Source organism: Alteribacter natronophilus, from assembly GCF_006007885.1.
GTDB lineage: Bacteria > Bacillota > Bacilli > Bacillales > Salisediminibacteriaceae > Alteribacter > Alteribacter natronophilus.
Window position 1 is genome coordinate 223699 of record NZ_VCRO01000004.1, and the last position, 57671, is coordinate 281369.

55 protein-coding genes and 3 riboswitches (2 of these 58 only partly in view) are annotated in these 57671 nt (G+C 54.4%); of the genes, 43 read left to right on the forward strand and 12 right to left on the reverse strand.

Features of this window, described 5'->3' with window-relative positions:
• The 3 genes in view from FGB90_RS14020 to FGB90_RS14030 are tightly spaced (each overlapping or abutting the next) and all read right to left on the reverse strand, a layout consistent with a single transcriptional unit that may run on beyond the window.
• Nucleotides 1-91, reverse strand: partial view of a nucleoside deaminase gene (locus FGB90_RS14020; RefSeq protein WP_138811471.1) — the beginning only. Its footprint begins 416 nt before the window's first position; the window shows 91 of its 507 coding nt (coding positions 1-91); it begins with the start codon at nt 89-91; its stop codon lies beyond the left edge, outside the window.
• Nucleotides 84-845, reverse strand: coding sequence for a fumarylacetoacetate hydrolase family protein (locus tag FGB90_RS14025; protein WP_138811472.1), 762 nt, complete (start codon nt 843-845; stop codon nt 84-86). The genes FGB90_RS14020 and FGB90_RS14025 overlap by 8 nt, the downstream gene beginning before the upstream one ends.
• Complete coding sequence (locus tag FGB90_RS14030; RefSeq protein ID WP_138811473.1) at nt 845-1642, reverse strand: fumarylacetoacetate hydrolase family protein; 798 nt, start codon at nt 1640-1642, stop codon at nt 845-847. The genes FGB90_RS14025 and FGB90_RS14030 overlap by 1 nt, the downstream gene beginning before the upstream one ends.
• A gap of 177 nt (nt 1643-1819) precedes the next feature.
• Between FGB90_RS14030 and FGB90_RS14035 the strand changes: the two genes are divergently transcribed.
• Together FGB90_RS14035 and FGB90_RS14040 are read left to right on the forward strand one after the other, a co-directional pair.
• Nucleotides 1820-2461 (forward strand): nitroreductase family protein, encoded by a 642-nt coding sequence (locus tag FGB90_RS14035; protein WP_138811474.1) that lies wholly within the window; start codon nt 1820-1822, stop codon nt 2459-2461.
• 368 nt (nt 2462-2829) lie between these two features.
• Nucleotides 2830-3126 carry a hypothetical protein gene (locus tag FGB90_RS14040; RefSeq protein WP_138811475.1) on the forward strand — a complete coding sequence of 99 codons (297 nt, stop codon included), beginning with the start codon at nt 2830-2832 and terminating at the stop codon, nt 3124-3126.
• A 53-nt stretch (nt 3127-3179) separates the two neighbouring features.
• On the opposite strand, the gene FGB90_RS14045 is transcribed toward FGB90_RS14040, so the two are convergent.
• Nucleotides 3180-3722, reverse strand: a complete 543-nt coding sequence (locus tag FGB90_RS14045; protein WP_138811476.1) for a hypothetical protein — start codon at nt 3720-3722, stop codon at nt 3180-3182.
• Between the two features lie 57 nt (nt 3723-3779).
• On the reverse strand, nt 3780-4331 hold the full coding sequence (locus tag FGB90_RS14050; RefSeq protein ID WP_138811477.1) for a hypothetical protein: 552 nt from the start codon (nt 4329-4331) through the stop codon (nt 3780-3782).
• A gap of 161 nt (nt 4332-4492) precedes the next feature.
• On the opposite strand from FGB90_RS14050, the gene FGB90_RS14055 reads away from it, so the two are divergent.
• From FGB90_RS14055 to FGB90_RS14080, 6 genes are all read left to right on the forward strand, one after another.
• On the forward strand, nt 4493-5230 hold the full coding sequence (locus FGB90_RS14055; RefSeq protein WP_138811478.1) for a sulfite exporter TauE/SafE family protein: 738 nt from the start codon (nt 4493-4495) through the stop codon (nt 5228-5230).
• A 293-nt stretch (nt 5231-5523) separates the two neighbouring features.
• Nucleotides 5524-6498 (forward strand): AAA family ATPase, encoded by a 975-nt coding sequence (locus FGB90_RS14060; RefSeq protein WP_138811479.1) that lies wholly within the window; start codon nt 5524-5526, stop codon nt 6496-6498.
• Nucleotides 6498-7757, forward strand: a complete 1260-nt coding sequence (locus FGB90_RS14065; protein ID WP_138811480.1) for a DUF58 domain-containing protein — start codon at nt 6498-6500, stop codon at nt 7755-7757. Before FGB90_RS14060 ends, FGB90_RS14065 begins: the two co-directional genes overlap by 1 nt.
• Nucleotides 7741-10023 carry a DUF4129 domain-containing transglutaminase family protein gene (locus FGB90_RS14070; RefSeq protein WP_138811481.1) on the forward strand — a complete coding sequence of 761 codons (2283 nt, stop codon included), beginning with the start codon at nt 7741-7743 and terminating at the stop codon, nt 10021-10023. Before FGB90_RS14065 ends, FGB90_RS14070 begins: the two co-directional genes overlap by 17 nt.
• 86 nt (nt 10024-10109) lie before the next feature.
• Nucleotides 10110-10211: riboswitch (purine riboswitch) on the forward strand.
• Between the two features lie 672 nt (nt 10212-10883).
• Nucleotides 10884-12422, forward strand: a complete 1539-nt coding sequence (guaA, locus tag FGB90_RS14075; protein WP_138811676.1) for a glutamine-hydrolyzing GMP synthase — start codon at nt 10884-10886, stop codon at nt 12420-12422.
• A 154-nt stretch (nt 12423-12576) separates the two neighbouring features.
• A riboswitch (purine riboswitch) is annotated at nt 12577-12678 on the forward strand.
• Nucleotides 12679-12886: 208 nt separating this feature from the next.
• Nucleotides 12887-14200 (forward strand): NCS2 family permease, encoded by a 1314-nt coding sequence (locus FGB90_RS14080; protein WP_138811482.1) that lies wholly within the window; start codon nt 12887-12889, stop codon nt 14198-14200.
• A gap of 104 nt (nt 14201-14304) precedes the next feature.
• On the opposite strand, the gene FGB90_RS14085 is transcribed toward FGB90_RS14080, so the two are convergent.
• Entirely contained in the window at nt 14305-14595 is a 291-nt protein-coding gene (locus FGB90_RS14085; protein WP_138811483.1) for a hypothetical protein, read from the reverse strand.
• 220 nt (nt 14596-14815) lie between these two features.
• Here FGB90_RS14085 and FGB90_RS14090 point away from each other — a divergent pair, with 220 nt between their 5' ends.
• The 18 genes from FGB90_RS14090 (at nt 14816) to purD (ending at nt 33328) form a co-directional block, all read left to right on the forward strand.
• The gene (locus FGB90_RS14090) at nt 14816-15766 is read left to right on the forward strand and encodes an ABC transporter ATP-binding protein (protein WP_138811484.1); all 951 of its coding nucleotides are present in this window, start codon (nt 14816-14818) and stop codon (nt 15764-15766) included.
• A 3-nt stretch (nt 15767-15769) separates the two neighbouring features.
• The gene (locus FGB90_RS14095; RefSeq protein ID WP_138811485.1) at nt 15770-16732 is read left to right on the forward strand and encodes an ABC transporter permease; all 963 of its coding nucleotides are present in this window, start codon (nt 15770-15772) and stop codon (nt 16730-16732) included.
• Nucleotides 16733-17039: 307 nt separating this feature from the next.
• Nucleotides 17040-18143: a type III polyketide synthase gene (locus FGB90_RS14100; RefSeq protein WP_138811486.1), complete on the forward strand. Its 1104-nt coding sequence runs from the start codon at nt 17040-17042 to the stop codon at nt 18141-18143.
• Nucleotides 18140-18670, forward strand: a complete 531-nt coding sequence (locus FGB90_RS14105) for an isoprenylcysteine carboxyl methyltransferase family protein (protein ID WP_171051837.1) — start codon at nt 18140-18142, stop codon at nt 18668-18670. Before FGB90_RS14100 ends, FGB90_RS14105 begins: the two co-directional genes overlap by 4 nt.
• A 224-nt stretch (nt 18671-18894) precedes the next feature.
• On the forward strand, nt 18895-19401 hold the full coding sequence (locus FGB90_RS14110; protein ID WP_246056204.1) for a DUF2179 domain-containing protein: 507 nt from the start codon (nt 18895-18897) through the stop codon (nt 19399-19401).
• Nucleotides 19402-19410: 9 nt separating this feature from the next.
• On the forward strand, nt 19411-19671 hold the full coding sequence (locus FGB90_RS20000) for an NETI motif-containing protein (RefSeq protein ID WP_138811487.1): 261 nt from the start codon (nt 19411-19413) through the stop codon (nt 19669-19671).
• Nucleotides 19672-19846: 175 nt separating this feature from the next.
• Nucleotides 19847-19948: riboswitch (purine riboswitch) on the forward strand.
• 312 nt (nt 19949-20260) lie between these two features.
• Nucleotides 20261-20746 carry a 5-(carboxyamino)imidazole ribonucleotide mutase gene (gene purE, locus FGB90_RS14120; RefSeq protein ID WP_138811488.1) on the forward strand — a complete coding sequence of 162 codons (486 nt, stop codon included), beginning with the start codon at nt 20261-20263 and terminating at the stop codon, nt 20744-20746.
• Nucleotides 20743-21891, forward strand: a complete 1149-nt coding sequence (gene purK / locus FGB90_RS14125; protein WP_138811489.1) for a 5-(carboxyamino)imidazole ribonucleotide synthase — start codon at nt 20743-20745, stop codon at nt 21889-21891. The genes purE and purK overlap by 4 nt, the downstream gene beginning before the upstream one ends.
• On the forward strand, nt 21888-23186 hold the full coding sequence (gene purB, locus FGB90_RS14130; RefSeq protein ID WP_138811490.1) for an adenylosuccinate lyase: 1299 nt from the start codon (nt 21888-21890) through the stop codon (nt 23184-23186). The genes purK and purB overlap by 4 nt, the downstream gene beginning before the upstream one ends.
• Nucleotides 23187-23301: 115 nt before the next feature.
• A complete protein-coding gene (gene purC, locus FGB90_RS14135; protein ID WP_138811491.1) occupies nt 23302-24018 on the forward strand; it encodes a phosphoribosylaminoimidazolesuccinocarboxamide synthase in 717 nt (238 codons plus the stop codon).
• Nucleotides 24015-24272: a phosphoribosylformylglycinamidine synthase subunit PurS gene (gene purS, locus FGB90_RS14140; protein WP_138811492.1), complete on the forward strand. Its 258-nt coding sequence runs from the start codon at nt 24015-24017 to the stop codon at nt 24270-24272. The genes purC and purS overlap by 4 nt, the downstream gene beginning before the upstream one ends.
• Complete coding sequence (purQ, locus tag FGB90_RS14145; protein ID WP_138811493.1) at nt 24269-24952, forward strand: phosphoribosylformylglycinamidine synthase subunit PurQ; 684 nt, start codon at nt 24269-24271, stop codon at nt 24950-24952. The genes purS and purQ overlap by 4 nt, the downstream gene beginning before the upstream one ends.
• Nucleotides 24936-27164, forward strand: coding sequence for a phosphoribosylformylglycinamidine synthase subunit PurL (gene purL / locus FGB90_RS14150; RefSeq protein WP_138811494.1), 2229 nt, complete (start codon nt 24936-24938; stop codon nt 27162-27164). The genes purQ and purL overlap by 17 nt, the downstream gene beginning before the upstream one ends.
• Nucleotides 27140-28552, forward strand: a complete 1413-nt coding sequence (gene purF / locus FGB90_RS14155) for an amidophosphoribosyltransferase (RefSeq protein WP_138811495.1) — start codon at nt 27140-27142, stop codon at nt 28550-28552. Before purL ends, purF begins: the two co-directional genes overlap by 25 nt.
• A gap of 12 nt (nt 28553-28564) precedes the next feature.
• Nucleotides 28565-29611, forward strand: coding sequence for a phosphoribosylformylglycinamidine cyclo-ligase (gene purM, locus FGB90_RS14160; protein ID WP_138811496.1), 1047 nt, complete (start codon nt 28565-28567; stop codon nt 29609-29611).
• Entirely contained in the window at nt 29608-30204 is a 597-nt protein-coding gene (gene purN / locus FGB90_RS14165; protein WP_138811497.1) for a phosphoribosylglycinamide formyltransferase, read from the forward strand. Before purM ends, purN begins: the two co-directional genes overlap by 4 nt.
• Complete coding sequence (gene purH, locus FGB90_RS14170; protein WP_138811498.1) at nt 30197-31735, forward strand: bifunctional phosphoribosylaminoimidazolecarboxamide formyltransferase/IMP cyclohydrolase; 1539 nt, start codon at nt 30197-30199, stop codon at nt 31733-31735. The genes purN and purH overlap by 8 nt, the downstream gene beginning before the upstream one ends.
• A gap of 309 nt (nt 31736-32044) precedes the next feature.
• Nucleotides 32045-33328, forward strand: coding sequence for a phosphoribosylamine--glycine ligase (gene purD / locus FGB90_RS14175; protein WP_138811499.1), 1284 nt, complete (start codon nt 32045-32047; stop codon nt 33326-33328).
• On the opposite strand, the gene FGB90_RS20180 is transcribed toward purD, so the two are convergent.
• A complete protein-coding gene (locus FGB90_RS20180; protein WP_368731828.1) occupies nt 33297-33401 on the reverse strand; it encodes an EYxxD motif small membrane protein in 105 nt (34 codons plus the stop codon). The two genes, purD and FGB90_RS20180, sit on opposite strands and share 32 nt — an antisense overlap.
• A gap of 87 nt (nt 33402-33488) precedes the next feature.
• The gene (locus FGB90_RS14180) at nt 33489-33758 is read right to left on the reverse strand and encodes a YgaP family membrane protein (RefSeq protein ID WP_246056187.1); all 270 of its coding nucleotides are present in this window, start codon (nt 33756-33758) and stop codon (nt 33489-33491) included.
• A 123-nt stretch (nt 33759-33881) separates the two neighbouring features.
• On the opposite strand from FGB90_RS14180, the gene FGB90_RS14185 reads away from it, so the two are divergent.
• The 12 genes from FGB90_RS14185 to FGB90_RS14240 all read left to right on the forward strand — a co-directional run bounded on the left by FGB90_RS14185 (nt 33882) and on the right by FGB90_RS14240 (nt 50716).
• A complete protein-coding gene (locus tag FGB90_RS14185) occupies nt 33882-35624 on the forward strand; it encodes an adenine deaminase C-terminal domain-containing protein (RefSeq protein WP_138811500.1) in 1743 nt (580 codons plus the stop codon).
• 98 nt (nt 35625-35722) lie between these two features.
• Nucleotides 35723-36781, forward strand: a complete 1059-nt coding sequence (locus FGB90_RS14190; protein WP_138811501.1) for a DUF3048 domain-containing protein — start codon at nt 35723-35725, stop codon at nt 36779-36781.
• Between the two features lie 78 nt (nt 36782-36859).
• The gene (locus FGB90_RS14195; protein ID WP_138811502.1) at nt 36860-37165 is read left to right on the forward strand and encodes a YerC/YecD family TrpR-related protein; all 306 of its coding nucleotides are present in this window, start codon (nt 36860-36862) and stop codon (nt 37163-37165) included.
• A gap of 316 nt (nt 37166-37481) precedes the next feature.
• On the forward strand, nt 37482-38171 hold the full coding sequence (gene pcrB / locus FGB90_RS14200) for a heptaprenylglyceryl phosphate synthase (protein ID WP_138811503.1): 690 nt from the start codon (nt 37482-37484) through the stop codon (nt 38169-38171).
• A 247-nt stretch (nt 38172-38418) separates the two neighbouring features.
• Nucleotides 38419-40743 carry a DNA helicase PcrA gene (pcrA, locus tag FGB90_RS14205; RefSeq protein ID WP_246056188.1) on the forward strand — a complete coding sequence of 775 codons (2325 nt, stop codon included), beginning with the start codon at nt 38419-38421 and terminating at the stop codon, nt 40741-40743.
• A 12-nt stretch (nt 40744-40755) separates the two neighbouring features.
• On the forward strand, nt 40756-42762 hold the full coding sequence (gene ligA / locus FGB90_RS14210; protein WP_138811505.1) for an NAD-dependent DNA ligase LigA: 2007 nt from the start codon (nt 40756-40758) through the stop codon (nt 42760-42762).
• A 70-nt stretch (nt 42763-42832) separates the two neighbouring features.
• Entirely contained in the window at nt 42833-44110 is a 1278-nt protein-coding gene (locus FGB90_RS14215; RefSeq protein ID WP_138811506.1) for a CamS family sex pheromone protein, read from the forward strand.
• Between the two features lie 713 nt (nt 44111-44823).
• Nucleotides 44824-46293: a sodium/proline symporter PutP gene (gene putP / locus FGB90_RS14220; protein WP_138811507.1), complete on the forward strand. Its 1470-nt coding sequence runs from the start codon at nt 44824-44826 to the stop codon at nt 46291-46293.
• Between the two features lie 473 nt (nt 46294-46766).
• Nucleotides 46767-47057, forward strand: coding sequence for an Asp-tRNA(Asn)/Glu-tRNA(Gln) amidotransferase subunit GatC (gene gatC, locus FGB90_RS14225; RefSeq protein WP_138811508.1), 291 nt, complete (start codon nt 46767-46769; stop codon nt 47055-47057).
• Nucleotides 47058-47068: 11 nt separating this feature from the next.
• On the forward strand, nt 47069-48523 hold the full coding sequence (gene gatA / locus FGB90_RS14230) for an Asp-tRNA(Asn)/Glu-tRNA(Gln) amidotransferase subunit GatA (RefSeq protein ID WP_138811509.1): 1455 nt from the start codon (nt 47069-47071) through the stop codon (nt 48521-48523).
• Nucleotides 48524-48535: 12 nt separating this feature from the next.
• On the forward strand, nt 48536-49969 hold the full coding sequence (gatB, locus tag FGB90_RS14235) for an Asp-tRNA(Asn)/Glu-tRNA(Gln) amidotransferase subunit GatB (protein ID WP_138811510.1): 1434 nt from the start codon (nt 48536-48538) through the stop codon (nt 49967-49969).
• Nucleotides 49970-50263: 294 nt separating this feature from the next.
• Nucleotides 50264-50716 carry a hypothetical protein gene (locus FGB90_RS14240; protein WP_138811511.1) on the forward strand — a complete coding sequence of 151 codons (453 nt, stop codon included), beginning with the start codon at nt 50264-50266 and terminating at the stop codon, nt 50714-50716.
• A 43-nt stretch (nt 50717-50759) separates the two neighbouring features.
• Here the strand turns inward: FGB90_RS14240 and FGB90_RS14245 are convergent, their stop codons facing one another.
• Nucleotides 50760-51278, reverse strand: coding sequence for a GNAT family N-acetyltransferase (locus tag FGB90_RS14245; RefSeq protein WP_138811512.1), 519 nt, complete (start codon nt 51276-51278; stop codon nt 50760-50762).
• A gap of 268 nt (nt 51279-51546) precedes the next feature.
• Here FGB90_RS14245 and FGB90_RS14250 point away from each other — a divergent pair, with 268 nt between their 5' ends.
• The 3 genes from FGB90_RS14250 to FGB90_RS14260 all read left to right on the forward strand — a co-directional run bounded on the left by FGB90_RS14250 (nt 51547) and on the right by FGB90_RS14260 (nt 53564).
• Nucleotides 51547-52173, forward strand: a complete 627-nt coding sequence (locus tag FGB90_RS14250) for a pyridoxamine 5'-phosphate oxidase family protein (RefSeq protein ID WP_138811513.1) — start codon at nt 51547-51549, stop codon at nt 52171-52173.
• 140 nt (nt 52174-52313) lie between these two features.
• Entirely contained in the window at nt 52314-52793 is a 480-nt protein-coding gene (locus FGB90_RS14255) for a GNAT family N-acetyltransferase (RefSeq protein ID WP_171051839.1), read from the forward strand.
• A gap of 18 nt (nt 52794-52811) precedes the next feature.
• Nucleotides 52812-53564 carry a class I SAM-dependent methyltransferase gene (locus tag FGB90_RS14260; protein ID WP_138811515.1) on the forward strand — a complete coding sequence of 251 codons (753 nt, stop codon included), beginning with the start codon at nt 52812-52814 and terminating at the stop codon, nt 53562-53564.
• A gap of 85 nt (nt 53565-53649) precedes the next feature.
• On the opposite strand, the gene FGB90_RS14265 is transcribed toward FGB90_RS14260, so the two are convergent.
• Together FGB90_RS14265 and FGB90_RS14270 are read right to left on the reverse strand one after the other, a co-directional pair.
• Nucleotides 53650-54282: a 2OG-Fe(II) oxygenase gene (locus tag FGB90_RS14265; RefSeq protein WP_306419240.1), complete on the reverse strand. Its 633-nt coding sequence runs from the start codon at nt 54280-54282 to the stop codon at nt 53650-53652.
• A gap of 220 nt (nt 54283-54502) precedes the next feature.
• Complete coding sequence (locus FGB90_RS14270; RefSeq protein WP_171051840.1) at nt 54503-55651, reverse strand: amidohydrolase; 1149 nt, start codon at nt 55649-55651, stop codon at nt 54503-54505.
• A gap of 165 nt (nt 55652-55816) precedes the next feature.
• Between FGB90_RS14270 and FGB90_RS14275 the strand changes: the two genes are divergently transcribed.
• Complete coding sequence (locus tag FGB90_RS14275) at nt 55817-56125, forward strand: DUF5658 family protein (RefSeq protein WP_138811517.1); 309 nt, start codon at nt 55817-55819, stop codon at nt 56123-56125.
• A 260-nt stretch (nt 56126-56385) separates the two neighbouring features.
• A complete protein-coding gene (locus FGB90_RS14280; RefSeq protein ID WP_138811518.1) occupies nt 56386-57303 on the forward strand; it encodes a diacylglycerol kinase in 918 nt (305 codons plus the stop codon).
• A 287-nt stretch (nt 57304-57590) separates the two neighbouring features.
• On the opposite strand, the gene FGB90_RS14285 is transcribed toward FGB90_RS14280, so the two are convergent.
• Nucleotides 57591-57671 carry the final stretch of a hypothetical protein gene (locus FGB90_RS14285; RefSeq protein WP_138811519.1) on the reverse strand. It continues 840 nt past the right edge of the window, so the window shows 81 of its 921 coding nt (coding positions 841-921); the start codon falls outside the window, past its right edge; its stop codon occupies nt 57591-57593.

The following is a 57671-nucleotide window of genomic DNA, read 5'->3' on the forward strand; positions in this document are numbered from 1 at the left end:
GCAGGTCCCCGCGTTTACCCGCAGCTTCCGCTTCTTTCAGGGCTTCCTTCATAAAACGATGATGGTCGAGTCCGGCAATATGGTCACTCACCAGCGGTCACCTTTTTCCCGGTTACGGTGCTTGTGAGACGGCCGAGGCCTTCAATTTCGGTCACAACTTCATCCCCCGGTTCCACATTGACTGTTCCTTTCGGGGTTCCGGTAAGGATGACATCCCCTTCACCGAGTGTCATAAAGCTGCTCAGGTACTCGATCAGGCCAGGGATGTCAAAAATCATGTTGGCGGTGGTGCCTTCCTGGGTGAGCTCACCGTTAACGTATGTGCGGAGCTGCAGGTTCATCGGGTCATCCACGTCTTCTGCATCCGTAAACCACGGACCGAGCGGGGTGCAGTAATCTCTGTTTTTTACCCGGAGATTCGGCCGGTAGTAGTTTTCGAGAAGGTCCCGGAACGCGTAATCGTTGGCAATCGTGTAGCCTGCCACTACGTCGTAGGCATCCTCTTTTTTCACGTTGCGGGCGGTGCGGCCGATCACGACGGCGAGCTCACACTCGTAGTGCATGAACGTTACACCGTCCGGACGTTCGGATTCGCCGCGGTGGCCGACGAACGTGTTCGGTCCTTTTAAAAAGACGAGCGGTTCCTCAGGTGCGTTAAACGCCAGTTCACTGGCGTGATCCGCGTAGTTGAGGCCGAGGGCAAAAACAGTCCGGGGCTCAAACGGCGTGAGCCACTGAACATCGTTTTCATTCACGATTCGTCCGTCCTGAAGTTTCAAAAGCCCATCGGAAGCTTCGAATGCTTCGTGTACAGCACCTGCATAGACAACTCTCGCTTTTTTCATCAGCTTCGTCCTCCTTTTACAGCAGACAGTTCGGCTTCCGGTACGACAGCGTTTTCAAGAATGCCGACACCTTCCACGTGGATGCGGACCCGGTCGCCTGCCTTGATGAGCGGCGGATCTTCGGCAACTCCCACAAGCAGGGTGTCCCCTTCGTTCAGCGTCATAAATTCCGTCACGTCGGCAATCAGCTGCCGCACGTTGCGAACGAGGCTTCGGGTTGTGTTTTCCTGAACGAGCCTGCCGTTTACCCAGCAGCGGATGGTGAGGTCGTCCGGCGAGCCGAGGCAGTCTTTTTCCACGATCCAAGGGCCGATCGGGCAGAAACCGTCTCGGGCGCGGTGTTTCACAGCAGGGCGGAACACGCTCTCGTGTGGAACGGTGACATCGTTTACGACGGTGTAGCCGAGGACGTAATCAAGGGCGTGTTCCTTCTGAACCTTTGAAGCTGTCCTGCCGATCACCACACCGAGCGTGGGGCCCGCCTGAAGGGTATCGCTCCCCTCGGGAAGAGGCACGGGCCGGTTATGACTGGTCAGTGTGTTGCGCGGTTTTATGTAGAGTACCGGTGCTTCCGGCGGCTTTTTGTACGGGTCCTGGTAGACTTCCTCTCCCATCTTCGCCAGCGCTCCCTTAAAATTCAGCAGCGTACCGTACACGGTGCCGGATACGACCGTGTCGTACTGGAGTTCTTCAATGTTCTGCTGTACCCCTTCGTACATAAGACTTGAGCCGGTCGGATCAACGGACGCCTCGAGGGCGTGTTCGCGGCCCGCCAGGCGGACTCTTACTTTCTGCATCACAGACACTCCTTTTTTTATCTGAATGTTCACGCTTTTATTGTAACATGATTTGCCAGTGCACAGCTTTTGAGAGGGCAGTCGAAAGTTGTTATACTTTGAAAATGTAAAGGAAACGTGATGATCGTGCGGGTGATTGTTCCCGTACAGCAGAATACAGCAGAGGAGTTGGGGCATATGGCAATGACAGCACACCCGAAAGACCTTGGTCTTTTTCAGACGATCAATGAACGGCATTCTGTAAGAAAGTACGATCCGGAGGCGGAACTTCCCCAGGAGGATCTTACGGCAATTCTTGAGGCGGCAGCGAAAGCACCGTCCTCCTGGAACCTGCAGCACTGGAAGTTTCTCGTGATAGACGACCCGGCAAAAAAGGAAGAACTCCTTCCGATCGCCTACAATCAGCAGCAGATCGTGGACAGCTCGGCTGTCATCGCGGTGCTCGGTGACCTGAACGCAAATGAAAGCGCGGAAGAGGTGTATCAGGGAGCAGTGGATAACGGCTTTATGACTGAAGAGATCCGTGACACCCTCGTCGGGCAGATCAACAAAGCATACGAAGGTGACACGCCGTTCCCGCGGGATGAAGCGGTCCTGAACGCGTCACTCGCATCCATGAACCTGATGCTCGCAGCAAAAGCACTCGGCTACGACACGTGTCCGATGGGCGGCTTCCAGCGGGGCAGATTCATGGAGCAGTTCAACGTGCCGGAACGCTACGTACCGGTTATGCTTCTGACGGTCGGAAAAGCAGCTAAGCCGGCGCACCAGTCCGCGCGCTTCGATCTGGATCGGGTAGTTGTGAAGAACAGTTTTTAAGCAGTTGAATAGATTTGGGAGAAGCCGGTTCCGGGTATGGGGCCGGTTTTTCTTTTTTGGGAGGCATGTGAGGTGAAAGGGGCGGCTGTGCGGTTGTGCGGGTGTGTGTCGTATTTTGTCGCTTCGCCGATATCCGACCCTTGACCGTCGATTTCCCGGGTTTGACTGACGATTTCCCGGGATTTTCTGTCGATATCATTCTGAGATGACGATCCATATCCGTGCTGCGAAGGTCGATATCCGCCGGTTCTCTGCCGGCCCTCCGCCCACCCTCTGTGCTGCCGCGTCCCCGCGGACCCTGCCAATGTTTGAAACCCGGTCAACGGGGTATCGTTACCCTACAGTGACCTTACATGGAGGTGTAAGAAATGGCCAGACCCGTAGTTGCCGTTATGGACTCGATGGATCAGAAAGAGGAAGTATTCGCGGAACTTCTCCGCGATAAAGGCTATAAAGAGGACGACATCCGGATCATCTCCCAGGATGATGAGGAAGCAAAACACTATACACGCTTTTTTGAGCAGGGAGATTATGTTGTTACCGTTGACGTGGAAAAGGACATCGGTAAAAAGCATAAAACCGATCCTGAGGCAAACTTCCGTAACCCGGATCCGCTTGCCCGTCAGGAACACCCGCCCCACCACCATATGAAGCGGGGACTTTAATACAGGAAAAAGCTGCCGGCACTACGTGTGCGGGCAGCTTTTTTTTCAGCATCCTACTCATATTCCCATTCAAGCGACTCATCCTCAGCCAGCCGATCGAGCGTACGCAGATGATCCCGTCCCGGGTCGCGGATTTCAGCTGTGTTGAGGCACGCCTCCCCTGCGAAAAACGAAGTGTGATTTAGCCGGGTGCGGATATACACATTGTACTCACGCTCCTCGTGACAGTTCCCGCTCCTGAGGCGGAGCCCTTTAAAGTCGTCCAGCACCTGATGAATCATGTCCTCATCTTCTATCCGGAGCCTTGCACGCTGGAGTCCGTCAGCACCTTCATCCCCGCCCTGATATCTTTCCACCGTCATCCATCTTAAATCTTCCTGATCATCCAGCTGATCAAGAAAGACCTCATCAAACGTCGTGTTCTGTGTGAAGCTGTAAATCATCCCTGTCCCGATCACTGCTATCCCAATCGCAGTAACGAGGGCACTGCGGTCTTTCATAAACCGCCTTAAAATAAGCGTAATTCCAAAGACAACTGCCGCAAACGCCGTAACCCAGAACAGCACCCAGAGAATCGCAGACAATACATGCACCATGTTTTCACGTCTCCCAAATCTATGAATTCATCCACGAGTACCAAATAACCACTGGTATTAGTCCATGTACTCCCACTCAAGCGACTCATCCTCAGCCAGCCGATCGAGCGTACGCAGATGATCCCGTCCCGGGTCGCGTATGGTATAGGAATAGCTGAAGCACGATTCGCCGGCCGAAAATGAAGGGAGTGACTGACCGACTAGGCGGTTATTGATATACACGTAGTACTCGTGATCCTCGTAACAGCGGCTTTCCCTCAGCCGCAGACCCTTAAAGTCTTCTATTACCTGCCGAATGACCTCCTTATCCTCTATCCGCACCTGGGCGCGAAGGGAGCCATCGTCTTCCGGGTCGAGGTACCTATCCACCCTCATCGATCTGATATTGTCCGAGTCATCCCAACCATCCGACAGGTGAAGGTCATCAAACGTTGTATTATGCGTCCACAGGTAAAGACCTCCAAACCCCGCAACGATCACGGAGACGGCCGTCGCCAGTGCGACCCTGTTATCTATGAACCGCCACAGAATAAACGTAATTCCCAAAACAACCGCCGCAAACGCCACCACCCAGAACAGCACCGACAGCATCGCCATTACATAGTCCATCCATACCACTTCCCCGAATATTCATACATTTTTCCAAGCGTACCAGACTGGCATGAAAAGGTAAACAATTCCAACCGGGCCTCCAAACCCTCCTCCCGGACAAACCAGGCACTGTTATAGTAGACTCGTAAACAGATCAAACAGCCTGAAAGGACACTCACATGATTATCGAACTCATCTTTCTTTTTGCCATTATCCTTGTCGGCGGTTTCGTCCAGGGCGTGAGCGGATTCGGGCTCGGCCTCGTCGTTATGGGCTTTCTGCCGCTTCTGTTTACCGTTAAGGAAAGCGCGCTCCTCGTGATGGTGCTTTTGCTTACCGCTTCTCTCACCGTGCTCGTGAAAACGTGGCGCCACTTGGAAATCAAAGCGCTCATCGCCATCGGGGCTGCGGCCCTCATCGGACGAGTCGCCGCCTTTTTTGTGCTCACAAATTACGGGGATCTCGACGTTATGCGACTCTGGCTCGGCATCTTTCTCATCACCATGGTTGCCTGGATGTTTTTAAACGGGAGGCGCCGCACGAAGCCCGATGCAGTCCCGGGACCATTCACCACCGCGGCACTCGGCACGACCGGCGGCTTTATCGGCGGCGTGTTTGCCGTTGGAGGCCCGTTTTTCGTGTTCTACTTTCTCATGCGCTATAAGGATAAATTCAAGTACAACGCCGGCATGCAGGCCATCGTCGTCGTCACGTGTCTCTTTTCCCTCACTCTCCACGGGGCGGGGGGCGACTTTGACGCCGCCTTTACCTATTATGTGGCGGCCGGTATCATCGCCACTCTCATCGGTACCAGACTCGGATTCCGCCTGTTTGAAAAACTGAGAAACGACCGGATCCGCACGATCGCCATGGTGCTCGTCTTTTTCGCCGGTATCAACCTCGTCGTTTTCGGATAAAATAAGATCCCTCCGCCACCTTAAAAACGCACAGCCGGTCAGCCCTTTTACGGGCCTGCCCGGCAGGTGCCATCCCGCACTCCCGCCATTCAATTCCCAGCCCTGTCCTCAATTGCAAAATTACTGGAAAACCCGGAGTTTCCGGACGAATTTTTATAAAAGTCATGATATGATAGTCATAGATTTGTATGTTTGCACGATGAATTTCGTGAATATTGAAACAGATCGCTCCGGTCCTTTGAAACCGGTGCGTCTAACTGATATGAAACTATGAAAGCAGGAGGCAGACACCGATGGAAAAACGTACAGAAGAATCGGCAGTGACACAGCCGTTTGTGGATAAGATCATCAATAACGTGGAAAAAGTGGTAGTCGGAAAGAGGGAGGAAATTGAACTGAGTCTGATTGCCATGCTGAGCGGCGGGCACGTTCTCCTCGAAGACGTTCCGGGCGTCGGGAAGACGATGATGGTCAGAGCCATCGCCAAATCCCTGGGCGCTGATTTCAAGCGGATCCAGTTCACACCCGATCTCCTTCCGTCTGACGTGACAGGGGTAAGTGTGTACAACCAGCAGACGATGGACTTTGTGTTCAGGAAAGGACCGATCATGTCCAACGTGGTGCTGGCAGACGAAATTAACCGGACGTCGCCGAAAACCCAGGCGGCTCTTCTTGAGGCCCTTGAGGAAGGGAGTGTCACGACAGACGGGGAAACACGTGAGCTGAACAAGCCGTTTTTCGTTATGGCCACCCAGAACCCGATCGAGTACGGCGGTACCTACCCGCTTCCTGAGGCACAGCTCGACCGCTTCCTTTTTAAATTCAAAATCGGTTATCCGACGAGACACGAGGAGCTGGAAGTACTGAACCGGGTCGAAAAGCGCCACCCGATTGAGGATCTCGAGGAAGTGCTCACCCTCGAAGAGCTGCTCGGGATGCAGAAGGACGTCCTCGATGTATACGTGGATGAAACGGTAAAAACTTACATCATCAGCCTCGTGAATAACACGAGAAAGCACCACGCGGTTTACCTGGGGGCCAGTCCCCGTGCATCGATTGCCCTCATGAAGGCCGGACAGGCCTACGCGTACATGCAGGGACGGGATTACGTGGTGCCGGATGACATTAAGTACCTTGCCCCGTACGCTCTAAGTCACCGTGTGCTGCTCAGCAGCGATGCGAAGCTGTCCAACCTCACAAACGACCGGGTGGTAAAAGACATCGTTGCCCAGGTGACGGTTCCTGTAAAAAAGGAAGCATTTAAGTAATGCCTGCAATGCGGAAATCGTTTCAGGCAGTGGGGAAGGTGCTGAAAGTCCTTGCCATGATTGCGGTCATCGCAGGCACTTTCAGCTACGCCATGTTTCAGGGCGGTTTTGTTCCCTGGTTTCTCTTTTACACCGTTTCAGCAATTATCGTCATGATGATTCTGTACCTGGCGGTGCCTCTCGGGGCATTTGAGGTGACCCGTGAAACAGGACAGCAGGCTGCGGTGGCCGGATCGAAGCTCACGGTGACCGTTACGATCCGCCGGAAATGGCCGTTTCCGTTTCTGTACCTTAACGTCCGCGACGACATGGAGGACAGTCTCCGGAAACAGCTCGATATGTCCCCTGAAATTATTTTTTACCCGACCATGAAGAGTGAGCTGAGCTTTCAGTACGCAATTCCATCGGCAAAACGGGGGGAGTATCAGTTTCATGGTATTCATCTGGAGACGGCGGACATGTTCGGCCTCTATAAGAAAACGAAAACGGTGGACGCAGCCGATAAACTGCTCGTTTATCCTTCCTATCATCCGATTGAACGGTGGTCGGCCTATGAGCGCCACGATACGGAAACTCGTCTCAGTGCCTCCGATTTTGTTCAGGACGTGACGTCTGTGGCAGGTTCCCGGGAATACGTGCCGGGGGACAAGCTGACGAGCATCGACTGGAAAGTATCGGCCCGTGCAAACAAGCTGATGACCAAGGAGTTTGAGGAATACATCGGCCAGAATTTTCTCATTGCCTTAAACGGCGTTGTCCAGGACAAGAAGCGGGAAACGGTGGAAGCATTCGAGAAGAGTATTGAACTCGTAACTTCCATCATTATGTACGCCCATGGACGCCAGCTGCAGTACGGCCTGTGGACGCTGAGCAGGGACTCTTCACAGTTTCCTCTGGACGGTGGGACGGATCAGCAGCGCCGGCTCGTGTACCACCTGGCAAAACTGAAAGCGGAGACGAAAGGGAGCTTTGAGGCACGTCTTAAGGAAAGCGAAGACCGGATTCCTGCCGGGGTATCGCTTATTCTTGTTACAACCCGGCTTACAGACGCCTTTCTCGACCGGGTGAACATTCTTCTCAGCCGCAGAGTCCGTGTCTACGTGTGCCTGCTTGCCGTCGGCGGCGGACAGGATCAGTGGGAAAAACAGCGGTTCCACGAACTGAAGCGCCAGGGTGCTGTCGCCTATGTTATAAGTGACGGCAGCCTTGATCACGCTGAGACTACGTATAAGGGTGAACGCTATGAAACGATCAGCTGAAAAAACGAAGCATACATTCGTTCACTTTCTCGTGTACGCACTCGGCTTTCTGCTCGTTTGGGAGTGGCTCAGGCCGATTCCGGTTGTCACGAACACAGGTGACATTGAGGTATTTGTCCTGTTTGCCCTGTTCAGCTTTCTGATGATTTTTATGAAAATTCCCCTGTATGTCATGATTCCGCTCCTGTTTGCAGGGAGTATATACGCCATCCACCTCGTGTTCGGGGAGGGCAGCTTTCTGACCAGGGAAGGGGGCGGTGCGTCAATCCGACTGTTTTTTGAGGATGTGGCGTATAACTTTTCCCTGATTGCCTCGTGGAACCTTGAGGTGCTCACCGATCCGTTCCGGACGTTGCTTGTGCTTCTGCTGCTTTCACTTGTGGCCTACCTGATCTACTTCTGGATCTTTCACATTAAGCGGATCTTTTTCTTCCTTTTTGCCACCGTTGTATACGTGGCAGTGCTCGATACATTTACGGCGGTGGATGCGAGCATGGCCATCGTCCGGATCGTTGTAATCGGCTTTTTCCTCGTGAGCCTGCTGCACATGCTCTCGGTTCAGGCAAAAGAAAGGAAGATCGGACGCAGGTCCGCCTCGTTTATGTCAACGGCGTGGCTGTACTCCCTCGTTTTTATGATTCTGGCGGCAACCACCGTCGGCTATGCAGCGCCGAAAATGGAGCCCCAGTGGTCGGATCCGGTGCCGGCATTTGAGCGTTGGGTAACCGGCGAAGGGACAGGCTCCGGCGGCGGAATCCGCCGTGTCGGATACGGGGATAATGACGAGCGTCTTGGCGGCGGTTTCGTTCAGGACGAAAATCCAGTGTTTTACGCAGAAACAGACCAGCCGGGCTACTGGCGCGGAGAATCAAAGCACGAATATACCGGCCACGGCTGGGTGTCCGAGCCCGACTATCGTGAATCCGAAACGGTGTACGGCGAGGCGGTAAACTACCGGATGTATACCGGGGACGTGGAAACGACCGCTCATACGGCCAGCCTGGAAATGGTGGAAGGAGCAGGCTTTCCGAATTTATTTTATCCGGGACAGATTACGGCTCTGAACACCGATGGGATGACGCTCACGGTAAACGGGGATGCATCGGACGTAACGCCGCAGTTTTATACTGATGTTGTGGGCGGGGAAGTGACATCCCGGACAGCTGCGGAAGACGACGATATCCGTCTGACCAGCTACAGCGTGGACTACGGGTACCCGTCGTTCGACATATCTTCACTTGAGCTTGAGGAGCCGCAGGACCCGGACTTTATTACCGGCCGGTTCCTGCAGCTGCCCGATGAGCTGCCGGAGCGTGTGGTGGAGCTTGCAGAGGAAATTACCGAAGACGCAGACAACCGCTACGAGATGGCTGTTGCCGTCGAGCAGTATTTCAGGCAGAACGACTTCGAGTACGCCACTTCCGGCATTCCTGTTCCGGAAGAGGGACAGGACTATGTGGATCAGTTCCTGTTTGAGAGCCGGATCGGATACTGTGACAACTATTCCACCTCCATGGCTGTCCTTCTTCGGGCAGTGGACGTGCCGACCCGCTGGGTAAAGGGATTTACCGACGGGGAGCCGGTTGAAACGCTCGATGACGACAGGCAGCGCTATGAGGTGACCAACGGAAACGCCCACTCGTGGGTGGAAGTGTACTTCCCGGAAACAGGCTGGGTACCGTTCGAGCCGACCCAGGGCTTTAACAATAACGTTGATTTCACCCAGGAAACAGAAGACGTTGACGTGAATTCGGAAGATGATCAGGACCAGGCGGACATTGACCGTCCGGACATGCCGCTGGAAGAAGATATGATGGCACCGGATGACAGTGACATCGACGAAGGCGGTGCCGGAGCCGGCGGAGGAGGGACCGGGACGGGACTGAGTGCCGGAGACTGGCTCTCCCCGAAACCGATTCTGATTTCGATCGTCGCTCTCGTGCTCGTGATGATTATGTATGAAAAGAAACACCGGATCCTGAACCGTTACTTCCTGTTTCATTACAAGCTGTTCGGAAACGACGCCCGCTTCACGAATGCCTATCACCGGGCACTGTGGCTGCTTGATAATGAAGGTATTCCACGTGCTGAAGGGGAGACGCTCCGGGAATACGCCCGCCGGGTGGACCATATTACGGGCACGATGGCCATGGGGCGCCTGACCGAGCGCTATGAGCGTATGACTTACGGCGGCAGGGAAGAGGAGCGCAACTGGCGTGAGGACAAAGCTTCATGGGAAGAACTGGTAAATTCCCTGAAGTTCTGACCTCTTGACCGGGTGAATGTTCACTGTTAAAATGAATCCGTTCAAGCGTACGGACAGGTGCCGGCTCTGTGCCGGGCACCAGGCATGAAAAATCAGCGCGAATCCTTCGTATATCCTCAGGAATAGGGCCTGAGAGTCTCTACCGGGTTGCCGATAACGACCTGACTATGAAGGCAGAATTTCCAGTACCGGAATTCTGCCTTTCTGTCTTTCCAGGAGTCTCTGGATGGGAAGGGGGAGTTCCGGTTTTTTGTACCCTTTTCGGGTTCAAAATTCGTTTTCTGTGCGCAGAGATTGAATGCTCCGTTAAACGTCATCCGCTCGCTTTCCGCGGCGGTGGCGATGAGCCTCCTCGGCTTTGCCTGCGGGGTCTCATCAGGCCCCCCACTGCCGCAGGAGTCTCGCTGCTGACGTTTAACTTCGCAAAAGCTGCCCAGGTACCGTTTACTTTTAAATGGATAAAATCCCAGTATAAGAACGGAGCGGAAGGCGGCGACTCCTGCGGGAAAAGCAACTGGCGAAGACCCTGGAGGGACAAGCGTTTACGTCCTGAGTTCGCGTCGAGCTGCTTCGACGCAGACACTTCGAAGCGATTCCGGCAGAGGAAGAAGCACGGCTACTACTCTGCTGGCTGAGGCGTTGCCCGCGGAAAGCGTCCGCCTGGAGCGGAGAGATATTTATTTTAAAAAGACAGACCGTGGTCTGCTGCGCGGTGAAGGTGTGTGCGGGGCCGGGGTTATCTTTATAGATCAGGTGATTTGGACCTGGAGCTTGTTTTCTTTTGCAAGAAAGCGGGTTTGACCGACCATACTAAGCGGTGAGCGTATGTCGGGAAATTTCATGGTAAAGGTGGATGAATGATGCAGGAAATTAATGAGAAGGTTATCGTTCTTGATTTCGGGGGGCAGTACAATCAGCTGATTACGCGGCGGATCCGTGATCTTGGTGTGTTCAGTGAGCTTCGTTCCCATAAAATTACGGCGGATGAGGTCCGTGAGATCAATCCGGCGGGTATTATTTTTTCCGGTGGTCCGGGGAGCGCGTACGTGGAAGGTGCACCGAGCTGTGATCCGGAGCTGTTCGAGCTTGGGATTCCGATCCTCGGGATCTGCTACGGTATGCAGCTGATGACGCATCACTTTGAAGGCAAGGTGGAAGCGGCGAATCATCGTGAGTACGGCAAGGCGATGATTACGGTGGAGAATGAGAACAAGCTGTATGAAGGTCTGCCTGCCGAGCAGAGTGTGTGGATGAGCCACGGGGACAAGGTTATTGCACCGCCGGCCGGCTTTACTGTGGATGCGACGAACGTATCGTGCCCGGTTGCGGGAATGAGTGATGTGAGCCGTAAGTTCTACGGTGTGCAGTTCCACCCTGAGGTGCGCAACACGGAGTACGGGAGCGAGCTTCTCAAGAATTTCGTGTACAACATCTGCGAGTGTGAAGGCAGCTGGACGATGGAAAACTTCATCGACATGGAAGTGGAAAAAGTGCAGAAGGCGGTCGGCGACCGTCAGGTACTGTGTGCACTGAGCGGCGGCGTGGATTCGTCTGTTGTGGCTGCACTCATCCACAAGGCGATCGGTGATCAGCTTACGTGTATGTTCATCGACCACGGTCTTCTCCGTAAAGGGGAAGCGGAAAGCGTGATGAAGACGTTCACGGAAGGCTTCGATATGAACGTGATGAAAATCGATGCCCAGGACCGTTTCCTCGGTAAGCTTGCGGGTGTGAGCGATCCTGAAGAGAAGCGTAAGGTTATCGGTAACGAGTTCATCTACGTGTTTGAAGAGGAAGCGGGCAAGCTGAAGGACATGGACTTCCTTGCGCAGGGCACGCTTTACACGGATATTATCGAGAGTGGTACGGACACGGCTCAGACGATCAAGTCGCACCACAACGTAGGCGGTCTGCCTGAGGACATGAAGTTTGACCTGATTGAACCGCTGAACACGCTGTTTAAAGATGAAGTTCGTGAAGTGGGCTCGGAGCTCGGTCTGCCGGACGAAGTCGTATGGCGCCAGCCGTTCCCTGGACCGGGTCTCGGGATCCGTGTGCTCGGGGAAATTACGGATGAGAAGCTTGAAATCGTTCGTGAATCAGATGCGATTCTTCGTGAAGAGATTAAGAATGCCGGGCTTGAGCGTGAGATCTGGCAGTACTTCACGGCGCTTCCGGATATGCGCAGTGTCGGTGTCATGGGAGATGAGCGTACGTACGACTACACGGTCGGTGTCCGTGCGGTAACGTCGATTGATGGTATGACGTCCGACTGGGCGCGGATTCCTTACGATGTGCTGGAGAGGATCTCTACGCGGATCGTCAACGAAGTGGCGAACGTAAACCGCGTCGTGTATGACATTACGAGCAAGCCGCCTTCCACAATTGAGTGGGAGTAAGGTTTATATAGGTATAAGGTTATTGGGCCGTCCCCTGGTGGGGCGGTCTTTTTTTCATTTGGAGCAAAACCCGAACATTATTAAATATTCCCATATATTTATTCGTATTTTCTATTGCGCCACGTTCGACAATTTGCTACACTGTCAACGTACACCAAAGAGCATACATCAAGTTCGTATAATCACGGGGATAAGGCCCGTAAGTCTCTACCAGGTCACCGTAAATGGCCTGACTACGAACGACCGGACCACAGGAGTGTGTCTGCTGATCGGAGGATCGGCCGGACACGGGTGTGAGGCAGTTCTGCCGGATATCGGCACTACGCACCGTCCGTTCCCTGTTAAGCCGTCGTACGTAACCATAGAGAACCTGCCAGGGCCTTCCGCAGCGCAAAGCATTTACAGCGCAAAGCGGAACGGCCCTTTTTGCGTGTACAGAAAGTACGAAGGGGAGAGGTTACAGCATGAAAGGTTATTTTCAGTTTGATGAATTAGGGACGAATTACCGCCGTGAGACGCTTGGTGGACTCACTACGTTTCTGGCGATGGCGTATATTCTGTTTGTAAACCCGAACGTTCTCGAGCCGACGGGAATGGACACGGAGGCGGTGTACGTGGCGACAGCCCTTGCTGCGGCCATCGGGACACTCATTATGGGACTTGTGGCAAAATATCCGATCGCACTTGCACCGGGAATGGGACTGAACGCGTTCTTCACGTTCTCGGTTGTGCTTGGACTCGGAATCGCCTGGGAGACGGCACTTCTCGGGGTATTTGTATCCGGTATTCTGCTGTTTCTCATATCCATCACGGGCATCCGTGAGACAATTATCAACGCCATTCCGGCAGAGCTTAAGTATGCAGCTGCAGCCGGGATCGGACTCTTTATCGCTTTTATCGGTCTGAAAAACGCTGAAATCGTCGTCATGTCAGAAGCGACACTCGTTCAGATCGGCGACCTCACCAACCCGGGAACACTCCTTGCCGTGTTCGGAGTTGTCATTACAGTCATCCTCATGGCCATCGGGCTTAAAGGCGGAATCTTCTACGGGATGATCATCACCGCCGTAGTGGGAATCATCTTCGGCGTGATCCAGACGCCGGGAGCGGTAGTGAGCTCCGTACCGAGCCTGGCGCCGACATTCGGGGCAGCTTTCGCTCCGTTCGGGGAAATGGCCCTCGGGGAAATCTTTACGATCCAGCTTATGATCGTCATTCTTACATTTTTATTTGTGGACTTTTTCGATACAGCCGGAACGCTTTACGCTGTAGCAAACCAGGCAGGCTACGTGAAAAATAACCGTCTGCCGCGTGCGGGGCGCGCCCTTCTTGCAGATTCGTCGGCAACATCCATCGGGGCGGTGCTCGGTACGTCTACAACAACTGCCTACATCGAGTCGAGTTCGGGGATTGCAGCCGGTGCACGGACCGGATTTGCGTCACTTGTTACAGCAGGACTGTTCATGCTGGCTCTGTTCTTCTCGCCGCTCCTTGTCGTGGTGACGAACGAAGTGACGGCCCCGGCACTGATCATCGTCGGGATCCTCATGGCAGGGGCTCTGGCCAACATCGACTGGAAACGGTTTGAGATTGCCGTACCGGCATTCCTCACTGTCATCGCCATGCCGCTCACGTTCAGCATTGCAACGGGGATCGCCCTCGGGTTTATCATGTACCCGATTACGATGGTGGCCAAAGGCCGCTGGCGCGAGGTGCATCCGATTATGTACGTCATGTTCTTTGTGTTTATCATCTACTTTGTCTATCTGGGAGAATAATAGAAAGCGAGACCGCTGCGGCACAAGGCCGTGGCGGTTTTTTGTGTACTGGCGGAATACTCGTCCAGTCACTTCCAGTCTTTTTACATACTCTAGTTACTAGATTAATGGATTGGAGGTGAAAGCAAATGTCTCATGAGTTTAAATGGGAGGACCGCGACAAAGATCGTGACAATGATCACGGCAAAGACCGTTGCAAGGACTGTATGGATAAGTGTGAAAAGAAGTGTAAGAAGAAGTGTAAGAAAAAAGAAGATAAGAAAAAGGACGACAAGAAAAAAGATAAGAAACGCGACAAGAAGCACAAGTGCAAATGTAAAAAATGCGACCACCACAAGGATAAACACGAATGCTGCTGCATCATTGATGGAATCCTGCGGGATGTGAAGAAGCACCACTGTATCCGCAAAAATAAATACCTTTCCTACTACGGAAAAAAGCTGTCAAAAATCCTCGACCTGCCCCACAAATGATGACCGGTGCTGCAAAGTTTCAGGCTCGGGAAGCCAGAGCCTGAAACTTTGTGTAAATCTCTGTGAAACTTCATACATCTTTAGTCGTATATGATAATGTGGATAAATGCACATGGTTTTACATAAAAAGGGAGGATGGACGATGAGCGGGAACATACTCGAAGTGAGCGGGCTCACAAAGACCGTTGGCGGTGGTAAAAAGATCGTCGACGGTCTGTCATTTGATATGAAAAAAGGGGAGATTCTCGGACTTCTCGGACCAAACGGGGCAGGGAAAACGACCACGATCAGAATGATTGTCGGGCTCATGTCGAAAACCGACGGAAGCGTGACGATTAACGGCAGGGACCTGGACGAACAGGGGAAAGCCTGCCGGGCTAATATCGGTGCGATCGTTGAAAATCCCACTTTCTATGAATATATGAGCGGCTATAAAAACCTGAAGCTGTGGGGCAGGATGGCTGGCGGAAGCGTTACGGAAGAGCGGATCAGCGAAGTCGTAAGCCTTGTGAAGCTGGAGGATGCGATTAAGGATAAAGTGAAGAAATACAGTCTCGGCATGAAGCAGCGTCTCGGGGTGGCACAGGCGATTCTTCACCGGCCGTCGCTTCTGATTCTTGACGAGCCGACAAACGGTCTTGACCCGAAAGGCATCCGCGAGCTGCGCGACTACCTTCGTGAACTGGCCGATGAAGGAATTTCCACACTAGTATCCTCACACCTTCTTTCCGAAATGCAGCTCATGTGCGACCGCGTCGTGATCATGGAAAAAGGAAAAGTAATCGATATCTCCGATCTGTCCTCACTGAATGCCTACGGCGATAAGGATCAGGTCGCAGTAAGCATATCGGTGAAAAAAGGCCAGGGAGAAGCGGCAAAAACCGCCGTTTCCGTGCTGGAGGAAGTGACTGTCGCCTCCCATGAAACAGAAAACGAGCTATTGCTGGATATGGGGCGTGACCGGATACCGGAGCTTAACAGGGTGCTTGTGAAAGCAGGGATCGATGTATTCGGTATCGAATCGAAGCGGACATCGCTGGAAGAAAAGTTCCTTCAGCTCACGTCAGGCAAAGCCGACAAGGAGGCGAATTAGGATATGTTTGCTCTTTTACATAACGAGTGGTCCAAACTGTGGAATAAAAAGCAGCCGTGGATTTTTATCGGCATTCTGATCGTGATCAGTATCGGGACTGCCTTTTTGTACACCGCTTTTGATACGCTGGAAGGGGCGGGTACAGAAGGGGACGGGGAGAACTGGGAAGTCACCCTGGAACTGGAGAACGAGCAGTACGCTCAGACGATTGCGGAGTCCGATGACGAATGGGAGCGGGAATTTGCCCAGGACCGGATCGAGGAAAACGAAGCGCTGCTCGCAGCAGGCGTGGATCCGAACGAAACGAACAACGCTGTTTTTTTAAACGAGATGATCTATGTGGGGACAGCGTTTATCACGCTGTTTGCTGTGATTCTGGCAAGTACGATCGTCTCCTCGGAGCAGGATAAGGGCACGCTCAAGCATCTGTTCGTCCGGCCGTACGAACGCTGGCAGTTCCTCGTAGCAAAGTTTATCACGGTTATCCTTTTCGCGGCTGTGATGCTCGTTACAGTTACTGCTGTCCAGTATCTGATGGGTACGATCATGTTCGGTACCGGCAGTTTCTCCACACCGGTCGTGGAGTATGGGATGGGTGGTGTCATCACGACCACTGTGGCAGAAGTATTCCCGCAGAAAATCGGTCTTTATTTCCTGAACATGCTCATGTTTGTCGTAATTTCCTTTTCCATCTCCATTCTGTTTAAAAGCCAGACGCTGGCAGTGGGAATCGGGATCTTTATCCTGTTCGGCACCAATATTCTGCAGGGGTTTGCACCGCTGCTTCAGGATTATTTCTGGTATCCGTACGTATTTCTGCCGCACATGACGCTGCAGTCCTACGTGGTCACGGATGAATTTATCCCGGGCGTCGGCCTTGGATTTTCCCTTGCGGTGCTTGCTGTGTACGCGGTACTGTTTCTCGGCGCAGCGACAGCGTTTTTCCAGAAAAGGGATCTTGTATAGAGGAAATGTGATGGACCCGTCCGGTGGGAGCGCCGGGCGGGTTCTTTTTTTATGGGCAATGATTGCGGCGTTAGGGGGTTAAAAGCTGTATAAATTGATTAATCGCTAAATAGCTGCCGCTAACAGCTGAATAAAAAAATTAACCACCAAATCCTGCCTGCTAAAAGCTGAATCACCGATATTATCCACCAAATAACCGGTACACCCAAAACGTTCAACTGAAAAACCGGATGATTTTCCCTCTCCCGGTACAAACTACTGGAAAATCACAGCAGCACTGCCAGGTGAAAATCCAGGAGGTCATCCTATGCCGGTAATCCGCTCCGTCAGTACCGAAGTCCCCCCGTATACAATCGAACAGTCCGAAACTGAAGCGATCGTGCGGGAGCTTTTTAAAGAATCCTTTCCGAACATCGACCGGATGATGTCGATCTTTGAAAACGGCCAGATCAGCCGCCGCAATTTTATCGTCCCGAAAGAGTGGTTTGCAACAGAGCATACCTTAGAGGAAAAAAACGACCTGTACATAGCCGAATCGATCCGACTCGGGGTAAACGCAGTCAGTAAATGCCTTGAGCCGAACGAATTTCATACCGCCCCTGTGCCGTACAGCGAAATCGATGCGATCATTCTCGTATCCAGTTCCGGTTTTGCCACGCCGACGCTGGATGCACGCATCATGAACGAACTGCCGTTTTCCCCGCACACGAAGCGCATCCCGATCTGGGGGCTCGGCTGTGCAGGCGGAGCTGCCGGAATGAGCCGCGCGTACGAGTACTGCCTCGCGTATCCTGAAGCGAAGGTGCTCGTGCTCTGTATTGAGCTGTGCAGTATAACGTTTCAGCGCAACGATACGCGTAAAAGCAATCTCGTCGGAACGAGTCTGTTTGCAGACGGCGTGGCATGCGCACTTGTGACAGGGGATGAGGCTGAGCTCAGCGCCGGTGAGTCGAAGCTTGAGGCGCTCCCCTCCATTCTCGGCACCCAGTCGACCCTGATGCCCCAGAGCGAGGACGTCATGGGCTGGGACGTGAAGGATACAGGGCTTCACGTTATTTTCTCACGGGATATTCCCACCGTCATTCGGGAGTGGCTGCGGCCGAACGTGGAAACGTTTCTTGAGAAGCGGGGACTCAGGCAGGAGGATATCGATCACTTTGTCGCCCATCCCGGTGGACGAAAGGTGCTGGAGGCGTATGAAGCGTCGCTCGGATACTCTGAACAGATGACGGAAATTCCGAGGCGGGTGCTGAACGAAAACGGCAACATGAGCTCGCCGACGGTGCTGTATGTATTAAAGGAAACGATGCTCCAGCAGCCGGCCGCAGGAAGCCAGGGCATCATGACCGCACTCGGACCGGGATTCAGCTCGGAAATGCTCCACGTAAAATGGGAGGGGAACGTGAAATGATTCTTTTCTGGACTCTTGTTGGCGTCATTATCGCCCAGCGCGGTGTGGAGCTGGCGGTGGCCCGGCAGAACGAACGATGGATGAAAGACCGCGGTGCCCGTGAGTTCGGCGGTGACCACTACAGGTGGATTGTCCTTCTGCACGCGGGATTCTTTGCTTTTCTCATGATGGAAGTAATCGTCTTCGGCCGTGAGCCGGCACCGTGGTGGCCGATGCCGATGGCGGTGTTCATCCTCGCCCAGGCCGGCCGCATCTGGGCGCTCACCTCCCTCGGCCGCTTCTGGAACACGAAAATTATCGTGCTCCCTGAAGCGGAGCTCGTCCGCCGCGGTCCGTACCGGTGGATCAGCCATCCGAACTACGTGATCGTCGCCCTTGAAATTATCGCGATTCCTCTTATGTTCCAGGCGTGGCTCACCTGCGCACTGTTTACCACCCTCAACGCCTGGCTGCTGCTGAAAGTCCGCATTCCCGAAGAAGAGCGGGCGCTCGAGTGGGCGCAGAATAACGAAGAATCACCGACGTAATTTTCCTGAGCATGGGAGCATAGCGCTCCCGTGCTTTTTGTGCGGCGGGGGAGGCGAGGGCAGCCGGGGGACTGAGTGTAATTAACCGCGATCCAAGTTCCCTGCCCGCTTAAATTTACAAGACTAAATCTCTCAAACCGGAAATAAGAATGGTAGGGACATCCTTACAAAGAGAAAGGGGAGCCGCCCCGGTGCTTCAGACCATTCTTGCCCATGCAGTCGGAATGATCGCCATTATTCTCGTCATCAACGTCGTCTATGTGACCCTGTTTACGATCCGGATGATTTTTACCCTGAAAGACCAGCGCTATCTCGCGTCCGTCACGAGCGTTGTGGAAATCGTCGTCTACATCATCGGCCTCGGGCTCGTGCTGGACAACCTGGACAAGCCTGCCAACCTCGCCGCCTACGCCATCGGTTACGGCATCGGAGTGATCGTCGGAATGAAAATTGAAGAAAAGCTCGCATTAGGTTATATTACAGTTAACGTTATTACAAAAGAGTACGAGCCCGACATCCCCAACGCCCTGCGCAACAGAGGCTACGGCGTGACCAACTGGGTCGCCTACGGCCGGGAGGGGGAGCGGCTCATGATGGAAATTCTCACATCGCGAAAATCCCAGACCGACCTGTACAGCACCGTAAAAGCACTCGACCCGAACGCCTTCATCATCTCCCACGACACGAAGATGTTCTACGGCGGCTTCTGGGTCAAAGGAATCCGGAGGTAAACGTTCAGTATGGCAAAAAAGAAGAAAAACCGTAAGACCGCTGCTGCGGGCAAAGAAAACAATAAAGCCCCCGCCGGCAAAAAGGCGAAGTTTACCGTTGAGGAAGGCGAAACCGTTGCCGGCTGCCTCCAGCGTATGAACGCGGCCGGCTACACCCCCGTCCGCCGGATGGAAGAGCCGGTACTCATGGAAGTGGAGCGAGGCGGCAAAAACGAGGTGGAAGTCTCCCACCAGAAAATTGTGTTCGAAGGAAAGAAAATGGAAGAGTGAGTGCAATCGTCCCGGACAGGTCAGCCTGTACGGGGCGTTTTGTCTTTTGAGGGTGGACAAATGAGCCCTGAGAAATGACGTTTTGTGTGAAAACCCGAACGTTATTGGGTGTCGGGTATTTATTGTTCGATTTTCGTTGACAGAAGCAGCAGGACACTGGTAAGATGAAATCGGAAAAAGAAATCACGTGAAACCTCGTATAATCGCGGGAATAAGGCCTGCAAGTTTCTACCCGGCGACCGTAAATCGCCGGACTATGAGGACGATCAGCATACTGGAAGCGGCGCGCAGTCTGTATTCCCGGTGTGGACACCATGTCCACCAGGGAGCGCCCTTTAACCGGCGTGTGCGTTTGTCCTCATCAGGACAGGCGCACACGTTTTTTGGTTTAAACCGGAAGTTGGAGTCATTTCAAATTTAGTTGGAAAAAAGCTTAAATTAGTTAGAATTAATACAAATTCAGTTAGAAAAAAGCTTGAATTAGTTAGAATTAATACAAATTCAGTTAGAAAAAAGCATAAATCAGTTAGAATTAACGCCGAAACAAGAAACGACAAAACCGCAATAGCTGAAAGGCAGGCGATCAGAAATGGCAAAAGTGGGACTTATCATGGGTTCGATCAGTGACTGGGAAACGATGAAACACGCAGCGGACGTGCTTGAGGACCTCAGTATCCCCTACGAAAAAAAGATTGTCTCCGCACACCGGACGCCGGACGTGATGTTTGACTATGCCGAAACGGCAAAAGAGCGCGGGCTCAGCGTCATTATCGCCGGAGCCGGCGGTGCGGCGCATCTGCCGGGCATGGTGGCAGCGAAAACGATTCTGCCGGTCATCGGTGTGCCGGTCCAGTCGAAAGCGCTGAACGGGCTCGATTCCCTTCTTTCCATCGTGCAGATGCCTGCCGGGGTGCCTGTAGCCACAGTGGCGATCGGCAAAGCGGGAGCGGCGAACGCCGGTCTTCTCGCAGCGCAGCAACTGGCCGTTCATGATGATGAGCTCGCAGAGCGCCTCCACAGCCGACGTGAGAAAAAACGCGCCGAAGTAGCGGCGAGTGAGGAGCAGCTCGTATGACGAGAATTCTTCCCGGCAAAACGATCGGTATTCTCGGCGGCGGCCAGCTCGGCCGGATGATGGCCCTGTCTGCCAAGGCGATGGGCTACCGAATCGCGGTGCTTGAACCAAAAGCCGGCTCGCCGCTCGGACAGATTGCCGACACTGAAGTGATTGCCGCCTACGACGACATCGACGGAGCCAGAAGGTTAGCAGAAGCAAGTGACGTGATCACATACGAATTTGAAAATATCGGCGCCAACGTGGCCGCCTGGCTGGAAGAAAACGCCCCGTTTCCCCAGGGAAGCCGGCTTCTGGAAATTTCCCAGGATCGCCTCAGAGAAAAAGAAGCGATCACAGAGGCGGGGATTGAAGTGGCACCGTATGCACCGGTGCATTCCCTCGATCAGCTGAAAGCCGCCGCGGAAAGACTCGGATACCCGTGCATCGTGAAAACGACCCGCGGCGGGTACGACGGGAAAGGCCAGATGGTCCTCCAGGGCGAACAGGATGCTGCTGAAGCATGGGAGAAACTGGCTGACAGCGCCCCGCTTGTCCTGGAAAGCAAAGTCGCGTTTTCGAAGGAACTGAGTGTTATTCTGACCCGAAGCACGCAGGGGGAGATGCGGGCATTTCCGGTGGCGGAGAACGTTCACAGAAACGGCATTCTCCACGAGACGATCGTCCCGGCACGGATCACCGCTGACACAGAGAAAAAAGCGGTGGCAATCGCAAGCCGGCTGGCGGAGGCGTTCGCGCTCACCGGGACACTTGCGGTGGAGATGTTTCTCACTGAAGACGGCACCATCTACGTAAACGAAATCGCACCACGGCCGCACAATTCGGGGCACTTTACGATGAACGCGTGCGCCACATCGCAGTTTGAGCAGCACATCCGCGCGGTCTGCGGCGTGCCACTCGGAAAGACCGATTTACTAAAGCCGTGTGTGATGGTTAATATATTAGGGGAGCATCTGCCGCGGATTCTGGCCGGCCTCGATGAATTCCCGGAGGCGCATCTTCACCTGTATGGAAAAGATGCGGCGAAACCGGGGCGGAAAATGGGGCACCTGAACGTGACCAGCGGCCGGACAGACGAGATGCTGGAGCTGATTCGATCCTCCTCAATATGGAGAGAACAACAAGCAATGGGGGCAAAACAATGATTGAACGTTACACGCGGCCCGAGATGGGCGCGATCTGGACAGACGAAAACCGCTATCAGGCGTGGCTTGAGGTGGAAATTAAAGCGTGCGAGGCGTGGGCCGATCTCGGCGACATTCCGAAAGACGACGTAGCAAAAATTCGGGAAAACGCCGGGTTTGATGTGAACCGCATCCTCGAAATCGAAGCAGAAACCCGTCACGACGTGGTGGCATTTACCCGCGCTGTCTCGGAAACGCTCGGGGAGGAACGCAAATGGGTTCACTACGGCCTTACGAGCACGGACGTCGTAGATACAGCGCTGTCGTACCTGCTCAAGCAGGCGAACGAAATCATCCAGGCCGATCTTGAGCGCTTCATCGAAATCATCGGTGAAAAAGCGGTCGAGCACAAGGATACAGTCATGATGGGGCGCACCCACGGCGTGCACGCAGAGCCGACGACGTTCGGACTCAAGCTCGTCCTCTGGTACGAGGAAATGAAACGGAACCTGGAGCGATTTAAAGCGGCGGCCGAAACAGTCCGCGTCGGCAAGCTGTCAGGAGCGGTCGGTACATACGCGAACATCGATCCGTTCGTTGAAAAGTACGTGTGCGAGGGACTCGGTCTTGAAGCGGCCTCCGTATCCACCCAGACACTCCAGCGTGACCGTCACGCCCACTACATGGCGACCCTTTCTTTGATCGCCACATCGATCGAGAAGATGGCTGTGGAAATCCGCGGTCTTCAGAAAACCGAGATGCGCGAAGTGGAGGAGTTCTTTGCCAAAGGGCAGAAAGGCTCTTCGGCCATGCCGCACAAGCGCAACCCGATCGGTTCGGAAAACATGACGGGACTTTCCCGCGTAATCCGGGGCCACATGCTCACAGCGTACGAAAATGTGCCACTCTGGCACGAGCGGGACATCTCCCACTCGTCAGCGGAGCGGGTCATTCTTCCGGATGCGACGATTGCGCTTAACTACATGCTGAACCGCTTCGGCAACATCGTGAAAAACCTCACCGTGTTCCCTGAGAACATGAAGCGCAATATGGGCCGGACGTTCGGACTCATCTATTCCCAGCGGGTACTGCTGACCCTGATCGACAAAGGGCTTGTCCGTGAGGAAGCGTACGACCTCGTCCAGCCGAAAGCGATGGAGGCGTGGGAGCGCCAGGTGCCGTTCCGCGAGCTCGTGGAAGCGGACGAGAAGATCACCGGGCTTCTGAGCGAAAAAGAGCTCGATGACTGCTTTGATTACCGTCATCATCTGACGCACGTGGATACCATTTTCGAGCGTGTCGGATTAACGAAATAGGGAGGAACAGGGGCAGAATCTGCCCTTCTCCTCCCCTTTGTTTTGCCAAAATTGCCAATTTTCCATCTTTAATTGGGCGGTTTTACCCGCCGCAGAAAGAGGAGGGGACGAAACAATGAACACCGAAACGTGCCTGTACGAAGGGAAAGCGAAGCGAATCTATGAAACAGACGATCCCGGGGTGTACCGCGTTGCCTACAAGGACGATGCGACAGCCTTTAACGGGGAAAAAAAGGATGTTCTTACGGGCAAGGGGCGCCTGAACAACGAGATTTCCAGTCTCGTATTTTCAAAGCTTCACGAAGCGGGAGTGGCGAACCATTTTGTGCGCCGCCTGTCGGAAACCGAGCAGCTCGTAAGGAAAGTCTCGATTATCCCGATTGAAGTGGTGGTCAGAAACGTTGCCGCAGGAAGCCTCGTAAAGCGGCTCGGCCTCGAGCGGGGAAGCGTGTTCCAGGAGCCGATCACTGAATTCTACTACAAGGACGATGATCTCGGCGATCCGCTCATAAACGACGATCACATCCGTCATCTGGGGCTTGCAACGCCTCAGGAACTGGCGGAAATCCGGGGGAATGCCCTCGAGGTGAACCGCGTCCTCACAGCGATGTTCCGTGAAGCGGGGATCCGGCTGGTTGATTTCAAACTTGAGTTCGGCCGGGACGAACAGGGCTCAGTGCTCCTGGCAGATGAAGTTTCACCCGATACGTGCCGACTCTGGGACGAAGAGACCGGCGAGAGCTTTGACAAGGATTTGTTTCGCTTTCAACTCGGCGATTTGAACGAAGGCTATGAAACCATACTTACACGTTTAGGAGGAATGTCCCGATGACATACGAAGTTCAGGTGTTTGTAACGTTAAAAGAAGCGGTGCTCGACCCTCAGGGAAGTGCGGTGAACCATTCCCTCAACCAGCTCGGCTACACAGAGGTGGAGGATGTACGGATCGGAAAAGTGATTACGCTTACTCTTGAAGGAGAGCGGGAGATGGTGGATGCACGCGTGACGGAAATGTGTGAGAAGCTCCTTGCCAACCCGGTTATTGAAGACTACCGTTTTGACGTCCGGGAGGTTTCGGCCCCATGAAGTTTGCCGTAGTCGTTTTTCCGGGATCGAACTGTGACATCGACATGTACCACGCTGTCCGCGACGAGCTCGGCGAGGAAGCTGTGTATGTGGACTACCGTGAAACGAGTTTAAAAGAGTACGACGCTGTCCTTTTACCGGGCGGGTTTTCGTTCGGGGACTACCTGCGGAGCGGCGCGATCGCGGCACGCCTTCCGATTGCCCGGGGGATCCGCGAAGCTGCAGCGGAAGGCAAGCCGGTTCTCGGTGTGTGCAACGGATTTCAGGTGCTCCTCGAGCTCGGCCTTCTGCCGGGAGCGATGCGGAGAAACCGCCAGCTCAGCTTTATCTGTAAATCGGTCACGCTCGAGGTGGCAAACAGCAGCACCCTCTTCACCTCGGCTTACCAGCCAGGCGAGCATGTAACGATTCCTGTGGCCCACGGAGACGGAAACTATTTCTGCGATGAAGCGACACTTGAGGAACTGCGCACGAACGGGCAGATCGCGTTTACCTACACAGAAGACGTGAACGGCTCGGTGGACCGGATTGCAGGGATTACGAACAAAGCCGGCAACGTACTTGGGATGATGCCCCACCCGGAGCGGGCGGTGGATGAGCTGCTCGGTTCCGCCGACGGACTGAAAATGTTCCAATCGATACTCACACACTGGAGGGAAACCCATGCTGTTAAAAACTGAACCATCACCCGAGACAATCAAACAGGACCGCCTTTACGCAGAGATGGGACTTACCGATCAGGAGTTTCAGATGATCGAAGATACGCTTGGACGCCTTCCGAATTTTACCGAAACAGGTCTCTTCTCCGTTATGTGGAGCGAGCACTGCAGCTATAAAAACTCGAAGGTGCTTCTGAAAAAATTCCCGACCGAGGCTCAGCACGTGCTTCAGGGACCCGGTGAAGGTGCCGGCATCATCGATATCGGCGACGAGCAGGCAGTGGCGTTTAAAATCGAGAGCCACAACCATCCGTCGGCAATCGAGCCGTACCAGGGAGCGGCCACAGGTGTGGGTGGGATTATCCGCGACGTGTTCAGTATGGGCGCGCGTCCCGTGGCGCTGCTGAACTCCCTTCGTTTCGGTGAGCTCGGCAAACCCCGGGTCAACTACCTGTTCGAGCAGGTGGTGGCGGGAATCGCCGGCTACGGAAACTGCATCGGCATTCCGACTGTGGGCGGAGAGGTTCAGTTCGATCCGTGCTACGAGGGCAACCCTCTCGTTAACGCCATGTGTGTCGGCCTGATCGACCATAAAGACATTCAGAAAGGCCAGGCCAAAGGTGTCGGTAACCCGGTCATCTACGTTGGTGCGAGCACCGGAAAGGACGGCATCCACGGCGCTACGTTCGCCTCCGAGGAGCTGAGCGAAACGTCCGAGTCGAAGCGCCCGGCCGTTCAGGTGGGCGATCCGTTCATGGAAAAACTGCTCATGGAAGCGTGCCTCGAAGTGGTGAAAAACGACGCCCTTGTAGGGATTCAGGATATGGGAGCGGCAGGACTGACGTCGTCTTCCGCGGAAATGGCCAGTAAAGCAGGCTCCGGCATCGAGATGGACCTTGACCGTGTGCCGCAGCGGGAAAAAGGGATGAGCGCCTACGAAATGATGCTCTCCGAATCCCAGGAGCGGATGCTTCTCGTGGTGGAAAAAGGCCGGGAGCAGGAGTTTCTCGATCTGTTTGACCGTTACGGACTCATGGCGGTTGTCGTGGGCCACGTAACTGACGATAAACGTCTTCGCCTGACGCACAGAGGTGAAACCGTGGCTGACGTACCGGTGGACGCCCTCGCGGAGGAAGCACCTGTCTACCACAAGCCGTCGAAAGTACCGGCGTATTTTGAACAGTTTCAGAAGCAGGACCCGTCAGTTCCGCAGGTCGACAGCCTGGAGGAGACACTCATGACGCTTCTCGCCCAGCCTACGATTGCGAGCAAGGAGTGGGTCTACAATCAGTACGACTACATGGTGAGAACGAACACGGTTGTGATGCCGGGCTCAGACGCAGCGGTGATCCGCATCCGGGGCACGGAAAAAGCCCTCGCCATGACGACGGACTGCAATTCCCGCTACCTGTACCTCGATCCGGAAGAAGGCGGGAAGCTTGCTGTGGCCGAAGCGGCGCGGAACATCGTCTGCTCCGGCGCGAAGCCACTCGGCGTGACGGACTGTCTCAACTACGGAAGCCCGGACCGCCCGGAGATCTTCTGGCAGCTGGAAAAATCCACAGACGGCCTGAGCGAAGCGTGCCGTGCCCTTGAGACTCCGGTGATCGGCGGAAACGTGAGTCTTTACAACGAACGGAGCGGGGAAGCGGTGTATCCGACGCCGGTCATCGGCATGGTCGGTCTCGTTGAAAACCTCAGCCACATCACAACCCAGCAGGCGAAAAACGCCGGCGACCTGATCTATGTAGTTGGTGAAGCGGACAGGGACTTCGGAGGAAGCGAACTGCAGAAGCTTACAGACGGTACGATTTCAGGCCGACCGCCGCGTATTGACATGGAAACAGAGAAGCGCCGTCAGAACGAGGTGCTCACAGCGATTCAGGCTGGCACAGTAGCATCCGCTCACGACCTGGCAGAAGGCGGGTTCCTTGTGGCTCTTGCAGAAACGGTCATGGGTACCGGACTCGGAGCCAGCGTGAGCATCGGAACAGACGCGGTCACAGAAAGCTTTGCGGAAACACCGTCCCGCTACGTCATTACGGTGGCGAAGGAGCAGCAAAGCCGCTTTGAAGCACTCGTACCGGACGCCCGCTTTGCGGGTGAAGTCACAGCCGAGCCGCAGCTTACCGTAACCGGTTCAACCGGTGAAGCACTGATCGCAGTGGGTACGGCAGAACTTGAACGCACGTGGAAAGGAGCGATTCCGTGTTTGGTGAAATCAGAGGATTAAACGAAGAGTGCGGCGTATTCGGCATCTGGGGCCACGAAGAAGCGTCCCGGATTGCCTATTACGGCCTGCACAGCCTTCAGCACCGGGGCCAGGAAGGGGCCGGCATCGTCGTCTCGGACGGGGAGCGTCTCCGGATTGAAAAGGGGCTCGGTCTCGTAAACGATGTGTTCAACGACCAGAAACTCGACAAGCTCACCGGCCACGGTGCGGTGGGGCACGTGCGCTACACGACAGCCGGGGACAGCGACCTGATCAACTGTCAGCCGCTGCTGTTTAACTCCCAGACCGGAAGCCTGGCGCTTGCCCACAACGGGAACCTTGTTAACGCCAATGCGCTCAAGCACCAACTCGAGCGTCAGGGCAGCATTTTTCAGACGACATCGGACACGGAGGTGCTCGCCCACCTGATCAAACGGAGCGGCTATGAGCATCCTGAGGAGCGGCTCATGAACGCCCTCACGATGGTGAAAGGGGCATACGCGTTCATGGCCATGACAGAGACAGAGCTCATGGTTGCCCTCGATCCCCACGGACTGCGCCCGTTAAGTCTCGGCCGTCTCGGCGATGCCCATGTGGTAAGTTCCGAGACGTGCGCGTTTGACATTATCGGTGCCGAATATATCCGTGAAGTGGAGCCCGGTGAAGTGCTCATCATCAATGACGAAGGCGTACGCAGCGAGCGCTTTTCCTTCAGCGGCAAGCGCGCGATCTGCTCGATGGAATACGTGTATTTTGCCCGTCCCGACAGCCATCTTGACCAGATTAACGTCCACACGGCCCGGAAAAACCTCGGTAAACAGCTGGCAGAAGAAGCGCCGGTTGAAGCGGATGTAGTGACAGGGGTGCCGGATTCGAGCATCAGTGCTGCCATCGGCTACGCCGAGCAGGCGGGAATCCCCTACGAGCTCGGTCTCATTAAAAATCGCTACGTGGGGCGTACGTTCATTCAGCCGTCCCAGCAGCTCCGGGAGCAGGGTGTCAAAATGAAGCTGAGCGCGGTCCGCGGTGTCGTGGAAGGCAAGCGCGTCGTGATGGTGGATGACTCCATTGTCCGGGGCACCACGAGCCGGCGTATTGTAAAGCTTCTGAAGGAAGCAGGGGCCAGGGAAGTACACGTTCGCATCAGCGCACCGCCGATCAAAAATCCGTGTTTTTACGGAATTGATACGTCAACGAGCGGGGAACTGATCGCCTCAAATAACTCGGTGGAGGAAATCGAGGCGGAAATCGGTGCCGACAGCCTCCGCTACCTGAGCGTGGATGGGCTTATGGACGGCATCGGCCGGCCGAAAGCGATGGAAAACTGCGGACAGTGCCTCGCCTGCTTTACCGGCGAGTACCCGACTGAAATTTACCCGCACACGATGCACCCTTACGAAAAGGTGTAAAAGGAGGCGCCCATGTCGAAAGCATACAGAGAAGCAGGAGTCGATATTGAAGCCGGATACGAAGCGGTGGAACGGATCAAAACCCACGTGGGACGCACGAAGCGCCCTGAAGTGATGGGGGCTCTCGGCGGGTTCGGCGGCATGTTCGACCTGTCGCAGAAAGGCTACCGGGAACCGGTGCTCATCTCCGGAACGGACGGTGTAGGCACAAAACTGATGATCGCCCAGCGTGCCGGCATTCACCGCACGATCGGGATCGATGCGGTGGCGATGTGCGTAAACGATATCGTCGTCCAGGGAGCGGAACCGCTCTTTTTCCTCGACTACCTGGCGCTCGGGAAAAACGAGCCGGCCATGGTGGAGGAAATTGTCAGGGGAATCGCTGACGGCTGCACGGAAGCGGGATGCGCCCTCATCGGCGGGGAAACGGCTGAAATGCCGGGAATGTACGATGAAGACGAGTACGACGTGGCCGGTTTTGTGGTCGGTGCTGCGGAAAAATCCGCCCTTATCGACGGTTCGCGGGTGGAAGCCGGCAACGTCCTGATCGGTCTGCCTTCAAGCGGGCTTCACAGTAACGGCTTTTCACTCGTGCGTCGTGTTCTTGAAAAGCGGGGCATCAGCCTCGATGACCGGGCGCCGGAATCGGACCGGACGGTAGCCGAGTGGCTGCTCGAGCCGACGCGGATTTACGTAAAGCCGGTGCTGGCACTCGTTAAAGCGGGTCTTCTAAACGGAGCGGCCCATATTACCGGCGGCGGCCTGTATGAAAATGTGCCACGCATGCTCCCGGAACACGTGCGCGCTGAGATCGATCCGTCTGTGTGGGAAAAACCGAGCGTATTCAGCTGGATGCGGACACTCGGCACTCTGGAGCTTCGTGACCTGTACAGCACGTTTAATATGGGGATCGGCATGGTGCTGGCAGTGGACGAGTCGCGCGTGGAAGAAGCCGTGGCATTGCTCACGGAGCTTGGAGAGAAGCCGGTGGAAATCGGCCGCGTTGTGGAGCGCAGTGACGGACCAGAACTGATTCTTAAAGGAGTGGAGGCGCTGTGAGTGTAAAACTGGCGGTGTTTGCATCCGGAACCGGTTCAAATTTTGACGCCATCGTGGCGGCGGTCCGTGACGGGCGGATCGACGGTGAGGTGGTGCTGCTTGTAAGCGACAAGCCCGGTTCAAAAGCGGTTGAAAAGGCCCGTGATTACGGCATCGATGTATTTGCTTTTTCCCCGTACGATTACCCGTCGAAGCGGGATTACGAACTGGAGATTGTCCGCGAACTTCGTGAGCGGGGATGCCGGTTTATCGCCCTTGCCGGCTACATGCGGCTGCTCGGAAAAACGATTTTGGGCGCTTTTGAAGGCCGGATCGTAAACATTCACCCGTCCCTTCTCCCTGCTTTTCCCGGCCTTGACGCCATCGGCCAGGCTATGAGCGCGGGGGTCGGTGAAACCGGCGTTACCGTGCATTTTGTGGATGCGGGAATGGATACCGGTCCTGTCATCGCCCAGGTTCCTGTTACAATAGAAGCGGAGGATACCAGGGCGGACGTCCAGCGTAAAATTCAGCAGGTGGAACACGCCCTCTATCCGAAAACGATCCAGACTATACTTACGAAACTGATGAAGGAGGTTCCCGCTTATGAGTAATCGGGCACTGATTAGCGTATCGGACAAAACAGGAATCGCAGAGCTTGCGGCAAAGCTTTCGGACGAAGGAGTAGAAATCATCTCCACAGGGGGCACGAAGCGCGCGATCGAGTCGGCAGGTGTTCCGGTAATCGGCATCGAGGAAGTGACAGGCTTTCCGGAAATGATGGACGGCCGCGTGAAGACGCTCCACCCCCGCATTCACGGAGGGCTTCTTGCGCTTCGTGATTCGGCGGAGCATATGGGAGCGCTTCGGAAACATGAGATCAAGCCCATCGATATGGTCGTGGTCAATCTCTATCCGTTCCAGGAGACGATTGAGCGCCCGGATGCGACGTTTGACGAAGCGATCGAAAATATCGATATCGGCGGCCCGTCGATGATCCGTTCGGCGGCGAAAAACCACGAGAGCGTGGCGGTTGTGGTGGACCCTTCCGATTATGGACAGGTTGTGCGTGAACTTCAGGAAGGCGAAGGTGAACTGACAGGGGAATTTAAGCGCAAGCTCGCAGCGAAGGCGTTCCGTCATACGGCGTCCTACGACGCACTGATCGCCCAGTACATGACCGAGCAGTCGGGCGACGAGTACCCGGAGACACTGACTGTGACGTACAACAAAAAGCAGTCGCTCCGCTACGGGGAAAACCCGCATCAGCAGGCGGCATTCTACGAGCGGCCGATGGGCAGCCGCACGTCCATTGCCCGCACAGAGCAGCTTCAGGGAAAAGAGCTTTCCTATAACAACATCAACGATGCGGACGCTGCGGTAGCGGTCGTAAAGGAATTTACCCGTCCGGCAGTGGCGGCGATCAAGCACATGAACCCGTGCGGTGTAGGGATCGGCGAGACGATTGAAGATGCGTTCCAGAAGGCGTACGAAGCGGACCCGGTTTCTATTTTCGGTGGGATCATCGCCTGCAACGGGGAAGTGGACGGTGCTACGGCAGCGCGCATGAAAGAGATTTTCCTTGAAATTGTAATCGCTCCGTCGTTTACGGACGAGGCGCGGGAAGTGTTCAGTGAAAAACCGAACCTGCGGCTTCTGACGATCGATTTTACCGACGCTCAGGCTCTTGAACAGCGGATCAGCACGGTCTCCGGCGGTGCCCTCGTCCAGGACACGGACACGCTCAGCTTTGAGGACGTGGAGACGACGATTCCGACGAAGCGCAAGCCGACCGACGAGGAGATGCGCCAGCTTGAGATGGCCTGGAAAGTCGTGAAGCACGTGAAGTCCAATGCGATCGTGCTTGCAACAGAAGACCGGACGATCGGCATCGGTGCCGGGCAGATGAACCGCGTAGGTGCGGCTAAAATTGCCATCGAGCAGGCAGCCGGCAGTGTTGAGGGAGCTGTGCTCGCCTCAGATGCGTTCTTCCCGATGGGCGATACGGTGGAAGCGGCGGCGAAGGCCGGCATCCGCGCCATCATCCAGCCTGGGGGCTCGAAGCGCGACCAGGAGTCCATCGATGCAGCGGATGAGCACGGTGTGGCAATGCTGTTTACCGGCGTGCGGCATTTTAAACATTAATCGTATGAGTATGCTCTTACGTCGATAAGACGTTTGAGACGCTCCGCTGAACGCCATCCGCTCACTTTCCGCGGTGGTGCGGGGAGCCATCTGCCCCAGGGTTCTCGCTGCTGGCATTCAGCTGCACATTGCCCAAAAGATTAGTGTTTATAAGTTGATTGGAGCGCAGTGAGCGAAGATCAACAGCAGACTTTAACATATCCTTGCGAAAAAAGCTTAATTATAAGAAGTTTTCTGACTCAGAGGAAAACTTAGTCATCAATGAAGGAAGAGAGTTCCATCTCCAGTCTGAAAGGAGCGTCAGCACAGATGAAAGTACTCGTAATCGGCAGAGGCGGGCGTGAACACGCCCTCGCCTGGGCCTTTCATAAAAGTCCGAACGTAACGGAAGTGATCACAGCGCCGGGAAGTGACGGCATGGACAGCGTGGCCCGCTGCGTACCGATCGCAGAAGACGATCACGCGGGTATCACCGCTCTCGCCCTTGACGAGGGGATCGGCCTCGCGGTGATCGGACCGGAGGCACCTCTTGTGGCGGGGCTTGCGGACCGGCTCCAGAAGACGGATGTGCCCGTGTTCGGTCCGACCGCTGCGGCGGCTCAGGTAGAAGGAAGCAAGGAGTTTGCCAAAACGATCATGAAAAAGTACGCGATCCCGACTGCGGACTACGAAGTGTTTCACAGTCTCGAACGGGCAAAAGCGTATGTGGCGGAAAAAGGCGCACCGATCGTGATCAAGGCGGACGGTCTTGCTGCGGGGAAAGGCGTTGTAGTGGCGCAGACCGAAGCGCAGGCTAATGAAGCCCTCGGACAGATGCTCGATTCGAAGCAGTTCGGCGAGGCCGGTGCCCGCGTCGTGATCGAAGAGTGCCTTGAAGGGGAAGAGTGCTCCCTGATGGCGTTCGTGCACGGAACCACCGTCGTGCCGATGGTGACGGCGCAGGACCATAAGCGTGCGTTCGACGGTGACGAGGGGCCGAACACCGGCGGCATGGGGGCGTATTCGCCGGTACCGCATATGAGCCGGACGGCCATTGCGGATGCGGAGGAGAATATTCTCCGTAAAATGGCGGAAGCCCTTGCGGCAGAAGGCATGCCGTTTACCGGTTTTCTCTACGCGGGGCTTATGATGACAGGGGACGGTCCGAAGGTGATTGAATTCAATGCCCGGTTCGGCGACCCTGAGGCGCAGGTGATTCTGCCGCGCCTGATCACCCCGCTTGATGAGATGATTACCGCTGTCATGAGCGGCGAGGAACGAAAGGCCGAGTGGAGCAGTGATTCGTGTATCGGAGTAGTGCTCGCATCGGACGGCTATCCGGCATCGTATGAAAAAGGGACGGCCCTCGACAGCCGCCTGACAGACGGAGAGGGAAAACTTCCTTTTTTCCACGCAGGAACGAAAAAAACGCCGGCGGGATGGGTAACCGGCGGCGGAAGAGTTGGTCTGGTGGCAGCGATGTCGCCGGATCTCGATGAGGCACGGCGCATGGTTTATAATCAGATCAGCTCAGTCAGGACGGACGGTCTGTTTTACCGGACCGATATCGGGGCACGGGCGGTTACTGCCGCGCGCGCCCACGGTCCCAGATAAACAGAATCATCGCGAGCGATCCGACGAGCATCAGAAAAATAAAAACGGTGTCGGTTGCGTATTCCCAGAGCATGCTGACGCTCCTTTCGTGAAAAAGTGCCTTCGTCCTGTCCGGACGGAGGCGTTTTGTGTATCAGAGGGCAGGAGGGATCAGGGGAACTCAGGACGGGTTCAGCGGGTCGATATCGAATTCGCCGCCTTCTCCGCTCCGATCCTGGTTCATTTCATCCATTCCTTCCTCCACGGCGTAGGTGACCGGGCAGAAGCGGGTGATGCCTTCAGCGATTTTAAGTGAGCCCATCAGAGCCACGAAGAGCGGCAGGGTTTCCCACGGTTTGCGGGTAAGGCGCGCGGTTGCCCAGGCGAGAACGGTGAAGCCTGCAGCGATGCGGATCAGTGCGTTGATCATGCCGATGTTTGGTCGAATCATATTGGATAGCTCCTTTCGTGAGTAAGCGTTTACAAATATTTTCGGACAATTTACATTTCTTTAATGATTTACAGCGCTCAGCATGGTACGATGGGGGAAACTTCTAACGCTCAGGTGATCACAATGTTAAAACAGCCGATTGAATGGACAAAAGCAGAGATCCGCAAACAGCTTGATGTGGTCAGTGGCGATCTGCCGCCGACTGTTCTCATAAAAAACGCCCGCTGGCTCAACAGCGCCACGAAAAGATGGCGGAACGGACACATCTGGATTCACGGGGACAGAATTGTCTACGCCGGGGAGAAACTTACCGGATCCCTCGCCGGTACCGATGTGTATGACGCAGCTGGAAAGTCTGTTGTGCCGGGCTATATCGAACACCATGCCCACCCGTTTCAGTTATATCATCCCCTCAGCTTTGCCAGGTATGCATCGGAACGGGGAACAACGACACTGATCAATGATAATATGAGTCTTTTTTTGCAGTATGGAAAAAAGAAAGCGTTTTCTTTTCTGGAGGCTATGCAGAAAACACCGGTGCTCATGCTCTGGTGGGCACGCTACGATCCTCAGACGGCGCTTGCCAGCCACAACGAAAAATTTACGTACGAGAACATTATGGACTGGCTCGATCATCCGTACGTCGTTCAGGGCGGTGAGCTTACGGACTGGCCGAGCGTACTGAACGGCGATGATGCGATGCTTCACTGGATGCAGGAGACGAAAGCCAGGGGCATGCGGATCGAAGGCCATATGCCCGGGGCCGGTGAGGGAACCCTCACCCGTCTGGCGCTCACCGGGGTGGACTGCGATCACGAGGCGATGACCGGGGAGGAACTGCTCCGCCGTCTCGATCTTGGGTACACGGTCTCCATGAGGTACTCGTCGATTCGTCCGGACCTGCCGGGTCTTCTTGATACAGTTGTGAAGGAAGGGTTGTGCGGCTGTGACCGCCTTCTCATGACCACCGACGGTTCGCCGCCGAAAGTGATGGAGGAAGGCGTCATGGACCGGCTGATCGAGATTGCACTTGGAAAAGGAGTTCCATTTATTGATGCCGTTAATATGGCCACGTATAATGTAGCTAAACACTACCGGCTCGACCACGTCCTCGGTATGATTGCCCCGGGACGCCTGGCGAACATCAATATTCTGGAGTCAGAAGAGAACCCAAGGCCGGTGTCCGTCATGGCAAAAGGGGAGTGGGTTGTCCGTGACGGCGAAGCTGCGGCACAAATGCCGGACCCGGACTGGCCGGAGCTCGGCCTGCCGCGCCTCGAACTGGACTGGGAGCTTACGGAAGCCGATCTGCAGTTTTCCATGCCGCTCGGGGTGGAGATGATCAACGACGTGATCATGAAGCCGTACCAGACGGAGAATGTGATGCTTGGGGATGAGATCCCGCAGGACAGCGACGAATCGTTTTTCGTCCTCATTGACCGTCATGGGAAGTGGCGGGTGAATACGATTATTAAAGGGTTTGCCCGCAACCTCCACGGCATGGCCAGCTCGTTTTCCAACACAGGTGACCTGATTCTGATCGGAAAAAGCAAACAGGGCATCACGGAGGCGTTCCGTGCGCTTAAAAAGCAGGGCGGAGGCATCGTCGTTACCGGTGATGACGGCGTGGAGGCGAGTATTCCCCTTACGCTGAACGGGAAAATGAGCACCCTCGAGCTGCCGCAGATTGCCGAACAGGAACGGCACCTTCTCCGGGTTCTTCAGCAGAAAGGGTACATCTACGGCGATCCGGTATATGCACTGCTGTTCTTTTCCGCGACCCACCTGCCGTACGTGCGGGTGACGCAGCGGGGCATTATTGATGTAAAACAAAAAAAGGTACTCTTTCCTGCAATAATGCGGTAAAATATAAAAGTAAAAGAGCCCTGTTTCCGTCTTGTTTTTTAAGGGTTTTTAGAGGGGTGACGGGAACCAGGGCCGGACCAAAGGGGTTTTCAGGGAAGATGAAATGGAGAAAACAGCTGCTCACTGCTGTTCTGTGCGCGGGGGTTGTGGCACTGGCAGCATGCAGCGGCAATGAGGCGTCGGGTGAGGAAGAGGCAGACGATGCTGTGAACACGGAGGGTGCGGGGCAGGCAGAGGAAACGGACACTTCGCATGAGGGTGCAGAGGAAGAAGCCTTTGCCTTCAAGGCACCGTTGACGGGAAAAGGAACCGATGAGGAGCTGTCCCACACGGCATTCGGGGTGATGGTTGAGAACTCCGCGAACGCCCGTCCCCAGACCGGTTTATACCAGGCGGATCTCGTGTACGAGGTACTCTCGGAAGGAAACATCACCCGTTTTCTGGCGGTTTATCACAGTCAGAAGCCCGAGATGATCGGACCGGTGAGAAGTGCGAGAGAGTACTACGTTCATTTGAATAACGGGTACAGTGCGATTTACGCTGCCGCAGGAGGAAGCCCGGGCGGCCTCGCTCTCGCCGAGGGGCCTGACACGCCGTTTATCAGCGGGCTTGCGTACGACGGCCGCTACTTTACCCGTTCGTCCGAAAGAAGGGCGCCCCATAATATGTATACGGGCTACGAAAACTTAAAGGAAGCATCTTTACAGATCGGGCATGATCTGGAAGACGAACCGCCGGCGCTTACGTTTGACGAGACACCTGCAGAGGGAAAAGCGGCTGTAGGAATGGAGATAAACTATGGCAGCGCAGGGAACAATGTCAGGTACGAGTACGATGCTGATCTCGGCGCGTATAAGCGCAGTAACGGTGGCTCGGCCATTCTCGACCACCGGGACGGCACGCCGGTAGCGCCGGTCAATGTACTGGCGGTCGTGATGGATCACCAGGTTATTGACGATCAGGGGCGCCGGGAAATCAATCTTTCTTCGGGAGGAAAAGCGTACCTGTTCCGAGAAGGTGTAGTAGAGGAACTGGAATGGCAGAACGTGGACGGTCGGATTCTGCCGTTTAAGAGCGGAGAGCCTGCAGGATTTCTGCCGGGACAGACGTGGATTAACGTCATTCCATCCGAAGACCGTCTGACCATCCAGGACTAGTGGGAATGGTCCGGGGCAAAATTCCGCTTACTTCCGGTACCAGCCGGCACCAAGGCAGCAAGGAAAGGATGAACAGCCATGCAAATCGATAAATTGCGGGGTAAAGAACTCGATCAGCTTTTTGAAGCGATTCTGAGCCTCAAGGACAAAGAAGAGTGCTATCAGTTTTTTGACGATCTCTGTACGATGAACGAAATCCAGTCTCTCGGCCAGCGCCTGGAAGTGGCGCGCATGCTGATGGATGGCGACACGTATCAGAAGATCGAAAAGGACACGGGGGCAAGCACAGCCACAATCTCCCGCGTCAAGCGCTGCATCAATTATGGAAACGACGGCTACCGCATGACTCTCGAGCGGGTAAAAGAAGAGCAGCAGGCGAAATAAAGATGTTGGATTGAAGGCACACCCTTTTTCAGGGTGTGCTTTTTGTTTTGGGGGAGTGGGGGGGCTTGGTGCAGCGTTTGGAGCGATTAGTAAGGCGTTTAGGGTGGATGGTGCAGCGTTTGGAGCGATTAGCACAGCATTTAGGGTGATTAGCGCTGTGTTTGGAGCGATTAGCAGGATCAAGCAGAGCTCCTCCGGACCCCGGTCACAAAATTCTCCGAAATCCCTTCCCGGTCATAGTGAGACGCGGGCTTATTTTTGATATACTTATGTGATGAGTTAACAAAGACACGTTTATTTCTGGAGGAACTTTCCCATGCTCGAATATCATGAATGGCAGCATGTTTTTAAGCTGGATCCAAATAAAGAGATCAGTGACGACGACCTGGAGGCGGTATGTGAATCCGGTACCGATGCCGTGATCGTCGGCGGAACCGACGGTGTGACAGAGGACAACACGCTGAATCTGCTCATGCGCATCCGCCGCTACTCGGTGGCGTGCGCCCTTGAGGTGAGCACGATGGACGCGGTCACGCCAGGCTTTGACTACTACCTTATTCCGTCTGTTGTAAATACCGAAAAAGCCGAATGGGTGAACGGCCGCCATCACGCGGCGATCCGCGAGTTCGGCCCGGTCATGAACTGGGAAGAGGTGCTGTCGGAAGCCTACTGCGTCCTCAATCCCGAGGCCAAAGTGGCGAAACTAACGGAAGCAAAAACCGACTTATCAGAAGAGGATATCGTCGCCTACGCCCGTATGACGGAAAACCTGATCCGCATGCCGGTCTTTTACCTGGAGTACAGCGGTACATACGGCGACCCGGCAGTAGTGGAAGCGGCGGCCGGAGTACTCGACCGGACCCGCCTGTTTTACGGCGGCGGCATTACAAACGCTGATCAGGCAAAGGAAATGGCCGCACATGCCGACACCATCGTCGTCGGCAACGTCATCTACGACGACCTGAAGAGTGCGCTCAAAACCGTCAAAGCGGTGAAGGGGAAATAAATTTCCGTTGTCAGCAGCACGTCAGAAGCGACACTCCTGCGGGAACAACGCCGGCGGAAGACCCCGCAGGGTGATTTTCCCGAGGAGGCTTCCCGGACCGCCGCGGAAAGGGAGCGGATGGCGTGCAGCGGAGCTTTCCGCACCACCGCAAAAATCATAGAGGCAACAAAGCAAAACGGCAGTATACACACCCGTCCCCATACGGTAAAATAGAACGAAACAAGAACATATGTTTGGAGTGGTAGATATGGAACGAGTCAGTGACCAGCTGACAGCAGGACTGAACCCCGAACAGCAGAAAGCGGTAAAGCACGCAGCCGGACCGCTTTTAATCATGGCTGGAGCCGGAAGCGGCAAGACCCGGGTGCTGACCCACCGCATCGCCTACCTGATCGGTGAAAAAGGCGTCGCCCCGTGGTCGATTCTTGCCATTACGTTTACAAATAAAGCAGCACGTGAAATGAAAGACCGGATCGGCAGGATTGTGGAAGGACCGGGAGCCGAGGACATCTGGATTTCCACATTTCACTCCATGTGCGTGCGCATGCTGCGCCGTGACGTGGACAGAATCGGCGTGAACCGCAACTTTACGATCCTCGACGGCTCCGACCAGCAGACCGTCATGAAAAGGCTCATGAAAGAGCAGAATATCGATACAAAGAAGTTCGAGCCGAGAAGCATTCTCGGTACAATCAGCTCTGCGAAAAACGAACTGAAAACAGCGGCGGACTACGGCAAAACCGCCAACGGTCCGTATGAGGATACGGTGCATAAGCTCTACACTGCCTACGAGAAGGAACTGAAAAAGAACCATGCCATGGACTTTGACGATCTGATCATGAAGACGATCACTCTCTTTAAAAAGGTCCCGGAAGTGCTTGAATTCTACCAGCGCAAGTTTCAGTACGTGATGGTGGACGAGTACCAGGATACGAACCGCGCCCAGTACGTGCTCGTTCAGATGCTTGCTGACCGCCACCAAAACATCTGCGTGGTCGGTGACTCCGATCAGTCGATCTACCGCTGGCGCGGCGCAGATATCCAGAACATCCTGAGCTTTGAAAAGGACTATCCGAACGCCACGGTTATCCTTCTGGAGCAGAATTACCGCTCAACGAAGACGATCCTGAAGGCGGCGAACGACGTAATCGGCAACAATGCCGGACGAAAGAAGAAAAATCTCTGGACCGAAAACGACGACGGGGACAAGCTCGCCCTCTACGAAGCGGATAACGAGCACGACGAAGCCCAGCACGTGGTCGGAAAAGTGAGAGAGATGCTCGATTCCGGGAAATATAAGGAATCAGACATTGCCGTCCTGTACCGGACGAACGCCCAGTCCCGTGTGATCGAGGAAATGTTCGTCAAATCGAACCTCAACTACACGATCGTCGGCGGAACGAAGTTCTACGACAGAAAAGAGATCAAGGACGTGCTCGCCTACCTCCGCCTTGTGGCAAATCCAGACGACGACATCAGTCTGCGCAGGATCATCAACGTGCCGAAGCGGGGCATCGGGGCTTCCACGATGGACAAAATTGCCCAGTTTGCAGACATGCAGGGAATCTCCATGTACAGAGCCCTTCAGGATGTAAACGAAATCGGTCTTTCCACCCGTGCCCGTAACGCCCTGGCTGAATTTATCACCCAGATCAGCAACTGGGTGCAGATGCAGGATTACCTGAGCGTTACGGAACTGGTGGAGGAACTTCTCGATAAAACCGGCTACCGGGCGATGCTCAAAAACGATAAGAGCCTAGAATCCGAGAGCCGCCTTGAAAACGTGGAGGAATTCCTCACCGTTACGAAGGACTTTGAACAATCGAATGAAGATAAATCGCTCATCGCCTTCCTGACTGATCTCGCGCTGATTGCCGACATCGACAAAGTGGAGGAGGACGAGGAAACGGGTGAACCGGAGGAGCAGATTATCCTTATGACGCTTCACTCTGCCAAAGGACTCGAGTTTCCGGTCGTATTTCTCATCGGCATGGAGGAAGGCGTGTTCCCTCACAGCCGTTCCCTCATGGAGGAAGCAGAGATGGAAGAGGAGCGCCGCCTTGCCTACGTTGGTATTACCCGGGCGGAAAAAGAGCTGTACCTTTCCCGCGCCCGGATGCGGACTCTCTACGGCCGCACAAACATGAACCCGGCATCCCGGTTCCTCGGGGAAATTCCGGAGGATCTCCTTGACGGCACAAAAGAAGACCAGGCACAGCCTGCCTGGATGAAAACCTCGCGTCAGACGCCGGGAAGTCAGGGCGGATTCGGCCGCACGGGCGGCGCTGCTGCAGGAAGCTTCGGCGGCGGCACCGGGCGGACGAGCGGCGGTTTTGGAGGCCGTACGGCAGCGCCTCAGAAACGGCGGACATCGATGCGCACAACAACGACTAAAACCGGCGGCGACGGCTTCACGTGGGCTGTTGGCGACAAGGCGTCCCATAAAAAGTGGGGCACCGGGACCGTTGTGAGCATGAAAGGTGACGGGGAAAACGTGGAGCTTGATATCGCGTTTCCAAACGTGGGTGTAAAACGGCTCTTCGCCAAATTCGCCCCGATTACGAAAGAGTAAGGTGGGACCAGGATGGACCGAAACGAAGCACAGCAGCGGATCGACCAGCTGACCGATACATTAAACGACTATGCACACCACTACTACGTCCTTGACGAACCGAAAGTGAGCGACGCCGAGTACGATCATCTGTTAAAGGAACTGATGGCGCTTGAGGACGCGCATACGGAGTTCAAGCGCGACGATTCGCCGACGGAACGGGTAGGCGGAGAGATTCTGGAATCTTTTAAAAAGGTAAGGCACGAGGTTCCGATGCTGAGCCTCTCCAATGCCTTTAACGCGGAGGATCTCCGGGATTTTGACCGGAGGGTCCAGCAGGGTACCGGGAGAAAGGCCCGCTACAGCTGTGAGCTGAAAATTGACGGGCTTGCGGTGACGCTGAAGTACGAGAAGGGCCGGTTTGTGCTCGGGGCAACCCGGGGCGACGGCACGGTCGGCGAGGATATTACGAGCAACCTGAGAACGATTCCTTCGATTCCGCTCCGTCTGAAGGAAGAGGTGGACATCGAGGTGCGCGGCGAGGCGTTTATGCCGAAGCGGTCGTTTGAGCGGCTGAACGAAGCGAAGGAGGAACTGGGCGAGCAGCTGTTTGCGAACCCCCGGAACGCGGCGGCGGGATCGCTCCGCCAGCTCGATCCGAAAATTGCTTCCAAACGGAATCTCGATATCTTTGTCTACTCGATCGGGCAGCTCAAGGAAAAGCGGATCGACTCGCACCACGAGGCGCTCCAGTACGTAAGCGAGCTCGGGTTTAAGATCAACCGTGAGTATAAAATCTGCGACACGATCGAGGAAGTGGTCGAGTACTGCGAGAGCTGGCTCGATAAGCGGGCCGATCTGCCGTACGAGATCGACGGGATTGTGATCAAGGTCGACAGCCTTACCGACCAGGAGGAGCTCGGCTTTACGGCGAAAAGCCCCCGCTGGGCCACGGCGTACAAGTTTCCGGCAGAGGAGGTCGTGACGACACTCGAGGACATTACCCTCAACGTGGGACGTACCGGCGTAGTAACCCCGACGGCGATTCTCGCACCGGTGTCTGTTGCCGGGACGACCGTGAAGCGGGCATCCCTTCACAACGAGGACCTGATCCGGGAAAAGGATCTCAAGCTCGGGGACAAGGTTACGATTAAAAAAGCCGGTGACATCATTCCGGAAGTGGTGAACGTGCTCACGGAGCAGCGGACCGGCGATGAACGCGACTTTTCCATGCCGACGCACTGTCCCGAATGTGAGAGCGAGCTGGACAGAATCGAAGGGGAGGTTGCCCTTCGATGCATGAACCCGAAATGCCCGGCGCAGATCCGGGAAGGACTCATCCATTTTGTGAGCCGGAATGCCATGAACATCGATGGTCTCGGGGAGCGTGTGATTGCCCAGCTGTTTGCGCACGGTCTCATTGAAGACGTGGCGGACCTTTACCGCCTCCAGCGTGAGGAGCTTCTTAAGCTCGAGCGGATGGGGGAGAAGTCCGTGGACAACCTCCTGAACGCCATCGAAGCGACGAAGGAAAACAGCATGGAAAAACTGCTGTTTGGCCTCGGCATCCGTCACGTAGGCGCCAAGGCGGCCCAGACGCTTGCCATGCACTTTGAGTCTATGGACGGGCTGAAGAAGGCATCGCGGGAGGAGCTGACGGCGATCCATGAAGTCGGTGAGAAAATGGCCGATGCCGTGGTGACGTACTTTGAACATCCGGAAGTGGCAGAGCTTCTGGAGGAGCTTCGCGAAGCCGGCGTGAACCTTACGTACACAGGGCCGAAACTTCAGAACGCAGAAGAGCAGGATTCGCCGTTTGCAGGCAAAACGATCGTGCTGACCGGCTCCCTTCAGGAAATGACGCGGAATGAAGCGAAGAAGCAGATCGAGCTGCTTGGCGGTAACGTAACCGGAAGCGTGAGCAAAAAAACGGACCTCCTTATAGCCGGGGAGAGCGCCGGATCGAAACTGACAAAAGCGCAGGACTTAAACATAGAAATCTGGGATGAAGCGAAAATGCTGGAAGAGCTGAACCGTTAGGCCGGTTTTGCCGGATTGACGAAGAGGGGCTTTTTCCAGCCCGCGTTCATCATCTTGAGGAGTGAAACAAATGGTCAGACGGCTCAGTGTCATTGGCCTTGCCGGTGTGCTTTTACTCACCGGCTGTCTGCCTGGTGCAGATGGGGAAGATGAAACGGAACTGGTGGAAGAGGAAGAAGACGAGCACGTGTATACGCCGACACCGACGATTAATGCTCCTGAAGGGTACTACAGAAACGTGCTTCAGGACGGGAAATACCAGCGGAGTCCGGCAAGGGGCAGTGTGTCGGATTCCATGAACAACCGCGTGGACGTGGATCAGTTTGAAATGGGGCTGATGGAGATAGCTTCGGCTCATTTCAGCCAGGAGGACTACTTTTTCAGGGACGGCCAGCTTCTGTCAGGCGGTGTGATTAACAGCTGGCTCAGGCGTCTCGGTCCTTATTCCGATAACGAGCGGATCGGTTCCCGTTACGTAAGCGGTCTGAATCCGTCCCTGTATACGGAAGAGGAACTCGAGTACAACGATGCCGTGAACCGCGGCGAGGAAGTCGATGAGAACCCGGATCTGGCTGTGGATCCATCTGAATGGAGCATGGAGGAAGAGGAACAGCGGATGAAGGATAACCCGGCATTTCTCTCCCACATAATGGAGCATAACTATATGGTTCAGGACGGGGAGGAGAGCGTTGCCCTTGGAGGCATTGTGATCGGTATGGGGATGCGCCACACGTATACGTTCAGTATTACGGATGACGAAACAGGCCGCATCCACAGCTTTGAGGAGTCCCTTGATCCCGAGGAAGTGGAAGCAGCCACGCGGCAGCGTGCACAGATCGTGCTCAACCGGCTGAGAAGCCACGATGATATCGATGAGGACACTCCGATCGTCATTGCCCTCTACCAGGAACAGCGGCGGAATTCACTGGTGCCGGGAAGCTTCGTCTCGGTTGCCCGTTCCGACAGCGGAGTGGAGCTTGGAAACTGGGAAACACTCGATGAAGACCACTACCTGTTCCCGTCGAGCAGAGCGTCGGAAAACAGGCGGGATCACGCTGATGCATTCTCCGCGTTCAAAAACGAAGTGGAGGACTTCTTTGATCATGCCATCGGAATTGTCGGTAAAGGCCGTTACAAAAGCGGCGATCTGCAGGAGTTCAGGGTGGAGCTGAACATGCAGTCCCACGGGAAAGCGGAAATTATCGCCCTCACCCAGCACCTGAGCGGTCTTAAACAGGAATATCTTGCGTTCGATGCACCGGTGAAAATCTACCTGGAGTCTGTTACCGGCACGGAGGCTATTGTAGTGACGTATCCGGGCGAGGAGCCGTTTGTGCATATTCACTAGAAACCCTGCTGTCTGGGGCCTGTCACGGGTGCAGTCCGTCACAGGTGCAGTCCGTCACAGGAGTCTTTTGAAGTGTAAAAAGCATACAGGACGTTTGAAGGAAGGCCGTCCGTCCCTTTATCAGGGAGGGGCGGTTTTTCTGTGTGCAATTTTATAGAGAAAAGTCCCGGTTTAGGGTGAATCCTTTCATGCATTAACGTTTTTCTGAGAAAAATGAGAAGGCGTCAAATGTCGTGCTTTTGTGACAAATATGTGAAACCATCAAATTTATTTTAATTATTTTTTTTGAATATATATGTCTATATGAAAATGAAAGCGGTTAATTTTACAATAAACGTGTATATTAATTCACAAAAAAGTTGACTTAATAATATTTTCAATGTTCAAATTATTAAAATGTGATATGATTCTGCTTGTGCGTTGAAGTTGGGCGTGCGCACACTGCTGCTTAGCCGCCGGGTGTTTGCATAAACGTGAATATTGCCTGTGTCGGTATCTGAGCGGTGATTATTTTGAGTAAAGTCAGTCAGTAAAGCAAATGCTAACAAATACTTGGAATTGCGCCTGTTTTCTTCAAGCAAGTTAAAGGAGGGAAAGAATAAGTGGAACATTCACTTACGGCAGGAACCTGGTTTTGGCTTCTCGTGCCAATGCTCACAATTGTTATTCTATCCATCATTACTTTTTTCACTGAAAGGAGCTCCTAAACAGCAATGGAAACAGCAACGTTAGTCACGTTTATAGTGTATTTAGTAGGTATGCTCGCAATTGGTCTTGTGGCATACAAAATGACAAGCAATCTATCTGATTACGTACTCGGTGGACGCCGTCTCGGCGGAAGCGTAGCCGCACTCAGTGCCGGTGCTTCCGATATGAGTTCGTGGCTCCTCCTCGGTCTGCCTGGTGCCATGTATGTGGCAGGTATGACGGAAATCTGGATCGCAGTCGGTCTGGCTGTCGGTGCATACTTAAACTGGCAGTTTGTGGCCAAGCGTCTTCGTGTCTACACGGAAATTGCAGGCGACTCCATTACCCTGCCTGACTTCTTTGAAAACCGGTTCAGAGATGACTCGAAAATTCTCCGTGTGGTATCTGCACTCGTTATTCTTGTATTTTTTGCATTCTACACGTCTTCCGGACTTGTAGGGGGAGCGCTTCTGTTCTCTTCCTCATTCGGATTCGACTATACAACAGCGCTATGGATCGGTGCGATCGTCATTATTTCGTACACGTTCCTCGGCGGATTCCTTGCAGTCAGCTGGACTGACTTTGCACAGGGTATTCTCATGTTTCTTGCTCTTATTATCGTGCCAATCGTGGCTATTAACCAGATGGGCGGATGGGGCGAAACGGTCAACCAGATCGGTGAAATTGACCCGAGCTACCTTGATGTGTTTGCCGGTACAACGGTAATCGGAATTATCTCCCTTCTTGCATGGGGGCTTGGTTACTTCGGTCAGCCGCACATCGTAGCACGTTTTATGGCGATCAAGTCCAAGGAAGAGATTCCAAAAGCACGTCTTGTAGGTATTACGTGGATGGTATTCGCCCTCTTCGGTGCGATTTTCACAGGTTTCATCGGGATTGCGTACTTTGCTGATGCACCGCTTGCGGACGGCGCACAGGAAACGGTCTTTATCGAGTTCACCCAGGTTCTCTTTAACCCATGGGTATCCGGTTTCCTTCTTGCAGCCATCCTGGCAGCGATCATGAGTACAATCGACTCCCAGCTACTCGTGTCTTCTTCTGCTCTGACAGAGGACTTCTACAAAGCGATCTTCCGTAAACAGGCAACACAGCAGGAGCTTGTGTGGGTCGGCCGTCTTGGGGTTCTTCTTATCGCCCTGTTTGCGATCTTCCTCGCATACAATCCGGAAGCGACAGTACTTGAGCTTGTAGGGTATGCTTGGGCAGGATTCGGTGCCGCGTTCGGTCCGGTTATCATTCTCGCCCTGTTCTGGAAACGCATGACACGTAACGGTGCACTTGCCGGTATGATCGTCGGTGGTGCAACAGTTATTCTCTGGGGCTACCTGCCTGAAGGCTTCGCGCTTGCAGGACTTTACGAAATCGTACCAGGATTCATCTTCGCCTGGATCGCGATCATGGTTGTCAGCCTTACAGGGCCGGCACCATCTGATGAAGTTCAGAAGCAGTTTGACGAAGTACAGCAGAACCTCTAATCGATATTTCAGGTTTTGCTCCGACGAGCCTCCTTCGCGCGTTTACTCGTGCGGGGGAGGTTTTTTTTTGCGTTCTGTCCGGCTGGGAGGCGGATGCCGGGGGGGGGGGGGACGGGGAGTAGTCGATGCAGGGCTAAGGACAATAAGATTCGGCTAAGGACAATAAGTTTTGACTAAGGACAATAAGATTCGGCTAAGGACAATAAGTTTCGATTAAGGACAATAAGATTCGAGTAAGGACAATAAGTTTCGATTAAGAACGATAAGGAAATAATAAGAACAATAAACCTCCCCGGAACGCCACAGAACCCCTCACGGAAAACGCATATCAGCACAGTCCGTTTGTTGCTTGTACACTGCAATTTTGATAAGATCAGTTTATTACTTTAGGACGTACAGGCGCCGGTGCGGTCACGGATCCGACGATCCCGTACTGCCCGGCGTCCTTATTCATGACTGGAGGTTTATACGGAATGGAACGGATTACAAAAAGCCAGATCAAGCACGTGGCGCACCTTGCCCGCCTTGAATTTTCCGATCACGAAGTGGAGATGTTCTCCGAGCAGCTCGATCAGATCATTAACTTCGCCGAACAGCTGAATGAGCTGGACACTGACAACGTGGTGCCGACTTCCCACGTGTTCGACGTGAGAAATGTGCTGCGCGAGGACGAAGTGAAGCCGTCACTCAGCCAGGAAGAGGCGCTCGAAAACGCCCCGGCCCAAAAAGACGGCCAGATGAAAATTCCAACGGTATTTGAATAAGGAGGAGCCACATGTCAATTCTGGATCAGCGTTTTGCTCACATTCATGAGCAGTTACATAAGAAGGAACTGTCCGTTTCCGATCTCGTTGATGCTTCATACAAACGGATCAGCGAAGTGGACGGAAAAATAAATTCATTTCTGCATCTGAACGAAGAAGGGGCCCGTCAGAAGGCGAAGGAGCTCGATGACAGCCTCGGAAAGGACGACGTAACGAGCGTCCTCTTCGGCCTGCCTGCCGGCATTAAGGACAACATCAGCACCAAAGGCATCCGCACCACTTGCGCGAGTAAGATCCTTGACCGGTTCAAGCCGCTCTATAACGCAACAGTGATGAACAAACTTGAAACCGAACAGATCATCAACATTGGCAAACTGAACATGGACGAGTTTGCCATGGGGTCTTCGAACGAAAACTCCGGTTATGGACCCGTCAGAAACCCGTGGGACACAGAGCGTGTACCGGGAGGATCGAGCGGAGGTTCCGCCGCGACTGTTGCAGCGGGGGAAGTGCTCTTTTCCCTCGGGTCCGACACAGGCGGCTCGATCCGAGAGCCGGCTGCATTCTGCGGATGCGTGGGACTGAAGCCGACGTACGGCCGTGTTTCCCGCTTCGGACTCGTGGCATTTGCCTCGTCGCTGGACCAGATCGGCCCCCTTACACGGACGGTGGAAGATAACGCTCACGTACTTCAGGCGATCTCCGGGCACGACCCGATGGACTCCACGAGCGCCGGTGTGGACGTGCCCACCTACGTGGACGCCTTTACAGGGGATTTGCGCGGCAAAAAGATCGCTGTTCCCAAGGAGTATTTCAATGAAGGGGTGGACATCGAAGTCCGCAACAAAGTCCGTGAAGCGCTCGACCAGCTCGAAAAACTCGGTGCCACGTGGGAGGAAGTCTCCCTTCCCCACTCAAAGTATGCCGTGGCCACGTACTACCTGCTTGCCTCCTCGGAAGCATCTGCGAACCTGTCGCGGTTTGACGGGATCCGCTACGGTGAACGGATTGAGGACGAGCGCCTGATCGAAACTTACAAAAAGACCCGCAGTGAGTACTTCGGAAACGAAGTGAAGCGCCGGATCATGCTTGGGACGTTTGCTTTAAGTTCCGGCTACTACGACGCTCTTTATAAAAAAGCCCAGAAAGTCCGGACGCTCATCAAACAGGACTTTGATGAAATTTTCCTTAAATACGATGCAGTAGTCGGGCCGACGACGCCGACGACGGCGTTTAAGATCGGCGATAAAATCGACGACCCGCTCACAATGTATATGACCGATATTCTCACGATTCCGGTAAACCTTGCCGGAGTGCCGGCGATCAGCGTGCCATGCGGTTTCTGTGAGGGACTGCCTGTTGGGCTGCAGATTATCGGCAACCACTTTGACGAAAAAACAGTCTATCAGATCGCCCACGCTTTTGAGCAGGCGACCGATCACCATAAACAAAAACCGGAGCTGTAAGGGGGGATACGAATGGAATTTGAAACGGTCATAGGTCTTGAAGTACACGTGGAACTTAAAACAGAATCGAAAATATTCTGCGGCTGCTCGACGGAATTCGGAGCGCCGCCGAACACCCATACATGCCCGATCTGCCTCGGCCATCCGGGCGTACTGCCGGTGCTGAACGGAAAAGCAGTGGATTTTGCCATGCGCGCCGCACTTGCCCTCAACTGTGAGGTGGCATCGGAAACAAAATTTGACCGGAAGAACTACTTCTATCCGGACAGCCCGAAAGCGTATCAGATCAGCCAGTTTGACGAGCCGATCGGGGAAAACGGCTGGATCGATATCAACGTGGACGGGGAGAAGAAGCGAATCGGGATTACCCGACTGCACCTCGAGGAGGATGCCGGAAAGCTGACACACGTGGACGGGGAGCACTACTCCCTCGTGGATTTTAACCGGGTCGGCACGCCGCTCATTGAGATTGTGAGTGAGCCGGACATCCGTACACCGGACGAAGCCTACGCCTATCTGGAAAAACTGAAAGCGATCATGCAGTATACAGATGTGTCCGACTGCAAAATGGAGGAAGGTTCCCTACGGTGCGATGCGAACATTTCGATCCGCCCGAAAGGCGATGACAAGTTCGGCACGAAAACAGAGCTGAAGAACCTCAACTCGTTTGCAAACGTGCGGAAAGGGATTGCCTACGAGGAAGAACGGCAGGAGAGCGAAATCAGACGCGGCGGCCGGATTCTTCAGGAAACGCGCCGCTGGGATGCAGACGGCAGCAAAACGATCCTTATGCGCGTAAAGGAAGGTTCCGAAGACTACCGCTACTTCCCGGAGCCGGATCTCGTATACCTATACATCGAGGACGAGTGGAAGGAGCGCGTACGCGGTGAGATTCCGGAGCTTCCTGACGATCGTCAGCAGCGCTATGTGAACGAGCTCGATCTGCCGGAGTACGACGCGGGAGTTCTTACCCAGCAGAAAGTGATGAGTGACTTCTTCGAGAAAGGCCTCGAGGCCGGTGCTCCGGCAAAACTTCTGTCCAACTGGATGATGGGCGAAGTGAGCGCCTGGCTGAAAGCCAATAATAAAGATATAACCGAAGTACCGATGACGCCGGAAGGCCTTGCCGGCATGATCGAACTTATCGAGGACGGTACGATCTCGAGTAAAATTGCGAAGAAAGTGTTCAAGGAGCTCATCGAAAAAGGCGGCGATCCGAAAACGATCGTGAAGGAAAAAGGACTCGTCCAGATTACGGACGAAGGTGAGATCCGCACCATAGTCAACGACGTTCTGGACAGCAACGAGCAGTCGATTGCAGACTATAAGGACGGCAAGGAGAAAGCGCTCGGTTTCCTCGTTGGCCAGGTGATGAAAGCTTCACGGGGGAAAGCGAACCCGCAGATGGTCAACACACTTTTAGCAGATGAAATAGAGAAACGATAGAGATGAACGGAACCGCCGTACCCGAAGAGGTGCGGTGGTTTTTTTCCGTAAAGGGGAGGGGAAACAGTATATAACAGCCGAAAGTCCCCGTACATCCTGCTGCCGGTTTCAATCCGCACCCCAAAAGCCCCCGTTCCATTACACCGATTCAGGCCGAAGCGGGTGACATACGGCACCATACCTGTTAGGATAGACACTTGTGAGGGCGGTGCGTATAAATGTCTTTTGCACCGCATAAGATACTTGTACTTTTTAAAATATCTCAAAAAAATAAAAAACCGGAGGGATGGTTACGTGAAGAAAGACGCTGTACAGTTTATCCTATCGGCCGCAGCGGCTATTGTCTTTTTTACCGGAACGATCGCTCTGGTCATTCTCGGTATACGCGGCATCGGGGCAAACCTGGTGCAGATTGAATCGGGCACAAGTGTATTTCTTTTTGCCCTTGCCACGTTCGGATGGCTCATACCCCTGCAGCTCCTGTCGCTGCTCCGGATGATTCCGGTGCAGAAGAGGCAGATGCGCATGATGTTTCCGTACGCGGAACGGCTGTTTCAGGTAAGCGTGTTTGTTCTTTACCTGGTCGGCTTAAATCAGGTGATACCGGCTGTGAACTTCTCAGCCGCCGGAATGATTGCTTTTGCAGGCATCATGGTGGTCCTTGCCAAGATTCTCTTTATGCGTGTGAACGCGGAAGCGCGGAAAATCCGCCGCCGCGAACTTGATAAACAGCTCAGCCGCGACTGAGCCCTGAGCAAAGGCCGTAAAAGGCAGAAGGTCACCGCTCCTGTCACAGGATGCGGTGACCTTCTTTTTTCATACACAGAAAGGAATGGGGCGTCCCGTTTACCGGGCTCAGAAACGACTGATCCGGGTCGAATCCGGCGTTTTCATAGAGCCGGATCGCCCGCTCGTTTTTTTTGATCACCACGAGGCGGAACCTCTCCGTACTGTGAAGCTCACCTAAAAACGAAAGGACTGCCGAGAGAAAAAGCCGGCCGCGGCCTCTGCCTGTAAGGGACGGTTTCATTCCGAGGCCGATATCGAGGTAGGCGTCCGTATCGTACACACCGGCATCGTATCCGCCGGGGACTCTCGCTTCCTCGCCGGTACAGCAGTAGCCCGCCAGCCCGCCGTCATGGCCGAGACAGGCGTAATAGACTCCGCTCAGAAGCTCCTCGAGGCACTCCTGCGTAGGATCGAGATCGTACAGGTCGTATGGCGGCGGATAGCGCCAGAAAAGAATCTGTTCTGCATAATGTTGCGTCATTTTTGTAATCGTATACGGATGTTTCTGGCTTTGCCGCATCGTCTCACCTCAGAAAAAAAACTAAATCAGCTTTCCTCCTCATTTCGACGCCCGGTCTGTGATTTCCTTTTCAGGATCATGACAGGGAAACGATATTTTTCCGCGGCAGTAAAGGAATCAGGCAGGGTCATCCCGAAAACAACAGAGACGGATACGCCATTAAAAAAACAGGTAATCAGGCAAATTTCTACACAGATGCATGTTTTAAACAAACGTTTATTTGAAAGTCGAACAGACGCGCGTTAAGGCGATTAAAGGAGATACTGCGATGCCTTTTTCAAACAGGCTTACTTCTAAAGAGCAGCTTGCGGCTTTGGCGGGAGAACCGAGCGAGCTCGTAAAAAGAAAAACGATCGATCACCTGGACCGGCACTGCCGGACCTTTATCAGACACTCCCCGTTTGCCGTGATTTCCACTTCAGACGGGAACGGTTTCTGCGACGCCTCGCCGCGGGGGGATGGGCCGGGTTTTGTCCGGATTCTCGATGATAAAAGGCTCATCATCCCCGAGCGTCCCGGGAATAAACGGATGGATACACTGTATAACCTTCTTGAAAGTGACAGGATCGGGCTGCTTTTTCTCATTCCGGGGTTCGGGGAAACGCTCCGGGTGAATGGCAGAGGCTCGGTCATTACCGACCGGAAGCTTCTGGAACCGCTTGCAGTCCGGGGCAAAATTCCCGCGCTGGGCATTGGTGTGGAAGCCGACGAGTGCTTTATCCACTGCGCCAAGGCGATGAAACGTTCAGGAATCTGGAAACCGGATCAGTGGCCTGAAACAGACGGGCTGCCGAAAGCGGCCGAGATGCTCGCCGATCACGCGGGTATGAACCGGAAGGACACAGGAAAACTGCACGACCGGCTGGAAAAAGGTTACCGGGAAAGACTATACTGAGAGTGAAACGGGTAAGAAACGCGAGCCTCTGCCGTCGTCCGCACTGGAGAAAGGATCCGGTTGACAGGCAGCTCCCGTTCCAGGCTTGCGTGTACAGACGCTAAGTAAGAGTCTAATAGCAGAGAATGGGGATGTATGTAATGAGTATTAAAACAGAACGTCTCGTGCTTTCACCGTGCACGAAAGACCTTTATCATGCGATTAAAGACGATTATCCCTGCGGTGCCCACATTATGAACTACATGGAGGATGTGGAGGAAGATCCGGAGCTCGCCGGCTGGGGATGCTGGTTTGCTTTCAGGCGTGGGCGGGTGATTGGAGATCTGGGATTCAAAGGCAAGCCGACGCCGCTGAAAACGGTGGAAATCGGCTACGGATTCCTTCCCGAGGTCCGCAACGCCGGCTACGCAACCGAAGCGGCCGAAGCACTCATCGACTGGGCTTTTTCCACAAAGGAAGTGGAAAAAGTGCTCGCGGAATGCCGTCCGGACAACACACCGTCCGTACGGGTGCTGGAGAAGCTCAATTTTGAGATGTACCGCCGGGATGACGATCTTATTTTCTGGCAGCTTCCGAAACGGGAGGACGGTTCGTCCGACTCATTTACGGGGAAACGATGACGCAAAGGAGCGAGCAGTATGACCTGGAAAGCATACGACGATCTTGCCTGGCTCGAGCCGGTCATGGCACCTGCAGAGGATTACATACAGGAAGCCGGGCGGTTCACTCAGGCAATTAACGATGCCCTCGGAAAAAGGGGACCCGGCAAACCTGCCATGCTTCACCTTGCCTGCGGAGCCGGGGGCCACGACGCCTTCTTTAAGAACCATTTCAGGGTGACCGGGGTGGATATCAGTCCCGGCATGCTTGAAATTGCCGCCGAACGTAACCCCGAAGCGGAATACCTTCCCGGAGACATGCGCACGATCGACCTTGAACGGAAGTTTGATGTTGTTGCAATACCGGATGCGATGATGTACATGACGACCCGTGAAGACGTGGAGGCAGCGGCTGCCACCGCGGTTGGGCATCTCGCAGCGGGCGGGGTGCTGATGATTGCCGTTCATACGAAAGAGGAATTTCAGAACAATAATTTCGTCTACACCGCTCAGGACGGCGCTCTCGACGTGACGATGTTTGAAAACAATCATATTCTTCCTTCGGGGGACCGGTACGAGGCGGCGTTTACTTACCTGATCCGGGAAAAAGGTAAGCTCCGGATTGAAAACGATGTCCACACGCTCGGCCTTTTCAGCCTGGACGTGTGGCAGGAGGTCCTTTCCGGCCACGGCCTGAACATAGAAACACGGAGGGCCGATGACCTGTACGACGAGGCGCTCATGGATGGCGGGGAGTACCCGCTCACCGTATTTGTGTGTAAAAAAGCGTAACGGACGCCGTGGGAGTCTTAAAAGAATATAAAAAGGCTTAAAGAGGCGGGGCTCTTTAAGCCTTTTGTTTATAGTGTGCAGCGTTTTACCCGCGAATCCGCTGGCGCCGCACCCAGAGCGTCGCCGCCCATTTTTCCCCTTCGATAACAGGGGATCCTGCATGGAGGGTGAGAGCGTTGGTTTTCGGGTCATTGTAGAAGTATTCAAAGTACACCGCTGTGCCCCGTTTCGGAGGAATCGAGAGGCCGAGCTTCGGAAAAGCCGTTTCTCCTCCTTCTTCCACGTCGTTGAGGTACACCACAATCGTGGCGATCCGGTTGTTCGTTTCCGCCCGGGTAAACGAGTCCATGTGTGCCTTGTACTCCTCGCCGGGCCGGTAATGGAGGATATGAAGATTCTCCGCATGGGATAAAGGCATTCCCATGATGTCTGCGAGCCTCTGTTTCACTCCGGTTACAATGGAAGAATGAGTCTCATCCAAAAACACACCGCTGCTCGTCCGCATGGCATGCTCACGCTTTTCGGTACCAATCCTGGACCGTTTAAGATGGGCGCGGCTCTGCTCAATTACCGCCTCACACTCCGCCTCATCAAGGACATTCTCCAACACAGCTACAACAGGTTCCTCCGAAAGCATGGTAACACCCATTTCGCGTCCATCCACTTCAATCACATTACCGGAACACGAAAACATCGACTGCTCTTTAATCTGGTTCAACCAGGTTCCTCCTCCACGGGCTGATGCCGTTTTTTAAATTTTAGCAAAAAAACAGCAGGCAGGAAGAACTATTTTGCGGCAGCTTGTTACACTTCTGTGTCGGTTTCGGCGGATACTGCCGCGAAAACCGGCTGAAAAAAGGCACAGGGGACCAGTATCCCTGTACCTTCTTCATAGCTTATTTTACCGGCTTTTATGGCAAAGTAGCGCTCGCGTGGTTCTAACCTTCCCTGCGGAACACGGTCTCACCGTTGATGACCGTCTCCACGACGTCGGTGTAAGCGTCAAACGGGTGCTTGGTCCAGAGGACGAGATCGGCGTCCTTGCCTTCCTCGAGGGAGCCGACACGCTCCTCCACACCGATGTGGCGGGCCGCCTGGCTCGTAATCGCCCGGAACGCGGCTTCCCTGTTCATGCCTGCCTTCACGGCGTTCACAGCGGAGGTGACGAGGTACTCAATTCCGATGACTGGGTGGTCAGTCGTAATCGAAACCGGCACATCGTGCTCATCGAGGACGGCGAGGGTTTCAAAACCTTTGTCCGCAAGCTCCACTTTCGAGCGCGTGCTCATCGTCGGCCCCACTGAAACCTGAACGCCGGCTTCTGCAACATGCTCGGGGATCAGGTGGCCTTCGGTGCAGTGCTCGATGGTGAGTTCAATGTTGAATTCCTTTGCAATCCTGATCGCTGTCAGGATATCGTCGGCCCGGTGGGCGTGGGTGCGAAGGGGGATTTCCCTGTCGAGCACCGGCAGCAGCTGTTCCATGCCGAGGTCCCGGTCCTTGATTTCCCCGTTTTCCTTCTTCTTTTTATAATCCTGGGCTTTCATGAGCGTCTCGCGCATGAGGGCGGCGATGCCCATCCGGGTCATCGGTGAAACGCTGCGTCCGCTGTATACCCGCTTCGGGTTTTCCCCGAACGCCCCTTTCATGCCGGACGGGTTGCGGATCACCATCTCGTCCACCACGTGCCCCGCCGTTTTTAAAACGACCATCTCCCCGCCGATGACGTTCGCGCTTCCAGGCATCACCTGAACGGTAGTCACCCCGCACTCACGGGCATCCTCAAAACCCTTTTCCCGGGGGTTGATGGCGTCGAGCGCGCGGATGTGCGGCGTCAGCGGCTTGGACGTTTCGTTAAAATCCTGGCCTTCCACGCCGACGCCGCTTTCATGGACGCCAAGATGGGTATGGACATCTATAATACCCGGTGTCAGATACCGGCCCTCACAGTCGATTGTTTCCGCATCGGCAGGAACAGAGATGTTCTCGCCGACCCCAATAATCTTTTCGCTGTCGATGAGCACTACCGCATTTTCGTATGTATTGCCGAGTCCATCGAGGACAGTTGCATTCGTATAAGCTTTCATTGCTTTCCGCATCCTTTCATGTAGAGAGTATTTTGGTGTACTTAAACTATTTCGTCACTCTAAGAAAGATTCCTGCCCGTATGGGGGAAAAACATTGGACGGGTGATTATGAGGGGCAGTTACGAAGATATAAAACTGAGAGTAACCGATGGGAGGGGAATTGTTGTGCCTGTGAAACGACTGATGGCTGCGATCGCTGTGCTGAATTTGACCGATGCCCTGATCACAGTAACAGGGCTGCACTTTGGCCTGATCGGCGAGGCAAATCCGCTGATGGCCCGGCTCTGGAGTGCAAGTCCCATTCTTTTTACCGGGGTGAAACTGCTGCTTAGTACCGCAGTCGTGCTTTTCTTACCCCACATCAGCAGTCCGGTCAGCAGAATCGTGACGGTCCTTACTGTCCTCGCCTTTCTCGGCTACACGTTTGTTCACGTGCTTCACCTCACCTGGCTCACTGTGTGGATCATGAACTGATCACCGATTGCCAACTGGAAAATCCAGGGTTACACTTGAGTGAGACAGGAGGGGGTAACGGAGGGAGTCTTGCTCTCTATTCACCAGTGGATGAAAAACGGTTCAGAAGCGGACACGATGGACATACAGTATAGATAAGGCTGCTTTTAAAAGAAGTTTCAGCCGGGAATCAGTTACTGGAAGGGTTGTTCGTTCTCTTTGGCATACAGGCGTGCTATACTTGTCTGAGCAGAACCCGCGAGAAGGTGGAGGCGTTTTTCATGGTTAAAAAAGCAAGACTCATCTACAATCCCTCTTCAGGGCGCGAAACGGTCATCAAGCACCTTCCTTACATTCTTGAACGCCTTGAAAAGGAAGGATACGAAGCGTCGGCACACGCCACAACGGGCAAGGACTGTGCCAAACGGGCAGCCGGCATTGCCGCTGACAGGGGCTTCGACCTTGTTGTGGCCGCGGGCGGTGACGGTACGATCAACGAAGTGGTCAACGGCCTGGCGGAAAAAGAACACCGGCCCACACTCGGCCTTATTCCCGGCGGAACGACGAACGACTTTGCCCGGGCGCTTCAGATCCCCAAGGAGATCGAAGGGGCGTGCGACGTGCTTTGTGACGGCGCGAAGAAAGCCATTGATATCGGAAAAATCAACGAACAGTACTTTATTAATATTGCCGGAGGCGGCACGCTCACGGAGCTCACCTACGAAGTGCCGAGCCGGCTTAAAACAATGATGGGCCAGCTTGCCTATTACGTAAAGGGCTTTGAGAAACTGCCGAGAATCCGTCCGACACACGTGACGATCGAGTATGACGGCAAATGGTTCGAAGGCGAAATCATGCTGTTTCTCGTGGCAAACACCAATTCCGTCGGCGGCTTTGAGAAGCTGGCACCGGAAGCATTTATTAACGATGGCCTGTTTGACATGCTCATCCTGAAAAAGACAAACCTGGCGGATGTGGTCCGTCTCACGGGAGCGGCGCTCCGTGGCGATCACATTAACGATGAAAGCATCATCTACGTGCAGGCAAACCGGATCAAAATTCATTCCCAGCGCGACATGCAGCTCAACCTCGACGGAGAATACGGCGGCAAGCTCCCGGGAGAATTTGTGAACCTGCACAACCACTTCGACATGCTTGTGCCGGATAAGAAGCTGTCCAATTTTCAGGATCTTTATTAAATGACTGGATTCCGCTCCCTGGAGAAGGGGGCGGTTTTTTATTTTGGGCTGGGAGCAGATTGGAGGAGGGTGAGGGCATGGGGGAATACATTATTCAGCTTTTAGTGGAGGGGATTTGGTGGTTAGTTATTTTATTTGGCTTTTAGTGGAGGGGATTTGGTAGTTAATTATTTTATTTAGCTTTTAGGGGAGGGAATTTGATCATTAATTTATTTTCAGCTTTTAGGCCCACCCCGTGAAGTACACTCATGCAGTAAAAAAACTGCCGCGCAATGGCTGCGGCAGTTTTATCTTTTCTCTGGAACGAGGCCTTCGATCCGGTCGTAGTCGGCGAGGGCTTTCAGCGTAGTGACGGTGAGCCAGCCGGC

Coding starts and splice junctions, on each gene's coding strand:
- FGB90_RS14025 (WP_138811472.1), bottom strand. CDS start 845: ATGAAAAAAGCGAGAGTTGTCTATGCAGGTGCTGTACACGAAGCATTC.
- FGB90_RS14030 (WP_138811473.1), bottom strand. CDS start 1,642: ATGCAGAAAGTAAGAGTCCGCCTGGCGGGCCGCGAACACGCCCTCGAG.
- FGB90_RS14035 (WP_138811474.1), top strand. CDS start 1,820: ATGGCAATGACAGCACACCCGAAAGACCTTGGTCTTTTTCAGACGATC.
- FGB90_RS14040 (WP_138811475.1), top strand. CDS start 2,830: ATGGCCAGACCCGTAGTTGCCGTTATGGACTCGATGGATCAGAAAGAG.
- FGB90_RS14045 (WP_138811476.1), bottom strand. CDS start 3,722: ATGGTGCATGTATTGTCTGCGATTCTCTGGGTGCTGTTCTGGGTTACG.
- FGB90_RS14050 (WP_138811477.1), bottom strand. CDS start 4,331: ATGGACTATGTAATGGCGATGCTGTCGGTGCTGTTCTGGGTGGTGGCG.
- FGB90_RS14055 (WP_138811478.1), top strand. CDS start 4,493: ATGATTATCGAACTCATCTTTCTTTTTGCCATTATCCTTGTCGGCGGT.
- FGB90_RS14060 (WP_138811479.1), top strand. CDS start 5,524: ATGGAAAAACGTACAGAAGAATCGGCAGTGACACAGCCGTTTGTGGAT.
- FGB90_RS14065 (WP_138811480.1), top strand. CDS start 6,498: ATGCCTGCAATGCGGAAATCGTTTCAGGCAGTGGGGAAGGTGCTGAAA.
- FGB90_RS14070 (WP_138811481.1), top strand. CDS start 7,741: ATGAAACGATCAGCTGAAAAAACGAAGCATACATTCGTTCACTTTCTC.
- guaA (WP_138811676.1), top strand. CDS start 10,884: ATGCAGGAAATTAATGAGAAGGTTATCGTTCTTGATTTCGGGGGGCAG.
- FGB90_RS14080 (WP_138811482.1), top strand. CDS start 12,887: ATGAAAGGTTATTTTCAGTTTGATGAATTAGGGACGAATTACCGCCGT.
- FGB90_RS14090 (WP_138811484.1), top strand. CDS start 14,816: ATGAGCGGGAACATACTCGAAGTGAGCGGGCTCACAAAGACCGTTGGC.
- FGB90_RS14095 (WP_138811485.1), top strand. CDS start 15,770: ATGTTTGCTCTTTTACATAACGAGTGGTCCAAACTGTGGAATAAAAAG.
- FGB90_RS14100 (WP_138811486.1), top strand. CDS start 17,040: ATGCCGGTAATCCGCTCCGTCAGTACCGAAGTCCCCCCGTATACAATC.
- FGB90_RS14105 (WP_171051837.1), top strand. CDS start 18,140: ATGATTCTTTTCTGGACTCTTGTTGGCGTCATTATCGCCCAGCGCGGT.
- FGB90_RS14110 (WP_246056204.1), top strand. CDS start 18,895: ATGATCGCCATTATTCTCGTCATCAACGTCGTCTATGTGACCCTGTTT.
- FGB90_RS20000 (WP_138811487.1), top strand. CDS start 19,411: ATGGCAAAAAAGAAGAAAAACCGTAAGACCGCTGCTGCGGGCAAAGAA.
- purE (WP_138811488.1), top strand. CDS start 20,261: ATGGCAAAAGTGGGACTTATCATGGGTTCGATCAGTGACTGGGAAACG.
- purK (WP_138811489.1), top strand. CDS start 20,743: ATGACGAGAATTCTTCCCGGCAAAACGATCGGTATTCTCGGCGGCGGC.
- purB (WP_138811490.1), top strand. CDS start 21,888: ATGATTGAACGTTACACGCGGCCCGAGATGGGCGCGATCTGGACAGAC.
- purC (WP_138811491.1), top strand. CDS start 23,302: ATGAACACCGAAACGTGCCTGTACGAAGGGAAAGCGAAGCGAATCTAT.
- purS (WP_138811492.1), top strand. CDS start 24,015: ATGACATACGAAGTTCAGGTGTTTGTAACGTTAAAAGAAGCGGTGCTC.
- purQ (WP_138811493.1), top strand. CDS start 24,269: ATGAAGTTTGCCGTAGTCGTTTTTCCGGGATCGAACTGTGACATCGAC.
- purL (WP_138811494.1), top strand. CDS start 24,936: ATGCTGTTAAAAACTGAACCATCACCCGAGACAATCAAACAGGACCGC.
- purM (WP_138811496.1), top strand. CDS start 28,565: ATGTCGAAAGCATACAGAGAAGCAGGAGTCGATATTGAAGCCGGATAC.
- purH (WP_138811498.1), top strand. CDS start 30,197: ATGAGTAATCGGGCACTGATTAGCGTATCGGACAAAACAGGAATCGCA.
- purD (WP_138811499.1), top strand. CDS start 32,045: ATGAAAGTACTCGTAATCGGCAGAGGCGGGCGTGAACACGCCCTCGCC.
- FGB90_RS20180 (WP_368731828.1), bottom strand. CDS start 33,401: ATGCTCTGGGAATACGCAACCGACACCGTTTTTATTTTTCTGATGCTC.
- FGB90_RS14180 (WP_246056187.1), bottom strand. CDS start 33,758: ATGATTCGACCAAACATCGGCATGATCAACGCACTGATCCGCATCGCT.
- FGB90_RS14185 (WP_138811500.1), top strand. CDS start 33,882: ATGTTAAAACAGCCGATTGAATGGACAAAAGCAGAGATCCGCAAACAG.
- FGB90_RS14190 (WP_138811501.1), top strand. CDS start 35,723: ATGAAATGGAGAAAACAGCTGCTCACTGCTGTTCTGTGCGCGGGGGTT.
- FGB90_RS14195 (WP_138811502.1), top strand. CDS start 36,860: ATGCAAATCGATAAATTGCGGGGTAAAGAACTCGATCAGCTTTTTGAA.
- pcrB (WP_138811503.1), top strand. CDS start 37,482: ATGCTCGAATATCATGAATGGCAGCATGTTTTTAAGCTGGATCCAAAT.
- pcrA (WP_246056188.1), top strand. CDS start 38,419: ATGGAACGAGTCAGTGACCAGCTGACAGCAGGACTGAACCCCGAACAG.
- ligA (WP_138811505.1), top strand. CDS start 40,756: ATGGACCGAAACGAAGCACAGCAGCGGATCGACCAGCTGACCGATACA.
- FGB90_RS14215 (WP_138811506.1), top strand. CDS start 42,833: ATGGTCAGACGGCTCAGTGTCATTGGCCTTGCCGGTGTGCTTTTACTC.
- putP (WP_138811507.1), top strand. CDS start 44,824: ATGGAAACAGCAACGTTAGTCACGTTTATAGTGTATTTAGTAGGTATG.
- gatC (WP_138811508.1), top strand. CDS start 46,767: ATGGAACGGATTACAAAAAGCCAGATCAAGCACGTGGCGCACCTTGCC.
- gatA (WP_138811509.1), top strand. CDS start 47,069: ATGTCAATTCTGGATCAGCGTTTTGCTCACATTCATGAGCAGTTACAT.
- gatB (WP_138811510.1), top strand. CDS start 48,536: ATGGAATTTGAAACGGTCATAGGTCTTGAAGTACACGTGGAACTTAAA.
- FGB90_RS14245 (WP_138811512.1), bottom strand. CDS start 51,278: ATGCGGCAAAGCCAGAAACATCCGTATACGATTACAAAAATGACGCAA.
- FGB90_RS14250 (WP_138811513.1), top strand. CDS start 51,547: ATGCCTTTTTCAAACAGGCTTACTTCTAAAGAGCAGCTTGCGGCTTTG.
- FGB90_RS14255 (WP_171051839.1), top strand. CDS start 52,314: ATGAGTATTAAAACAGAACGTCTCGTGCTTTCACCGTGCACGAAAGAC.
- FGB90_RS14260 (WP_138811515.1), top strand. CDS start 52,812: ATGACCTGGAAAGCATACGACGATCTTGCCTGGCTCGAGCCGGTCATG.
- FGB90_RS14270 (WP_171051840.1), bottom strand. CDS start 55,651: ATGAAAGCTTATACGAATGCAACTGTCCTCGATGGACTCGGCAATACA.
- FGB90_RS14280 (WP_138811518.1), top strand. CDS start 56,386: ATGGTTAAAAAAGCAAGACTCATCTACAATCCCTCTTCAGGGCGCGAA.